Raw genomic sequence first — 57,055 nt, 5'->3', positions numbered from 1 at the left:
GGACATGTTCGAGTTTCGGCGACTTTGAAAGACGATTCGAGCGACGATGAACGTCGCGAGCTGATCGAAAGGGTTCTCAGTGGACTCCGGCGTATTTGATTCGACGGCCCAGGTCGATACCCGCAACGCCAAGCCAACCTCCGCGAAGATCGTGGTGGCCGGTGGCTTCGGTGTGGGTAAGACGACCTTGGTCGGTGCTGTATCGGAGATCGTTCCGCTGCGCACCGAGGCTTTGGTGACCAACGCCAGTGTGGGCGTTGACAGCCTGACCGCCGTGCCGACGAAGGCCACCACCACGGTGGCCATGGACTTCGGCAGGATCAGCCTCGCCGACGATTTGGTGCTTTATCTGTTCGGCACACCCGGCCAGTACCGATTCTGGTTCATGTGGGACGACCTGATTCGCGGCGCCATCGGGGCGGTAGTGCTGATCGACACCAGACGGCTGGAGGATTCCTTCGCCGCCGTCGACTACTTCGAGGCTCGTGGGCTGCCGTTCCTGGTGGCCATCAACGAGTTCGACGACGCACCGCGGTACCCCCTGGAAGACATCCGCCAGGCGCTGGCCGTCCCGGCGGACGTGCCGATCATGTCGATCGACGCGCGCCGCCGCGAGCCGGTGAAGCAGGCGCTGGTCTCGGTCACCGAGTACGCGCTGCGCAAAGTGGTTCAGGGTTACTGATACGCCGGCGACCGGCCGCACGACGCGGCCGCGTCGGCGCGCGGTGGCGCCACGACCGCCGATCGCCCGCTCCGGCGCGGTTACGCTCGGAGCGTGAAGATCTCGGCGCGTGAGTTTTTCGACGGTGTGCTCGATCCCGGTTCGTATCGCGGCTGGGATCGAGAACCGATCGAGGTGACCACTGCGCCGGCGTATCGCGCGGAACTGACCGCCGCGGCCGAGCGCAGCGGCACCGACGAATCGGTGCTGACCGGTGAGGGGCGGTTGCGCGGGCGGCGCGTCGCGGTGATCGCGTGTGAATTCGGCTTTCTCGCCGGATCGATCGGCGTGGCGGCCGCCGAGCGGATCGTCACCGCCGTCGAACGCGCCACCGTACTGGGTCTGCCCCTGCTCGCCTCGCCCACCTCCGGCGGAACCCGTATGCAGGAGGGCACGGTGGCCTTCGTGCAGATGGTGAAGATCGCGGGCGCGGTGGCCACACACAAGTCGGCCGGCCACCCCTATTTGGTGTATCTGCGCAATCCCACGATGGGCGGGGTGTTCGCCTCCTGGGGTTCGCTGGGGCATATGACCTTCGCCGAACCCGGGGCGCTGATCGGGTTCCTGGGCCCGCGAGTGTACGAAGCGCTCTACGACCGGCCCTTCCCCGAGGGCGTGCAGACCGCGGAAAATCTGTATCGCAACGGGGTCATCGACGGGGTGGTGCCGGTCCGGTTCTTTCGCCGGATCGCGCACCGCATGTTGAATGTCGCGGTTCCCGTCGCGGGACAGGCGGATTCGCAATCCGTCGCTACATCCGCGCAGGATTTCCCGCTCACCTCTCCTGTCGACGGCGGCGGTGCCACAGGGTCGGCCGAAAAGCCCGCCGAGTCGGGCGAACGCATGTCGGCGGCCGACTCCGATGCCGCCCAGGATATGGGAGGCGCCGAGGCGTTTTCGCCATCCGCAGCGCCGAATGCCTCGACACCACAGGCGGATTCGAGTAGTGGACACTCGGCCGCAGATGCGCCGGTCGTCGATGATGCGAGTTCGCTGGGAGTCGGGCGAAGGGCGGCATCGGGTGCTGGACGAACAGTTGCAGCGGATGCCGACCGAGCGGGTGCGCCGGGTGTGGGTCGAGCGGGTTCGCCGGGCGCTGAGGCCGCGGATACACCGGCGTGGGAGTCGGTGCTGATCTCCCGTGATCCCCGGCGCCCCGGCATTCGCGAGCTGTTGCGGCAGGCGACCGATCGGGTGCCATTGAGCGGTACGGGGCAGGGCGAATCCGACCGCACCGTCGTCCACGCCATGGCCCGCCTGCGCGGCGAGCCGTGCGTGATCTTCGGTCACGACCGGGCCGGCCAGACCGGTGAGAACACCATGGGGCCGGCGGCATTGCGCGAGGCGCGCCGCAGTATGCACCTCGCCGCCGAACTCCACATTCCGTTGGTCCTGGTCATCGATACCGCGGGCGCGGCGCTGTCCCAGGAGGCCGAGGAGCGCGGCCTGGCACCTGAAATCGCCCGCTGCCTGGCGGATCTGGTCACTCTGGCCACGCCGACCGTGTCGGTACTGCTGGGCCAGGGCACCGGCGGTGGGGCATTGGCCCTGCTGCCCGCCGACCGTGTCCTCGCCGCGACTCACGCTTGGCTGGCACCACTGCCGCCGGAAGGTGCCAGCGCGATCGTCTTCCGCGATACGGCCCATGCGCCGGAGCTGGCTGCCGCCCAACGAGTCGGCGCGTCCGATCTGTTCACCGATGGCATCGTCGACCGCATCGTCGCGGAGTACCCCGACGCCGCCCACGAACCGATCGACTTCTCCCGCCGCATGGTCGCCGCCATCGCCGAGGAATTGGCGGGTCTGCGAAGACGTCCGACCGACGACCTGCGCGCTCTTCGGCACAGCCGCTACCGTCGGCTGGGCGTTCCCGGCTGAACGTGCGGTCCCCTGTTCCGGCCGCGCGTCGCGGCGCGTTCGGCGGGCAGTCGGGTCCACGGTCGCTGTGCCGCTGCGCCGGCCGAAGCCGAGCCACAGAAGGATGCCTGGTCACATGCGATACTGGTCGAGTCAGATCAGTCGGTCACCAATGCGGAGCGAGGACTCGATGACAGCCGATCCGATGCCGAGCGACGATCGCGCACGCCCGCGATGGCCCGTGCCGCCACCGGAGGGATACACCGCCGACGATCTCGAACGACTGCCCGACCTTCCCCCACATACCGAGCTGATCGACGGGAGCCTCGTCTTCGTGAGCCCGCAGATGATGTTTCATATGCGCGTCATCAATTATCTGGCTCGAACGCTCGGTGACCAGGCTCCCGGCAACCTGGAGGTGTGCCGGGAAATGACGGTGACGCTCGGGAGCCGGCAACGCCCTGAACCCGACATCATGGTGGTCTCTGCCGACGCCGTCGCCGACTTGGCGACCACGACCTTCGCTCCGGACGACGTAGTTCTCACAGTCGAGGTGGTCTCGCCCGATTCCGAGGAACGCGACCGCAAGCGCAAGCCACTTCTCTATGCCGAAGCGGGGATTCCGCATTTCTGGCGGATCGAGAACGCCGACGACCGCGCCGTGGCCTACGTTTACGAATTGGACCCGGCTACCAAGCAGTACGCGCTCACCGGCATCCATCACGATCGGCTGCACGTGCGTGTCCCTTTCGACATCGACCTCGATCTCGGCCGGGCAACCGAGCGCTGACGTCCGGGGTTCAGCCAGTCGAGCTCGTGCGATTCGAACACGCAGGTGCGCGTCGTTGACGGCTCGGCAAACCGCTTCTACGGTCGGACGGTGACCTTTCGCAGCGAGAGCAGCACAGTACCGTCGGTGATTCTCAACGACGGCCATCTGATTCCGAGGCTGGGCTTCGGGGTCTTCCAGGTGCCGGAGGGACAGACCTTCGACACGGTCACCGCCGCTCTGGAGGCGGGGTACCGCAGCATCGACACCGCGGCGGCGTACGGGAACGAGGCCGAGGTGGGGCGGGCGATCGCCGAATCGGGGCTGGCGCGCGACGAGGTCTTCATCACCACCAAGCTGTGGAATGCCGACCAGGGGTACGACTCGACCCTGCGCGCGTTCGACGCGAGTATGAAACGGCTCGGGTTCGAGTACCTCGATCTGTATCTGATCCACTGGCCGGTCGCGAGCGCGGATCGCTACGTCGACACGTTCCGCGCGTTCCAGTCGCTGAAGACACAGGGCCGCATCGGCTCGATCGGTGTCTCCAACTTCCAGCCGGAACACCTGCGGCGGGTGATCGGGGAGACCGGTGAGGTTCCGGCCGTGAACCAGGTGGAGCTGCATCCCGCGCTCGCGCAGAACACACTGCGTGCCTTCCATGCCGAGCACGGCATCGCCACCGAGGCGTGGAGTCCGCTCGGCCAGGGCGCGGAACTGAAAGATCCCACCGTGGCCGCGGTCGCCGAACAGGTGGGCCGCACGCCCGCCCAGGTCGTGATCCGGTGGCACCTGCAGCTGGGCAATATCGTCATTCCGAAGTCGGTGAATCCCGAGCGCATCCGGGAGAACTTCGATGTATTCACCTTCGAACTCGACGCCGAGCAGATGACCACCCTCAACGCGCTCGACACCGGCAGCCGTGTCGGCCCGGATCCCGACACTTTCGCGATGGGTCTCGACTGAGTCGGCGCAGCGAACCGATGTATCGGATCGCATCTGCCGATTCCCGGCTGGTGGCGGACCGAACCACTCAGGGCAGACCCAGGTAGCGCGTGAGCTCGACCGCTGCGGCGCGTCCCGCTCGGTTGGCGCCGATCGTGCTGGCCGACGGCCCGTATCCGATCAGGTGAATACGCGGGTCGGCCGCGACCTGGGTGGCAAGGTGCCCCGTCATCGTGATGCCGCCGCCGGGCCCGCGCAGTCGCAGCGGCGCCAGGTGGTCCAGTGCGCTGCGGAAACCGGTGGCCCAGAGGATCACATCGGCGGCCCGGAAGCTGCCGTCGGCCCAGCGCACGCCCTCCGGTTCGATGCGGGCGAACATCGGGTGCCAGGTCAGCGCGCCGCGCGCGCGGGCGGCGCGAATCCGGTCGTCGACCGGCAGCCCGGTCACCGACACCACCGACCGTGGCGGCAGACCCCGTCGCACGCGGTCCTCGACCATCGCGACCGCCCGGCGGCCCTCGTCGGGCCCGAACGGGCCCTCCCGCCAGCGTGGCTCCGTCCGCGACACCCACGTCGTGCTCGTGACCTGGGAGATCTCGTCGAGCAGCTGGACGGCGGAGATCCCCGCGCCGACCACCACGACGTGCTTACCGGCGAATTCCGCCGCGCTGCGGTAGTCGTGGGCGTGCAACTGCCGCCCGGCGAAGGTTTCCGCGCCCGGATAGTACGGAATGAACGGCTTTTCCCAGGTGCCGGTCGCATTGATCACGCCACGCACGCGCAGGGTCCGGCCGGTGGCGCCCGGTAACCCGGTCGGCGCATCCGTTGTTCGCCCCGAATCGGCGGCCGTGGGCGGCTCGTCGGAACCTGTTGCGGCCGAGAGGTTTTCGCCGATTGTGGTCTCGACATGCAACAGCCCGTCCACCGACGTCCCCGGACATGTTGCGGTGCTGGCTCGGTCGCACACCACCCGTACCGATACCGGCCGGCGAACCTGCAGGTCGAACCGCTTTTCGTACAGCTCGAAATAGTGCGGCACCGCGGTGGCGGCGGGGACGGAATCCGAACCGGCCGGCAGGGTTTCGGTGAACGACATCCCCGGCAGGTCGTGCACTCGATTCACCGTGCTCAAAGTCAGTGAAGGCCAGCGGAATTGCCATGCGCCACCGGGGCCGGGGGAGTGGTCGACGATGACGAAATCGACTTCCGGGGTCAATCCGAGCCGCCGCAGGTGATAGCCGACCGACAGACCGGCCTGGCCGGCGCCGATCACCACAATCTCGAAATCGGGTGCGGTCACCGCCGTCACAGTACGCGTCGGGTGCGTTGCGGCAACTGTCCGGCGCATACAGTGGAGTCGATACCGACCGGCGGGTGCGGTGAGGTGCGCCCCCGGAAGAGAAACCGCGCGAATGGGGAGAGGTCAGATGCTCGCAGTGAGCCGGGATGGTGACGTGGTCACCATCGAATTGCAGCGCCCGCAGCGCCGCAACGCCCTCAACGACGAGTTGGTGGCAGCGTTGCGCGAGGCCGTCACGTCCGCGGCGGCCGACGCGCGGGTGATCGTGCTGACCGGTCAGGGTCCGATTTTCAGTGCCGGCGCCGATCTGTCCGGCGTCTACTCGTCGGATTTCCTCGACGGACTGCTCGGTCTGTTGCACACCATCGAAACGGTCCCGGTGCCGGTGATCTCCGCCATCAACGGCGGCGCGCTCGGTGCCGGCGTGCAGTTGGCGCTGGCCTCCGACCTGCGGGTGATGAGCCCGGATTCCTATATCGCCATTCCGGCCGCCAAGCTGGGCATCTCCGTGGATCGCTGGACGGTGCGCCGGCTGGTCTCGCTGATCGGCGGCGGCCCGGCGCGAACCGTACTGATGGGTGCCGAGAGCGTAACCGCCTCCGACGCATACGCTTTCGGCTTCGCCAACCGCCTCGGCACGCTGGCCGACGCGCAGGAATGGGCGAAGTCGATCGCCCAGCTCGCCCCGCTCTCGCTGCGTCACCTCAAGCTGGTGTTCAACGACGACGGCACCCGCGGCGAGGACACTCCCGAGCAGCGCGCCGCCCTCGAGGCCGCCTGGCGCAGCGCCGACGCCGAGGAGGCGCGGCTGGCGCGGGAACAGAAGCGCGCGGCGAAGTTCGTGGGCCGCTGATGGCCGGCACCGAGATCGTCGCGGCCGCCCGCCGCGCGGCGCTGGCCGCGGCCGGGCTGGTCGGACTGCGCTGGGTGGCACGGGCGGCGTGGCGGATTCCCGTGGAAATGGGGGCGTCCGCCGCCGCCATCGCACCGCTGGCGACGCGGTCGGCGAGCTACCGCGACCGGCAGTTCCACAACACCGAACCCAGCAGCCAGATCACGCCCGGCTCGGGTGCGTCCCTGCTGCTGTCGGCACTGACCCGTCGCGATGTGGGGCGGCCACCGGCGCAGATCCCGCTGGCCAGCGCCGAACATCCCGAGCAGGCGGCCGAGCTGGCGGTGACCTGGTTCGGCCACGCCACCGCGCTGATCGAGGTCGACGGCTACCGCATCCTCACCGACCCGGTGTGGAGTGAGCGGGTCTCGCCGTCGCCACTGGTCGGCCCGGCCCGGTTGCATCCGGTGCCGGCGCCGCTGTCGTCGCTGCCCGCACTGGACGCGGTGGTCATCTCGCACGATCATTACGACCATCTGGACCGTGAGACCGTGCGCGCGCTGGTGGCCGGTCAGGACGCACCGTTCGTGGTGCCGATCGGGATCGGCGCCCATCTGCGCAAATGGCAGGTGCCGGAGGCTCGCATCATCGAATTGGATTGGAACACTTCCACGTCCATCGCGCGCCCGGGGCACGGTGAGCTCACCGTCACCTGCACCGAGGCGCGGCACTTCTCCGGGCGCGGCTTCACCCGCAACACCACGCTGTGGGCGTCGTGGGTCTTCGCGGGCCCGCGAAGACGAGCATATTTCGGCGGCGACACCGGATACACGAAGGCGTTCGCCGAAATCGGCGCGACCTACGGCCCCTTCGATCTGACCCTGCTGCCGATCGGCGCCTACGACGTGCACTGGCCGGATGTGCACATGAATCCCGAGGAGGCGGTGCGCGCCCACGCCGACGTGTGCGTCGGCGACGCCGAATACGGCATGTTGGTGCCGATTCACTGGGCCACGTTCAACCTGGCCTTCCACGGCTGGTCGGAACCGGTCCGCAGACTTGTTGCAGCGGCGCGTGCAGCGGGTACCCGGGTAGTGGTGCCCCTTCCCGGCGGGCGGATCGATACCGATGCGGTATCACCGCAGGTCTCCTGGTGGGAGGATGTGCGCTAGCAACGCAGTCGACGAGTGAAGGAGTGGGCTTCATGAGTTTGATGGATACGCTCAAGGGTCTGGTGGGTAAGGGCCGCGACGCGGCCTCACAGAACGCGGACAAGGTGCACGGGGCGGTCGACAAGGCCGGTGGCTTCGTCAACGAGAAGACCGGGGGCAAGTACTCCGATCACATCGACAAGGGCACCGAGGCCATCAAGAAGAACATCACCCAGCAGGGCGGCAACACCCCGCCGCCGGCGCCCGAGCCGCCCGCCGCGCCCCCGCAGACTCCGCCCGCCACGCCGCCGCAGGCGCCGCAACCGCCGGAGGGCTGAGGGGGAGGCGGGATGCCCGGTTCGCCCGGGCTCACTCGCCGATCGACGACGGGCACCGCCGGAGGTTCACTCCTCCGGCGGTGCCCGTTTTCGCTTTACACTGCGACTATGGCGGGGCGCCGCGAGTTCGGGGGCATCGAGGTCGGTCTGACCAACCTCGACAAGGTGCTGTACCCGGCGACGGGCACCACCAAGGGTGAGGTGATCGACTACTACACCGCCATCGCACCGGCTCTGCTGCCGCATATCGCCGATCGTCCGGTGACGCGTAAGCGCTGGCCCAACGGGGTGGGCGAATCCTCGTTCTTCGAGAAGAATCTGGCCGCGCACGCACCGAAATGGATCGAGCGGCGGCCGATCGAACATTCCGATCGCCGGGTGACCTATCCGGTCATCGACTCGGTGGCCGGTCTGGCCTGGCTCGGACAGCAGGCGTCGTTGGAAATCCATGTCCCGCAATGGCGTTTCGTCGACGGCTCCCGCGGCCCGGCCACTCGCATCGTCTTCGATCTCGATCCCGGGCCCGGAGTGGAACTGGCCGATTGCGCGTCGGTGGCATTGTGGATTCGCGACACCGTGCGCGACGCCGGTCTCGACGCCTTTCCGGTGACCAGCGGCAGCAAGGGTATTCACATCTACGTGCCGCTGGATCGGGTGCTGAGTCCCGGCGGCGCCTCGACGGTCGCCAAGCAGCTGGCCACCGGCCTGGAGAAGCTGCATCCGACCCTGGTCACGGCGACGATGGCGAAGGCCGTGCGGCCGGGCAAGATCTTTCTGGACTGGAGCCAGAACAATCCGGCGAAGACCACCATCGCGCCGTATTCGATGCGCGGGCGCGAGCAGCCGACGGTGGCGGCGCCGCGCAGCTGGGACGAAATCGCCGATCGACACCAGCTGCGGCAGTTGCGTTTCGACGAGGTGCTCGAACGCTGGCGCTCCGACGGGGACCTGCTGGCCGGCCTGGATCCGCCGCTGGGCAGTGCCGGTGCGTCGGACCCGCTGCAGACCTACCGATCCATGCGTGACCCCGCTCGCACCCCCGAACCGGTTCCGCCCGGCCCGCCCGACCCCGGTGCGGGTGATCGCTTCGTGGTGCAGGAACACCATGCCCGGCGACTGCACTGGGACGTGCGGCTCGAACGCGATGGTGTGCTGGTGTCGTGGGCGGTGCCGAAGGGTCCGCCGACCTCGCCGTCGCAGAACCGGCTGGCCGTGCACACCGAGGACCACCCCCTGGAATATCTGCATTTCCACGGCACCATCCCGCGTGGCGAATACGGGGCCGGGCAGATGACGATCTGGGATTCCGGCACCTACGACACCGAGAAGTGGCGCGCGGACGAGGTGATCGTCCAGTTTCACGGCGAGCGCCTCGACGGCCGCTACGCCTTCATCCGCACCGACGGCAAGCAGTGGTTGATGCACCTGATGAAATCACAGGTCGCAGAGCCGGAGGAGGATGCGGGACAAGGCAGTTCGAGCGACGGGCAGTACGCCGCCCGGCAGGACGGCGCCGTCGAACGTCGGCTTTCCGAAACCGTTGGCGCGCACGGTGATTCCGCAGCCCGCACCGTAAGCCGCACCGAGGCGCGGCCTGCGGGAGCCGAGGCAGATACGCCGAACACGGCGGCTCCGTCCCGAGAAGGCGGGAACGGCGCGCGGTCCGGCGCCGAGTTTCCGCGCGGGCTGTCACCGATGCTTGCGACCTCCGGGGATGTGGCGAAACTCGGAGCGCGGGACTGGGTCTTCGAGACCAAATGGGACGGGTTCCGGGTCATCGTCGAAATAGACGACGACGGCGTGGTGATCCGCAGCCGCGCCGGCAATACCGTCACCGGCCGTTATCCGCGGATCGCCGAGCTGGGGCGGCGACTGCGGGGACATCGGATCGTGCTCGACGGAGAAGCGGTCGTGTCCGACGCCGAGGGGGCGTCGAATCTGGCTCTGCTGCAGGCGGATCCGGCGCAGGCGGACTTGGTCGCGTTCGACGTGCTGTATCTGGACGGCACCTCGCTGCTGCGCAAGCGCTACGCGGATCGGCGGCAGGTGCTGGAGGCGCTGGCCGAGGGCGTGCCCTCGCTGCTGGTTCCGCCGCGTCTGGACGGTTCGGGTGCGGACGCCCTGGAATACAGCCGCGAGCATCGTCTCGAAGGGGTCGTCGCCAAACGCAAGGATTCGGTCTATCTGCCCGGCAAGCGCGGCCAGTCGTGGATCAAGACCCGCAACTGGCGCACCCAGGAGGTGATCGTCGGCGGCTGGCGGCGCAGCGCCGCACGAGAATTCGCCTCCCTGCTGGTGGGCGTCCGCCACGAAGGCGAGCTGTACTACATCGGTCGCGTGGGCACCGGCTTCAGCGATCGCGAGATGTCGGAGCTGACCGCGCGGCTGCGCCCGCTGCGCCGCAAGACCAGCCCCTTCGCCAACGAGCTGACCGCCGATGAACGCAAGGATGCCGTCTGGGCGACGCCGAAGATCACCGGCACGGTGCGGTATATGAACTGGACCGAATCCGGGCGGCTGTGGCATCCGGCGTGGGTGCCGGAGGAGAAGTAGCGGGAGCCGCCGCACGTTGCGGCAATGTGGCTCTCGCGGAACGGGACTCGGCGGCCGCGACCGGGTGGGTCGCGGCCGCCGGGCAGGACTCGCACGAGAGCTACCGCGACCTCAGTTCGTGATGGTGTCGTTCCACTTGGTCGTGCCGGCCGGGGCGGCCAGCGTGCTGACGAGGTCGACCCCCGCGATGATCAACGCCGGTCCGCCGACCACGATCGTGCCGATGATGGCTCCCACCGTTGCGCCGGTGATGAATCCGGCGATGATGCCCGGGCCGGTGGGCAGGGCGGCCGCCGCCCCGATCACACCGCCGATGACCGCGCCGGCGGCAGTGCCGACGAAGCTACCGATTGCCGTCGCGAGCCCGAACTGGGTGGCGAAGGCGTTCATCGCATTCTGATTCTCCCGCAGCGACGCCACCGGCGTCACCGGAACCGGCCGGGCCGCCGCGGCGTCCTTCACCACGGTCAGATCCAGGACCCGGGCATCGCCGCGCACCTGGTGGGGCATGGGGTACTCCAAGCCGTCCTGCCGGAAGGACAGCGGCAGCGTCACGAGTGTCCGGCCGCCGGTGTCGGTGACGTCGACGGTGCGACCGTCCGCATCGACGCGGAAAAAGCCGCCGTCGAGAGTGGTTTCGACGGTGTTGCCCGTCAGGTGGGTCTCGTAGCGCACCGTGGGTGCGCCGGTATCGGCATGGACGGTACCTGCCCCGAGGGCGACGGCCACCACTGCCGGAAGGGCAACAGCGGCGAACTTGCGCAGAAACATTCCGGTTCCAATCTCCATCAGGAAGACATTCGGCAGCCGAAAACGACGCGCGCTGAGAACCCAATACCCCCGACGTATTTCAACCCCTGCGCGTGGAGCCGTGGTCCGGCTAACTCACGGAAGTAACCGTACCTTCACCGGGTCGCAAAGTGGAGCGAATTCGATCCGCTGACTTGGTATTTCGCAAAGCGAATAAGTTTGCCCGGTTCTGTCGCTGATCGCTGACTGTTTGCCCCGGCGAGTTACAGCAACACGCCGATTGCCGCCGCGCCGCCGCACACCACCACCGACACGATCAGGGCGAGGTAGTCGGCGCGGTGGGGTCCGGCCGGATGGGCGGTCAATTCGCCCGTCCCGCCGCGTGCGGTGATGGCCTCACCCAATTCGCCGGCCCGGCGGGTGGCGACGGCCATGGCCGCGGTGAGAATGTCCACGAGCGGATTCGCGGCTCCGCGCGCCATGGAACCGTCCTTGGGACGTAGCCGGCGGGCGGCGCGCAGCACCCGGATCTCGTCCATCAGCAGCGGCAGTCCGCGCAGGGTCAATGCCACGACGACCGCCCATTCGTCCACCGGAATCCGCAGAACCCGCAGCGGCGCACCGAGTTTGGCGAGGGCGGGGGCGATCTCGCTCATCGGGGTGGTCCACGCGATCAGGAACGAGGTGGTCAGCAAGATCAGCCCGAACAGGGTGACCTGAACATACCGCAGGACGGCGGTTCCGCCGGTGGGGATGGTGATCAGTCCGCCGAGCGCGATCAGCGCCCAGAACCACCACGGCAGCCGTGGCAGCGTGCCCAGCGGCAGCCGGGCGGTCAGTCCGATCGCGATCAGGAAGGCGACCACCACACCGAGAACCGGCCACGTGGGCTGCAACATCAGCAGGACGCTGATGAAGAAGGCGACGATCATCTTGGTTCCGGCCCAGAGCCGATGGATCGGGCTCTCGACCGGAACTTCGCGCAGCAGCACCATACTCATCGCGCACCTCCGAGGGCGTCGCCGTGCCGGCCCCGGCTGTGCCGCTTCCTGCCCCGCGCTCGGTCCGGTTCGAGGCGAGCACCGTCGGTGCCCGCCTGAACGGGTTCGGACCGCGTGCCCGCGATCCCGGCTTCCCCGCGCCCGTCGCCGTCGGCGGGCGGACCTACCACCGGTTCGGCCGGCCCCGGAGACGCCGCCGGGGCGCCGGCGGTATCGGCCGGACTGTCGGCGGCGGCCGCGGCGGCGGGCAGGCTTTCCAGAATCAGACCGGATCGCAAGTGGACCGTGCGGTCGCAGACACTCTCCATATCGGCCACGTCGTGTGAGATGACGATCAGTGTCAGTCCCGAATCCCGCAGCCGGGCGAGCAGTTCCACCACTTCCGCGCGGCCCTGCGGATCGAGTCCGGCCAGGGGTTCGTCGAGCACCACGACCTGCGGGCGGCTGGCGACGATCGCGGCGAGGACCACGCGCTTGGCCTGACCGCCCGACAGTTCCTCGATCGAGCGTGAGGCCATCGCCCGGTCGAGTCCGACCGCGTCGAGGGCGCGGCCCACCGCACCGGAACCGGTGCCGTGCCCGCCCCAGTCCTCGATTTCGGCGCCGACGGTCTGGCGCTGCAGTTGCAGCCGGGAATGCTGGAAGGCCAGCTCGACCGCGCCGATGCGCTTGTGGACCGGCCGGGATCCGGTGTAGTCGCACAGCCGGCAACTGCCGGTGGTCGGCACGACGAGTCCGGCCATGATCCAGGCCAGGGTGGATTTTCCCGACCCGTTGCCGCCGACCACGAGCAGCGTCTCGCCGCGGTGGACGGTCAGATTCACTCCGCGCAACGCGGTCGCCGCCCACGGGGTGCCGCGATTGTAGGTGTGGCGCACATCCCGCAGTTCCAGCAGCGGTTCGCCGATCGGGCAGCGCCGCAGATTGCGGACCGGGCGCGGCCAGGTCGGCAGATGCTCCACCTGGCGGCCACCGGAGAGATGGATGACCCGGTCGGCGGCCGCCGCGTCGGCCTCGTGGTGGGTGACCAGCACGACGGCCATCCGGTGCCGGGCGGGCAATCCGGCCAGCAGCGCGACCAGTTCGCGCCGGCCGTCCGGATCGATCATCGAGGTGGCCTCGTCGGCCACGAGCAGTGCGGGATCACGTGCCAGCGCGGCCGCCACCGCCAGACGCTGTTGCTGGCCGCCGGACAGGGTCGCGGTCTCGGCGCCACCGAGCCCGCTCAGCCCGACCTCGCACAGCAGCGCCTCCACGTCGACGGCCCGCGCGGCCTCGGCGGGCAGGCCCCACACCACGTCGTCGGCGACCAGCACTCCGAGGGTCTGGCTCTCGGGCCGCTGCAGCACCACCGCGGTGCCGCCGATCACGCCGAGCCCCGCCGAACCGGGACGTTCGACCGTGCCGCCGGTGGGCGGTAGTCCGGCCAGCAGGCGGGTCAGCGTGGATTTACCGGATCCGTTGTGGCCGACGACCGCGACGAATTCGCCGATCTCGACGCTGAGGTCGATATCGGTCAGCGCATCGGCACGCGCCCCCGGATAGCGGAACGACACGCCGCGCAACCGCACCGGCACCGGCGCGACCGCCCGCGTATCGGCCGGCGCGTCCAGCCGGTCCCGCCCCGGCAACCATTCCAGCCGGTCCAGGACCGATCCGAGGACGAACCAGGAGAACACCGCGGTGAAGACCACGCCGAGGAACACGCCGCCGCCGATGTAGAGCCACCACCAGGCCAGCACACCGTCGGTCACCGAGACGACGCCGTTGCCCAGCGATTCCAGTTGTTGCTGCCGGGAGAGCATGTGATCGATGCCCTGGGCGATATTGCGCACGTTGTCGAAGACCAGCCGGCGCGAGGCGGCGAACAGGAAGAGCATGCCGACCGAGAACGTCGCCCAGATCAATCCGGCCAGTGACGACAGGCACAGGACGGTGATCAGTCCGCGTCGCCGCCGTTTGACGGTGCCGATGATGCCGCCGATCGTCGCGGCGCTCACCACGGTCGCCGCCGGCACCAGACCGGCGGCGACGAAACTCACCAGGGTCGCGGCGACAGTCGCACCCAGGATCGCGCGCAGCCGGTAGCGCTGCGCCAGCAGCCCCATCGGCACCGCGGCGACCAGATTGAGGGCCGCCGCGTAGGGCACCACCGAGCCGATGGTCACCAGCCCGACGGTCACCCCACCGAGGACCGCCGCGGTGGCGAGTTCGACGGGGCGCAGCGGGCCGTGAGCGATTCGCGGCTCGGCGCCGGGGGATGGAGGCGCGGTCACGGCTCAAGTCTGCCAGCACCGGCGGACTGCGGGACGGCCCTCGCGGGGGCGAAGGGCTCACGCGGGCCGCCTGCGCTGGTCATCACGTGCGGACCGGCTCCGGTGCGCGCAGCACGTAGTCGTCCGGGTTCAGCGAGCGGGTGCGCACGCGGTACGCGGTGACGGTGCCGGGCCAGTTGTTGGTGATCCGCCCGGCGGCATTGCGGTACCAGCTCGAGCACGCGGTCCACGGCGTGCGTAGCAACCGGCGCTGGGTGTGGGCATCGAAGGCGGCCGCGATCTCGGGCTTCACCTCGAGACAGGATCCCGGATGTCGGCTCAGATGGCCCACCGCCTGCCGGATGTAACGGGCCTGACATTCGATCATGTAGATGATCGAGCCGATGCCCAGATTGGTGTTGGGCCCGTACATGAGGAACAGATTCGGGAATCCCGGCACCGTCATCCCGAGATAGGCCCGTGCCCCCTCGGCCCACACCTTCTCCAGGTCCGCGCCGTCGCGCCCGAATATCCGGATCGGCCAGAGGAATTCGCTGCCCTTGAAGCCGGTGCCGTAGACGATCACGTCGGCCGGATATACGGTCCCGTCGGCGGTGCGCACACCCTCGGGCACCACCTCGGTGATGGGCTCGGTGACGACGTCCACATTCGGCCGCACCAGAGCCGGGTAGTACTCGTTGGAGAACAGCACCCGTTTGCACAACACCGGATAGTCGGGTGTCAGCTTCGCGCGCAGGTCGGGATCGGGCACATCGTGGCGAAGGGTGCGCGTCCCCATCCAGGTGGCGAGGCGCCGGATCGGCGGGATCGCGGCCAGGCCGAGAGCGAAGAACTCCAGGAAGCACCAGACCCACAGGCGTTGGGCCAGCCGTAGCCCGGGCACGTGTTCGAACAGTGCGTGATGGATGGGCCGATACTCGCGATCGGAGCGCCGCACCACCCAGGCGGCGGTCCGCTGGAACAGCGTCAGCCGCGCCACCTCGGGGGCGATGGCGGGCACGAATTGGATTGCGCTGGCGCCGGTTCCGATCACCGCGACCCGCTTCCCGGCGAGGTCGACGTCGTGGTCCCACTGCGCGGAATGGAACGACGGTCCGGTGAACGTCTCGATGCCCGCGATATCGGGCATCCGGGGACGCGACAGCTGCCCGACCGCGCAGATCAGCACGTCGGCGGAGCGGATCTCACCGTCGGCGGTGCGGATCGTCCAGCGCCCGGTGTGTTCGTCGAAGTTCGCCTCGGTGACGTCGGCGCCGAATCGGATCCGCTCGAGCAGCCGGTGTTTCGCCGCCACCGCGTGCAGGTAGCCCAGGATGTCGGTCTGACCGGAGTAGCGATGCGGCCAATCCGGTTTCGGTTCGTAGGAGAACGAGTACAGCGGGGAGGGCACGTCGCAGGCCGCGCCCGGGTAGGTGTTCTCCCGCCACACCCCGCCCAGGTCGGTGGCCCGCTCCAGGATGGTGAGGTCGTCGAAACCGTTGCGCTGCAGCTCGATTGCCGCACCGAGTCCCCCGAACCCGGCTCCGACGATGACGATCGACGGCTTGGTAGCGGGCATCCGCGCGCTCCTAGAATCGAGAACAGTATCTCCACTGTAGGCGCGTGCCGCCGGCTCCGAACCCCGTTCCGCGAACCCTGCTCAGCGCGGTTGTACGCGGATCCGCCCGCCCATCGGCACGGTGCGGACGATCGAGGTCAGCCGCCGATCCGCGACGGCGTGCAGCACCACAGACGGGTCGGGTGCGTAGTCGATCGGAACGTCGCCGGGCTCCTCGACCTCCCATGCCCCGCCGATCGCCGAGGCCACACTGGGCGCCACCACCAGCTGCCGCCCGCCGAACAGCGTCGTACCCATGGCGTGCATATGGCCGGTGAGCACGCCGAGGATTCGCTCGTCACCGGCGATGGTGCGTTCCAGCCGCTCCGGGTCGGCGAGCCGGATCGGATCGACCACCGTCGAGTACATCGGCACCGGCGGGTGATGCATCGCCACCAGCACGGAGGCGTCCGCGGGCGTGGCGGCCAGCAACCGGTCCAGCCACGCGTAGGTACGTTCGCCCAGCTCACCACCGCCCGAGCCGGGAATCGTGGAATCGAGCAGTGCCACGGTGAGCTCGCCGATCTCGACGGCCTGGTTGATCGGCTCGTCCGCGGCGGAGCCGTCGAGCAGCGTCTGGCGCAGATTCGCGCGGTCGTCGTGATTGCCGGGCAGTACGTACAGCGGCATGTCGGTGGTCAGCGATTTGCGGGCCTGCTCGTACTGGGCGAGAGTGCCGGATTCGGTGAGGTCGCCGGTGACGAGGATGGCGTCGGGCCGGCGCGGTAATCGGTCGAGGTAGCCGAGGACGGCGGCGACTCGTTCGGCGTTGCGCGGATCCAGATCGAAGTGAGTATCGCTGAGCTGTGCCAACAGAATCATGGCGTCCGCTTTCTCGTGGGATCGCACCGTTGCGCCCGTCGCCGGGAACGACCTGTGCGAGCCCGTGTGGAATCGGCCCCCGGGTGTGATCGCTTCGGCCGCATACGTGCCGATACGGCACGTGTCCAGAGTAGAAGGTCCTCAGCGTGCCGTCTGCGTGACGGACGCCACCTTTTATAGCGAACCGCTATTCGGCGGCGATCCGTTCGAGCAGGTCGGCCGGATTCTCGAGGATCGGTCGCGAGCCGGTCGAGAAGAAATCCGCCCCCGGTGCGGCGGTCAGCGCGAGTTCGGAGTCCGCGCGCCAGGGCGCCTCCACCCGCAACGACAGCGAATGCAGATGGGTCCGCGCGTACTCACCCGATTTGTCGAACAGCGGATCACCGGCGATCGGATAGCCGATCCAGGCCAGATGGACGCGGATCTGATGCCGCCGCCCGGTGATCGGCCGGGCCAGCAGGATCGTGTGCCGATCGGTCCGCGCCACGGTGGCGAACTCGGTCCGGGACGGATAGTTCTTACCGGCCAGCAGATCGCTCTCGTCGACCGTCCACAGCTGTCCCTCACGCCGGATGGTGTCACGGGGCGCCGCGATCCGGACCCGGTTCTTGCGCCCGACGCTCAACGGCAGGTCGATGACGCCGGTATCGGGCAGATCGGTGGCGGCGGTGACGACCAGATACCTCTTGTCGGCCGTGCGCTTGGTGAATTGCCTGGTCAGGCCGCCGTGGGCGGTCAGGTCCTTGGCGAACAGCACGAGACCGGAGGTGACCTTGTCGATGCGGTGCACCGGGTAGAGGGTGATGCCCTCGGCCGCGGCCAACTCGACCAGGTCGGTGTCGTGGCGTTCCCCGGTCACGGCGATACCGGCCGGCTTGTTCAGCGCGATGATCGCCTCGTCCTCGTCGACGAGGCACTGCTGCGCCAGCTGCTGCCAGCCCATCTCCACCGGGTGCGTCTCCACCGGGCCAGATTAGTGGGCGCCCCGATGGCCGAATGTCGCCAGGAGGGGTGGGTGTGTCCGGGCCCGCTGTGCTAGAGCCAGGCGTCGTCGAGGTCGGTTGTGGTGCGATCCATCGCGTCGAGCAGATCGAAAAGCGGTGCGGTGCGGGGCAATTCCCAGTGGAAGAAGTACCGTGCGGCGGCCCGCTTACCGCGGTGGAAGTCCTCGGATCCGCGGGCGGCGGCCACCGCCTGTTCCAGCCAGATCCAGGCCAGCACGACATGTCCGAACGCCTCCAGGTAGGCGGACGAATTCGCCAGTGCCGCTTCCGGATCGGCGTCGCGCCACACCGTCGCGGTGGTGGTCGCGATGCGTCCCGCGGCCGCGGCCAGCGCATCGGCGAAATCGCCGAGTTCCGCATCCCCCGTCGCGCGAGCGCGGTCGACAGTTTCCCCCATGGTGTCGAGCAGCAGTGTCAGCGCCGCGCCGCCGTCCGCGACCACCGCCCGGCCGAGCAGGTCCAGGCTCTGAATGCCATGTGTCCCTTCGTGAATCGGATTCAGCCGGTTGTCGCGGTAATGCTGTTCGACGTCGTAGTCGCGGGTGTAGCCGGCGCCGCCGTGCACCTGGATGGCGAGGTCGTTGGCGGCCAGGCACCACTGGCTGGGCCAGCTCTTGGCGATCGGGGTCAGTACCCGCAGCAGGAGGGCGACGCGCTGTGCCTCCGCGGCGTCCACGGCGCTGCGCTGGCGATCGATCAGCGTGCCGCAGTACAACTGCAGGCCGAGCGCGCCTTCGGCATATGCCTTCTGCGCCAGCAACATTCGGCGTACATCCGGATGTTGCGCGATCGGGACCTGCGCGCTCGCACCGCCCTTCGCGGTCACCGGGCGGCCCTGCGGCCGATTGCGGGCATAGTCGAGCGCCTTGAGGAAGCCGGTGTATCCCAGCGCGGTGGCGGCCAGGCCGACGCCGAGGCGCGCCTCGTTCATCATGTGGAACATGTAGGTCAGTCCGCGATTCGGCTCGCCCACCAGGTAACCGACCGCGCCCGGCGCGCCGCCGGGGGTGAACGCGCCGTCGCCGAAGATCGGCGCCGTGTTCACCGTGCCCCGCCAGCCCATCTTGTGGTTGATCCCGGCCAGCACCACATCGTTGCGCTCACCGAGCGAACCATCCTCGGCGGGAAGGTATTTCGGCACGATGAACAGCGAGATGCCGCGCGTCCCGGCATCCGATCCGGGAATGCGTGCCAGGACCAGATGCACGATGTTCTCCGACAGGTCGTGGTCTCCGCCGGAGATCCACATCTTGCGGCCGAACAGCCGGTACGTGCCGTCGTCCTGCGGCACGGCCTTGGTGGTGATGTCGGCCAGTGAGGACCCCGCCTGCGGTTCCGACAGCGCCATCGTGCCGAAGTAGCGGCCGGTCAGCATCGGCCGCACGAACCGGTCGAGCTGATCCGAATCGGCGTGTGCGGCCAGGAGATTGGCGTTGCCGATGGTCAGCAGCGCGTAGCTGGCGGTCGCCACGTTGGCGGCGTAGAACCATGCCATGCACGCGGTGAAGACGGTGTGCGGCAATTGCATACCGCCCACTCGCTCGTCCATCGCGGCCCCGACGAATCCGGCCTCGGCGAAGGCCGACAACGCCGTCGCCACCTCCGGAATGATGTGCACCTTCTCGCCGTCGAAGGTCGGCTCGTGCAGATCGCCCCGGCGGTTGTGCGGGGCGAAATACTTCTCGGCCAGTTCCCGGCTCAGCGCGAGCACCTGATCGAAGGTTTCGCGGCTGTGCTCCCGATAGCGCTCGCGCTCGGTCAGCCCGGTCACGTCGAGCCACTCGTAGAGCAGGAAATCGAGGTCGCGGGCGGACATGATGAGCGAATCCATATCCCAAGCCTCCTGGGCAACGCCCGTGCGCGCAAGGGTGCGCGGGCGTTGCCGTCGCCGGGGCGGCTCGTCGGGCCGCGCCGGCGTGCTCAGCCGGCCCGGGCGACGAGGGGAGCGATGAAGCGCTCCAGCATGTCGCGCTCCTCGGCCTCGTCCCGGCCGGGCACCGTGAGCAGGGAGACGATGATGCGGGTCAGCCAGCGGGCCAGCCGGGTCCAATCCTCGTGTGCCTCAGCGTGTGCCGAGGACGTTTCGGCGGCGAACAGCGAGCGGGCGATGGCCTCGATCACCTCGGAGGTCTGGGCGATCTGCAGCGTGGCCCCGGCGTCGTCGGGCCGGAACCACGCGATCAGCAGGGGATCCGAACGCACCGCGCGCAGGCTGGCCAGCACTCCGGCGACGGCGCGTTCACCCGGGTCGGCGATGGCCCCGATCTCGGCGGTCACCCGGGCGCCCACCCGCCGCGCCTCGCGATGCACATACGCCAGTTGCACCGCCTGCCGGTTGTCGAAATAGCGGTACAGCGTCGCCCGCGAGCAGCCGGCGGCCTTGGCGATATCGCCCATCTGGGTGGCGTTCACGCCACCTTCGGAAAACAGGCTCGCGGCGGCGTCCAGGATCCGCTCGGCCGCCTGCAGGGAACGCGGATGCGCCAGCCAGTCGCTCATGCCGGGACGAACGGGACGTTGACCGGCCAGCGCACGTAACTGCCCTCGGTGTATCGGACTCCGTCCAGGTCCACGGTGAAGTCCGGGCAGCGGGCCAGCAGTTCCCGCAGTGCGATGGTGGCCTGCATGCGGGCCGCGGCCGCACCGAGGCAGTGGTGGTTGCCGTTGCCGAAGGTGAGAATATTCTTCGGATTCCGCGTCACATCGAGTTCGTTTGCGTCCGAACCGTATTCGCGTTCGTCGCGATTGGCCGACGCGTACAGCATCAGCACCCGGCGACCGGCGGGAATGGTGACGCCCTCGATCTCGACATCGCGGGTGGTGGTGCGGGCCAGGCCCTGCACCGGCGAGGTCATCCGCAGGAATTCGTCGACCGCCCCCGGTATCAGGCTCGGATCGTCGAGCAGGCGCTGCCGCTGGTCGGGAGAGCTGGTCAGCAATTGCACCGCGCCGCCCAGATTTCCGGTGGTGGTGTCGTTGCCGCCGGTGATCATCGTGAACGCGAAGCCGATGATCTGCAGGATTTCGCCGAAGTCGCCGTCGGCGCCCAGTCCCGAGGCGACCAGATGCGAGACGGTGTCGTCCGCCGGTTCGCGTTTGCGCTTCTCGATCATCGCGATGAAGTACTGGGTCAGCTCACCGACCGCTTCCTGCGCGTGCTCGATGCCGCCGGTCGCCGAGGCCGCCACGATCGCCTCGCTCCATCGGTCGAACTGTGCCCGATCCTCTTCCGGCACACCGAGATAATGCGCCACCACCATGGTCGGCAGCGGTTTGAACAACTCGACCGAGATGTCACCGCCACCGGCCGCGCGCAGCTTCTCGAGCCGCTCGATCACGAACGCCTCGACCGCGGGCCGGATCTCCTGGACCTGTCGCGGCGTGAAGCCCTTGGCCACGCGGCGCCGGAAAACGGTGTGGTCGGGCGGATCGGTGAAGACGAACGGCCGGTTCTCGCCGAGCCCGATCTCGCTGAGGTTGTTGTAGTCGACCGTCAGGCCCTGGGCGGAGGAGAACGTCTCGGGATCGCGCACGGCCGCGTAGATGTCGGCGTAGCGCGACAGGACGTAGTAGTCCTCGTGCGGGCGGGTCTCGGGGACGACGTGGTGCACCGGATCGGAGTCGCGCAGGGCGGCGTACATCGGCCAGGGATCGCGCCAGGATTCGCCGGACCGCAAGGTGAAGCGTGCCTCGTGAGACATCGTCTTGCTCATGTATCGACGGTAAGACAAATCGTCCATCATGTCTAGAACGTGTTTCATGGAATGGCGAGCGGCCGTTCGTCGCGGCCGATACCGGGCGACCGGCCCACGAGATCGGTACTGTGGGCTCACCAGCGCCGCCCTCGGACAAGGAGCGCCCATGCCGACCGGTCCCGCTCTGCGAGAGTTCTTCCGGCGCAAGCCGATCGACCAGATCCAGGACGAATCCGCCACCACTTTGCATCGCACGCTGGGGCTGTGGCAGCTCACCGCCATCGGGGTCGGCGGGATCATCGGCGCGGGTATCTTCACCCTGGCAGGTGCGGTCGCGAATCAGACCGCCGGCCCGGCGGTGCTCGTCTCCTTCCTGATCGCCGGGATCGCCAGCGCCGCCGCCGCGCTCTCCTACGCCGAATTCGCCGGCCTCATCCCGCGCGCGGGTTCGGCCTACACCTACGGCTACGCGGTCCTCGGCGAGCCGGTGGGCTGGTTCATCGGCTGGGATCTGCTGCTCGAATACACCGCGATCGTGTCGGTGGTGGCGATCGGCATTTCCGGCTACATCCAATTTCTGCTGGGGCAGTTGGATATCGGGCTCCCCGAGTGGATGCTGGGTGCGCCGGGAACCGGCCACGGCCATGTGGTGGATCTGTTCGCCGCGCTGCTGTGCCTGCTCATCGCGGCTCTGCTGAACCTGGGTATCCGGGCCGCGGCGCGATTCGAAACCTTCGTGGTGGGCCTGAAGATCGTGGTCGTCGTGGTGGTGATCGCGGTCGGGTTCTTCCACATCGACTCCGCCAACTACCACCCGTACTTCCCGTTCGGCATGTCCGGCGCGGTCACCGGGGCGGCGACCGTCTTCTTCGCGGTCTTCGGCTACGACGCGATGTCGACCGCGGCGGAGGAGTCGGTGGACGCGAAACGCCATCTGCCCAAGGCGATCCTGCTGTCGCTGGCGGTGTCGATGGTGCTCTATGTCCTGGTCTGCCTGGTCCTCACCGGCATGCAGCACTACACCGACATCGATCCGGAGAGTGGGCTGTCCACCGCGTTCGAATCGGTCGGCCTGCCGGGTCTGGGCAGCCTGATCGCGGCGGGCGCCATCGTCGGCATCATGACGGTGCTGTTCACCTTCATGCTCGGCGTCACCCGCGTCTGGTACTCGATGAGCCGGGACGGCCTGCTGCCCCAGTGGTTCGCCAAAACTCACCCGGTGCGCCAGGTACCCACCCGGATCACCTGGATCGTCGGTATCGCGTCGGCGGTGATCGCGGGGCTGCTCCCGATCGGCCAGGCCGCCGAGCTGACCAATATCGGCATCCTGCTGGCCTTCATCGTGGTCTGTGCTGCGGTGATCGTCTTGCGCTATCGCCGCCCGGACCTGCCGCGGAGCTTCCGCACGCCGTTGATGCCGGTGGTGCCCCTGCTCGGGATCGGCTTCTCGATCTGGCTGATCACCTACCTGCAGCCGGTGACGTGGTTGCGCTTCGCCGTCTGGTTCGCCGTCGGCGCGGTCGTCTACCTGAGCTACAGCCGTCGCCATTCCCTGCTGGCGACCGGCCCGGATGCGTCCGAGACCCCCGCCGGACGACCGTAGGGATTGTATCGAGATACCGCCGATATCTGGGGTATTTCGTGAATTTATCGTTTCGTTATTCGAATTGGTGTGTTCGTATTTGGTTTCGCTCCGACCGTGGCGAATCATGGCTCCCCGGATCCAACGATCGACTGATCACCGTGGTGTTTCGGAAATCTGCTCTCGCTACGAGACTCGGAGGAACGCATCATGGCAGGAACCGAGGCGGGTCGATGTACCCGCCGTTTGCGTCGTAAGGCCTGGTCGACGGCGGCATCGCTGGTCGTTCTGCTCGGCGCGGCGGGCACGATGGTGGCGACCGCCGGCCCGGCACACGCCGACTCGCCATTCCCCGTCCCGGTCGTACCGGGAATTTCGCTACCACCGCAGTTCACAATTCCCGGGCTCTTCCCGGAAATCCGTCCGGCCCCGCCGGAGTCCATGAAATCGGTCGGTGAGCGGGCACTCGAGGCCGCCGAGTCCAAGATCGGCTCGGCCTACAGTTCGGGTGCCGCCGGACCCGATTCCTTCGACTGCTCGGGCCTGGTCCAGTGGGCATATCGGCAGGTCGGGGTGGACCTGCCGCGCACCAGCTACGACCAGTTGTCCGCCGGTACGCCGGTCGACCTGGATACGCTGCAACCCGGCGATCTGGTGTCGTTCTACGGCGGCGGTCACTCCGCCCTCTACGCGGGTGACGGCACGGTCGTGCATGCCGCGACGAGCGGTGAGGGCGTCATCCGGTCGGCGATCGGGCAGATGCCGGTCACCGGCGCTCGCCGTTTCTGAGGCCGGCGGCGGGTACGCCACGCGGCTCGCCGATCCGGGGGTTCGAATCCGCCGCGAGGACAGGTTGCGCGACAATGTGTATCGAGCTCGACCAGCATTGGACTGCAACGTGAATCGCGGAGGAGGGGGCCGGTGGCCGAGACCCGGGCTGATGCCGACGAGCCGTTCGGGCCGGTACGCCCCTCGGATGCGGTCGACGGCTGGGAGTTGGCCGGTGATGGCACCCGCTGGTGGCTGGTCAAGGCGTTCGGTGACACCCGCGCTCTGGTGAAGCCGACCACGCGGACCACCTGTGCGTGGCGTGTCGACGCCGTCGACGGCCGGATGTTGCGCGAGGTCAGCGCGCGCTCGGTCGCGGAGGCGAAAGCCGCTGCGGAAGAATGGATCCGGAGGACGATCGGCTGAGCTGTCGCTCGGCCGATCGTCCGGATCTCGCGGCTATCGCCGGGGCGACTGCCGCTTCGAGATCGCCTGCAGACTGAATGCCGGCTGATCGGGTGCGGGAGATTCCTCGGTGTAGGCGCGCGGCCATGCGCGCCCGCTGTCGGCGAGATCGAGATCGCCTGTGGTCTCGGCGCTCTCGCGACGCGAGGGCCCGTCGACCTCCGCGAGTCCGACGAGTACCACGAGCATGATGGTGACGAGTGTGACCACCATGATCAGCGGGGTGAGCAGCTGCACCGAGTCGACCCCACCGGACGGTTCGGACATGTCGTCCATGCGGTGTGCGGTCATGGATGCCATTCCGGTGTAATGCATTCCGCATACCGCCAGGCCCATGATCAGCGCCGCGCCGACGGTGGCGGAGAACCCGCGCACGTGCAGGACGAACCACAGCGCCGCGGTCGCCGCCACCACGGCGATCAGCAGCGACAGGGCCACCAGTCCGGTGCTGTATTCGATGTGGGCACCCGCGTGCATGGCATGCATGCCGAGGTAGTGCATGGCCGCGACGCCGAAGCCGGTGATCATCCCGCCCAGGGGCAGTGCGATCGCTTCCCGGTGCCCGCGCACCACGATCGACAACCCGGCCCAGACCACGATGATCGCGATACCCGCGCTGAGCAGCGTCATCGGCACGTCGTAGCGGATGTTCGCGCCGTGGATCGAGAAACCGAGCATGGCGGTGAAGTGCATGACCCAGATGCCGGCGCCGCCGAGTGAGACGGCTGCGGCGATCAACCAGCCGCCCGGCCAGCGTGAGGCCCGCGCGTGCGTGGCGCAGCGCAGCGCCAGAACGGATCCGATGAAGGACATGAGATAAGCCAGGACCGGGGTTACCCAGCCATGGCTGAAATGGTCGAGCTCGAGCACAAGGTCTCCCGAAGCGAAAGAGCGGTTATCGATTCGTGACCGGACGATAGTTCACATTGCTCATGATCGTTACCCGCGCTCGTTCGTATCCGGGCGCGGGCGGTCTTGCCTGTCGCTCGGCAAATATGCAGGTGACACAGGTTCATGGGGTGTGTGCACGGTGTTTGCCGAACTGTCGCCTGGGAGACACCGGAGCGGAGGTGTGTTCTGGCGCACTTGCGCCACCTCTGCGACCTATGGCCCTTGACGGGTTCGCCGGACGAATCCGGACGTTCGGGACTGTTCAAAGTAATACTGTATAGATATAGTATGAGAATCATAGAATATGGTTTCGAAGGTAGTGGAGGTTCCGGAGTATGGATGCGCAGCGGTATCGGCGGATGGTCAATCGACTCAATCCGCTCGTCGTCGGGCTGCAACGGCTGGGAATCGGTTTCGGGCCGATGCAACTGCTCACCGTCGCCGGTCGGCGCAGCGGGCAACCGCGCACCTTTCCGATCGCAGTGAACGAGTTGAACGGAGGGCACTACATCGTGCAGGCCTATCCGCGGGCGGCATGGGTGGCCAACGTGCGGGCGGCCGATTCGGTCACGCTGACGCGCGGACGCACATCCTCGACCGCGCGACTGGTCGAGGTTCCGGTCGGGCAGCGCGGGGATCTGCTGCAGGAATTGGTCGGATCCGGGCCCGCCAGTGTCGGGAATCGTTTCGTCACAACCGGTTTGGCCGACTCGGCGACGCCCGACGGGGTGGCGGCGGCGGCCGAGCGCATCGCGGTGTTCCGGGTCGAACGGCACTGACCCGTCGGAGCTGCGCGCGCCCGGGATATCATATGAAAACCGTATGAATCGACCGGAGGGTGCCGATGAGCTCGGAGGCGGACCGCGCGGCCGCGCAGCAACGGCGCCGGCTGACCGTCGACGTCAAGGATGCGTTGCGCGACTTGAACATTCAGCTGGCCCTGCTGAATCGGCGATTCGGCGGCCGGGTCGAACTCCGCGACGTGGACTGGACCTGTCTCGACCTGATCAACCGGCAGGGCCCTATTTCGCCGACCGCCCTCGCCCGGCGCACCGGCCTGCACCCGGCCACCCTCACCGGCGTCCTGGACCGGTTGCAGAAGGGCGGCTGGATCGTCCGGGAACGTGACCCCGAGGCGAGCGACCGGCGCGCGGTCACCCTGCGCGCCGTCCGCGAACGCAATTCCGAATTGTTCCAAGTCTTCTCGGGTATGAACCGGCGCATGGACGAACTGCTCGAGCGGTATTCGGAAACGGAACTGGAGGTGATCGCGGACTTCCTCCGGCAGACCGGGACCGCAGGGTCGGACGCCGCGTCCGAGCTCGGAAGCTGATCGGCGGCACCTGGTCGTCGCCTACGGTTCGACACCCAGCTCGGTAGTGTCATGGGCTGTTCATCAGGTGCGGGTAGGCTCGGGGGATCGGCGGGTCTCCGCATACGTCCTCGTCGGTGGGCGTTCGCGCCACCACACACCAATTCGAGGATGTAGACCATGGCAATTACCGAGATCGGCGCGTACGCACATCTCGGACCCGCCGATATCGAGGCGCTGGGCCGTGAGCTCGACCGTATTCGCGCCGATGTCGAGGCCGATCTGGGGGCGCGCGACGCGAACTACATTCGCCGGACGATCGTCTTTCAGCGCACTCTCGACGCCGCCGCGCGTCTGGTCATCCTCTGCGGTCGCGGCCGCCTCGCCTGGCTGCTCGGTACGGCGGGATTGGCGACGGCCAAGAGCGTCGAGAACATGGAGATCGGGCACAACGTCTCCCACGGTCAGTGGGATTGGATGAACGACCCGGAAATCCACTCCACCACCTGGGAGTGGGATATGGCCGGGCTGTCCGCGCAGTGGCGTTACGCACACAACGTCCGCCATCACCTCTACACCAACGTGCTGGGAATGGACGACGATATCGGCTTCGGCGTCATGCGGGTGACCAGAGATCAGCACTGGCACCCGCGCCTGTTGCTGCAACCGTTGCAGAACGTGTTGCTGGCGGCGACGTTCGAATGGGGTATCGCCTGGCACGATCTGGACTCCGAACACGACCGGGCGGCCGACGCCGCCGAGAAGGCCGGTCAGACCCGCGCGTTGCTCGGAAAACTGATCCGGCAAGCCGGCAAGGATTACGTACTCTTCCCGGCGTTGAGCGGAAAACGATGGCGGCGAACGCTTTTCGCCAACCTTGGCGCCAATGTGCTGCGCAACCTGTGGGCGTACCTCGTGATCTTCTGCGGGCATTTCCCCGACGGTGCGGAGAAATTCACGCCCTCGGTGCTGGAGTCGGAAACCAAGGCGGAATGGTATCTGCGCCAGATGCTGGGCACCGCGAACTTCGATGCCGGGCGGGTGCAGGCCTTCATGAGCGGCAATCTGTGCTACCAGATCGAACACCACCTGTTCCCGGACCTGCCCAGCAACCGGTACCGGGATATCGCCACCCGCGTGCGAGCGCTGTGTGAAGAATTCGATCTGCCGTACACCACGGGTCCACTGCTGCGGCAGTACGCACTCACCCTCCGCACGATCCACAAATTGGCGCTGCCGGACCGCTTTCTCACCGCGACCTCCGACGATGCCCCCGAAACCGCGTCGGAGCGAAAGTTTCTCGGGTACCGCCCCTTCGCCGGCGCAGACGGCACACCTTCTCGTTCGCGACGAGGGCTGCGCACCGCGCTGCGTGCGGTGGCGGCGAAGACCGCGCTGTCGGCCGGATGAGCCGGCCGGTTCGGCCTATCCGTGCGGGCGCACCGGCAGTTCGGTGAGTCCCCGCATGAGCAGGCTCGGCTGCCATCGCGGAGTGAACGAGGGCGCCGGCGCCAGCTTCGGAAAGCGATCCAGCAGAGCGGTGAAGGCGACGGCCGCCTCCATCCGGGCCAGGGGAGCGCCGACGCAGAAATGGATGCCGTGGCCGAAAGCCACATGCCCGGACGGTTTTCGGCCGATATCGAGTGCGTCCGGCGAATGGTATCGTTCGGGATCGCGATCGGCCGCCGACAGGGCGACGTAGACCAGTTCGCCTGCGGGGATGACGGTTCCGCCGATATCGACGGGTTCCTCGGTGTACCGGACCGTGGCCCAGCCGACCGGGCCGTCGAGCCGCAGAAATTCTTCCACGGCGGCGGGGATGCCCTCCGGGTCCGCGCGCAGCGCATCGAATTGGGGCCGGTTGCGCAGCAGCGCGAAGGTGCCGTTGCCGATGAGGTTCACTGTCGTCTCGTGGCCGGCCACCAGCAGGAGGAAAGCCATGGCCACCAATTCCTGATCGGTGAGCCGGTCGCCGTCGTCGGATTCGCTGGCCAGCCCCGACAGCAGGTCGTCGCCGGGCCGGGCGCGCTTGTCCGCCAGCAGTGCTGTCAGATATCGGCCCATGTCGGCGGAGGCGCGGTCGCGGTCCGCCAGGTCTCCGGCGGCGCCCACCAGGATCTTCGTCCACAGCTGGAAATCGTCGCGATCGGTGAAGGGAACCCCGAGCAACTCGCAGATGACGGTGACGGGTAGCGGGGTCGCGAACGCGTGCAGCAGGTCGACCTCGTCGTGCGCCGCCACGTCGTCGAGCAGTCCGGCGGTGATCTCCTCGATGCGGGGACGCAATGCCGCCACCCGCCGCGGCGTGAAGGCCTTGTTCACGAGCTTCCGCAGCCGCGTATGTTCGGGCGGATCGGTATTGAGCATATGGGTGCTCAGGGCCTGCGCATCCGAATTCGACAGCACCGCAGAGCCTTTGCGCCGGAACAGGTCGATGGTGCCGGCCGAGTTCTTGTGCAATCGGGGATCGGCGAGCGCCGCCCGCGCTTCCGCATGGCCCACCACCACCCAGCACGGAATCCCGCGCTCGTGTGTGAATCGCACGTGGTGCACCGGCCCCCGGGCCCGCCAGCGCTCGTAGTACTTGTGCGGATCGTCGTGAAAGTCCTCTTCCACCAGTTCGATCTGCTCGGATACCTCGGCCTCGGCCATACTGTGCTCCCTGCTACCGGCGCCGCTCGACGCTCCCCACGGTGTCAGCCCAGTCGTAACGGTGACCGTATCCAAAGTACCGAAGATCGCGCCGGGACGCGGATGTCCGATTCGCGGAGAAACCCGTTCCGCGCGAACCGCTTTCGTCCGGATCTCGCGCCGATCACCCCCCTTCCCTCTCCGTCCGTGCACGTCCGAGTCGCGCTACCATCCGGAATATGTCGAGCTGTAGTGATTGCCGGTGACGATCAGTTCACCGCCCACTGCCGCAACTTCTCCGGATTGCGGATCGCCCAGATGCGGGTGATGCGGCCGTCGGCGATGTCGAAGGCGTAGACGGTCGCGACGGTGCCGTCGATCTGCGCCACCAGGCCGGGCTGGCCGTTGACGGTTCGCTCGAGCAGCGTGACTTCTCCTGCGCGGGAGGCGATGTGGATCCACGCCCGCGCGATCTGCTCGCCGCCGTTGATCGGATCGCGGAACGCCAGCACCCGGCCGCCGCTGTCGGCCGTCGCGACGGCCCGCGGATCCAGAATCTCGATCAATGCCTCGATATCCTTCGTTTCCCAGGCCCGTTTGAAGTCCTTGACGACCTCGGCGCGCTCGTCCCGCGACGGAGTCGCCGAGGTCTGGACGCGACGGCGCGCGGAGGAGGCGAGCTGGCGGCAGGCCGCGGGCGTGCGGCCGACGATATCGGCGATCTCCGCGAAGGAATAGCGGAAGACATCGTGCAGGACGAAGGCCACCCGCTCGGCCGGCGTCATGGAATCGAGCACGACGAGAAACGCCATGCTGATCGATTCGTCGAGCGTCACCCGGTCGGCCGGATCGGTCGGTGCGGGTGCGCCCCATTCGCTGCGGTCGGGGACCGGCTCCGGAATCCATTCACCGACATAGCGCTCGCGGCGGGCCCGTGCCGAACCGAGCAGATCCAGGCAGATGCGGCTGGCCACGGTGCGCAACCAGCCCCCGGGCGCCGCGACGGCCCGCTGCTGTTCCGGAGACATGGCGTACCAGCGCGCATAGGTCTCCTGCACCACATCCTCGGCCTCGGCGAGGGAGCCGAGCAGCCGATAGGCGAGGTTGAGCAGTGCCCGCCGCTCGCTCACCACGGCGCTCGATTCCGGATCGGTCATGATGTTCGCTCCCTCGTTCGGTACCGGCCCCTTCCACTGTGGACGAAACAGCGCGCCGAAATGTGAGGCCGATATATGCTGCCGTTCGCCGGTGAGAGTGGGGGAGTTCGCGATGAGAAGCTCGGCTTTGGTTGCGTTGGTGGTCGGTGCTGTCGCGCTTTCGGGCTGCGGCGCCGGGCAGGACGGCGCTTCGGCGCCCGCCTCGTCCGAACCGGTGGCTCGGCAGATGACCGCCGCGCCCGATCAGGATGCCGGGTGTCCGCTTCCTGGCGCGCCGTCCGCAGGGCCTTACAGCGGCATCACCGTGCCGGTGCGAGGACAGACCCCGATCCTGACGACCGACGTCGTGCTGCCGCAACTCGAGGGTGGTGAGCAGGCGGTCCGCGATCGGTTCAACGCGGCGATGCGCGCATCGCTGAACGATCTGAGCGCGGGCGCCGCGAACGGTGCGCTGCACGCCGCCCAGCTCCGTTGCGGCGAAACGAGCCGCGTCACCCGCATCGGCGCGCATGTCGTTGCGGGCGTGCTGATTACGGACCACACGTGGGAGGGCGGCCCGCATCCGGTGAACCAGATCGGCACCGTGGTGATCGACACCGGCACCGCGCAACCCGTCATGCTGGCGACGGCGCTCCGTGACTCTGGTCCGGCCTGGAGCACACTCGCCACCACCGCCCAGAGCCTGGTGCCCGCGGACGGGCCCACGCTGTTCACCCACACTCCCGGCAGTGACGATTTCGCCGACTGGGCGCCCGCACCGGAGGGACTCACCGTCTACTTCTCCGTCGCGCACGCACGGGGCGACTACTACCCGGTTCAACTGCCGTGGGACCGAATCCGGGACCTGTTCGACCCGGCCGCGCTCGCGACGCTGTCGAGCTGACCGGCCGCGACCGCCGGTTCAGACCTTCGCGCCCACCAACTGTCGATAGTCGGCATTGCGGGTGACCAGTGCCTCGTGCGGCCCGCTGTCGACGATCCGCCCGTCCTTCAGGAACAAGACGGTATCGGCCTCGCGGATGGTGGACAGGCGATGGGCGATCACCAAGAGGGCGCATTCTTTTCGCACGTTCCGGATGGTGACGTTGAGCGCCTTCTCGGTTTCGGCGTCGAGCATGGCGGTGGGTTCGTCGAGCATCATCAGTACCGGGCGGCGGATCAGCGCCCGGGCCAGCGCCACGCGTTGCCGCTCGCCGCCGGAGAGCAGAACGCCGTGTTCGCCCACCGGAGTGTCGAGGCCGCGTGGCAGCCGGGCGACGAGATCGGCCAGGCCGGCGAGCTCGGTCGCGCGTCGTAGATCGTCGTCGCCGAGGCCCGGTTGCCGGTAGGTCAGATTGTCGCGGAGACTGCCGAACAGCAGCGGCGCGTTCTGCTCCAGCAAGCTGATCTCCGAGCGCCACACCCGGCGTGGCCGACCGGCATAGGACCGGCCGCCGAGCAGAATGTCGCCGGTGTCCGGATTGTAGAACCGGCTCACCAGGGAGAATACGGTGGATTTTCCGGCACCCGAGTGGCCGACCAGGGCCACATGTCCTCGCGCAGGTACCGAGAAACTCACGCCGTGGAGGATCGGCCGCTCGTCGTAGGAGAAACGCACGTCGCGGAATTCGAGTGCGGGATGCCCGTTCTCCGAGTAGGGCTCGATCACCGAACCAGCCGGTTCGAGGCCGTCCTGCGGGATCTCGTCGACGTCCTCGGCCGGCAGACTCAGTGTCGACTCGATCCGGCTGAGCGCGCCCAAGGCCTTCTGCAATCCGACGGAACCGTTGAACAGATCACCGACCGGAATCAGCAGATTCATCGCGAGCAGCATCATCGTGACGAGGCTGCTCAGCTCCATCTGATGATTCGCCACCCGCACGCCGCCGACCAGCAGTGACACCACGAACGACCCGGTCACCGCCAGGTGCATCGCCGGATTCCCCAGCGCCTTCAATCGGGCCGCGCGCACGCCGGCGGCGAACGCCGCACCGGCCAGCTCGGTCAACCGCTCGTGTTCGCGATCCTCGGCATTGTTGACCTTGACCGTGCGCACGCCGTTCAGCGCGCGCTCGATATCGGCCGACAGCGCGCCGACGCTCTCCTGCAATCGAACCGAAGCCACCTCGATTCTCGTCATGACCAGCAACATCGCGCCCGCGGCAACACCCACGGTGACGAAGACGATCGAGAACAACAGCCAATCGAGATAGATCATCACCGCCACGGTGCCGACGAGTGTGATTGCGCCCGTTACTATTTGGATGAGACTGCTTCCGACGGCGTTGCGGATCACGGTCGAATCGAGCGTGACCCGGGAAATGAGATCACCGACTCGCTGTGACTCCAGCGTGGGAATCCGCAGCCGCAGCAGATGCCCTGCCAGGCGGCGACGCACGGACAGGAGCACGGATTCGCTGGTTCGCTCGAGGATGTAGGTGCCGCCGGTGTCGGCGACGGCATACAGGAGATAGGCCCCCACCAACGCCGCGAGCGACCATGCGATCGTCGTGCCCGACGACGCATCCCGCACGACCTGCCCCGCCAGCAGCGGCTGCGCCAGCGACAAACCGGTGCCGACGAGAAGCAGTGCCGTCGCCGCCAGCAGCGAATGACGTTGTGGTACGAGGATTCTCAGGAGCGCGCCGACCCGCCGCGGCCAGGAATCGCGCTGCCGAACCGCACCGTCGTCAGCTGACATCGTCGCCCACGTTCGCCTGCCGGCCGACCACGATCAGTCGACTGAATGTCGTCATATCTCCCGCCTCCCCGACCAGCTTCCCGTCTGCTTCGATCCATGCGTGTGCGGCGAACGGCAATTCGGTGCGCACGCCGACACACCAGGTTGTCCACGCACCGTAGCGCCGGCTCAGCAGCGTTGTCGCGACGGACCTGATCAGGCAGCCGTATCGTCCGGCGGCGTCGGGACTCACCTCGACGACCCGGCGACGCCATCGTTCGGCATCGTCGAACGGGGCCGGACCACTTCCTCGGCGCAATTGCTTCAGGATCCATTCGATCCGTCGCGGCGGCAACCTGACGATGATCCGCGCGGCCCGAACGGCCCACGCCGCCGCTACGCGTTCGCCTCGGCGTCCGTCCGCCTCCGCTCCGGTCCCCAGCGACATCTGGTGGCTCACGCCGACACCAGCCCGACATCCCGGAGGTGGCTCACCAGTTCGTCGACGTCTCGCCGTGCGGTCACGGCATCGACGTCGAACCGCTCCAGCACTGCCGCAACGGGATCGGCGCCCTCACCGGCGGCGAGTGCGGCGAACACCTCCGCGCCGACCGGATTGAGCCGCCAATATTCTCCCTGCTGCAGATCGAGAACGACGCCCCCGTATTCCGTTCGCACGAAAGACAAATCGGGCCTCGGTGTCGCGGTATCCATGGTCCCTCCCATTCCTTACCCCTTCCCGGTGTGCTGCGGCTCGAGAAAATCACGTTCCAGATCGCGCAGCCAGAGCTCGCAGGCGATGGTGCTGAACATCGTTCCGTCTTCCAGTTCGAATGAACTGGGAGTGGCGCACAACCGCTTCAGCCGCTCGGAGTCGATCAGGCCGATTTCGCCGAGTCTCGAACCTTCCCACAGCGCCACGAGCTCATCGCGATGGTGGCGCAAGCCCAATTCGACATCCCGTGATCCGCTGTCCTTGGTCTGCCTGCGCAACACCTCGTCGGGCACGATTCCGCCGACCGCGGCGCGGAGCAGAGGTTTGTATGTCCAGGCGCTGACCCGATGTGGCACCGCCACCGACAAGGCAGCGGAGATCACGCTGTCGTCGAAATAGGGTGCGGACAACGGCGGACCACCGGATGCCAGTGAGATCCGATTCAACACGGCCACGGTGCGGGCGCCCTCGATGACGGACTCCAGTTCGACGTGGCGGCCGCGTGCCGGGGCCAGCGGTTCGGTGGTGGAAGCCATCCACGAGATACCCTCGTGCACAGCGCTTTTCGCCGTACTCGTGGCCCAGGCGGGAATCGACGGAACGAGTCCCCAGCCCAGCATAGGTTTGCGCCGTTCCGGTACACCGGTGATCGGTGTGGAATTCCTCGTCCACCACGAACGGAAATCGGCGGACTCGAGCGCGCCGTACACGAGATCTCGTGAGCGCCATCCGCCGAGGGCGCCGAAGCCGCGCAGCCCGCGCCAAGCGGTCAGCGGACGGCGCCACAGGAGATCGCGGTAGAGCGTCGGCAGGCCGGTGAACAGATGGTCGCCTCCGTGGCCGGTCAGATGCACAGTCGATCCGAAGGTCGAGGCCAACGCCGCGAGCGCACCGACCCGGCTCCTGCCGACGATGAGCGGTGACGGCTCGTTCAGCCAGGTCGGGCCGTCTTCCAATCCGGCGTAGGTGAACGGCAGTTCGGAATCCGGAAGGATCGCGTGCCGCACATGCGGCAGGTGCCGGGCGGCGAGCAGGGCCCACTCGAGGTCCTCGTTGGCGGAATCGCGTCCGCGTGCCGTCAGCAGCGTGATCTCCGCCGGTCCGCGCGCGGCGAGGAAGCTGATCGACGTCGAGTCGTAGCCGCCCGACAGTTCCGAGGTGACCGTGTCACCCGCCGCGGTGCGCGCGTTTACTGCTGCCGCGAGCCGACCCCGCACGTCGTGCGCACCCGCTTCGAGGTCCCGGACGACTGCTCTTCTCCTCACATTCCGGACCGGGCGGGACGCGCCGTTCGGTGTGAGGACCAATCCGGTGCCGGGGGCGAGCGGTTCGATTCCCTCGAGCAGCGGACGTTGTGCGAGGTGATGTGGAACGGGTTCGAGCAGATGTGCGGCGAGGGCGCCGGCATCGACTTTTTCGCCGACGAGATGGCGGAGGGCGTGCACGGTGTCGGCGGCGATATCGACGCCGTCCACGCGCGAGCGATACAGGCTGCGGGATCCGTAGGCGGCACCGTTCACATGGATGTCGCCGTTCACTTCGACGATCGAGTGAAAGGATCCGTCGACCGCGTCGAGGACCACCCGCCATCGGTCCGGTGAATCTATCGACATCGCGTAGTCGAGAACCGCGTCTTCAGCTATCAGAGCGTGGCCGAGTATCACGACCCGCGCCGCGCGTCCGATCGTGCGGATGATCGGCCGGTCGGGACAATGTCCGACGACCATCGGCCGTCCCGAACGATGCTCGGCCACTACTCGCGCCCATGGGAGAAGACGCCTGGCGATGCCCGCTCCCGCCGCGTGATCGGGCAGAACGACGAAACCTGTCCGGGCATCGCCAGTCATCTCCTAACCCCCTACGATTCGAGCTCGGCGGTGACGGCTCAGATCATTCCGCGGCGCCCGACCAGCAGGTCGGATTCCGTGGTGAAGACGCCCCCGGTGAGCTTCCGGAAATCGCCACATTTGGCGACCACCGGCTTCTCGTAGACCTTCTTGTCCGAGCTCTCTGCCGTGTTCTCCATTTTCACTTTCCTTCCTTCCTCGCACTCCCCTTGGAGGCGGTCTCATTCCGCGTCGTTCTGTTCGACCCGGACGTGCGCAACCGAGAATCTGTGCAACCGAGAATCTGCGCAACCGAGAATCGATGCAGCCGTACGAGGAAAGCGGATCATGCCGAAAATGCCGACACCACTGATCAACCCCCCGTACCAGTCCAGAGACATGGTCGTCCTGGTAAATGTAAGTCGCGCTACCGCAAGGACTTTCGGGCCTGCTGCGAATCCTCCCCTGATATCGCCCGGCGACTTCCTCCCCGTCCCCGCTCGCCATTCTGCGCTGTAAGCAGTGGACCGTCAAGAAAATTCGATGAATCTCCCTGAAATAGCTTGTCGCACTGTATTTGTCATGTCATTCGAGGCGGCTCGGCCGATCGCGCGTTCGCCGCCGCGCCACATCGGGTGTCCTGGGCCACCGACCGCGCCGAGGCGGTGCGCCGGTCGGTTTCACCCTCGAAGAGCGCCTCGCTCGCCGGCGCGAATCGGCGACAGGGTGCGTTGGGTCGGTCCGGCGGTCTCGCAAGCCGGTGCCGTCGACGCGGCCGGTTCTCCGACCCTGACGTAGTGCGGGTGAGGTTTGCGCGCTCGGGGCGGGCCCACCGCTGCCTGCGGGTAGTGCGCCGGTTCGTGTCGTCGCCCACACGGCAGGGCGGTTCTTTCGTATGCTCGTTGTTAGCGAATGGGGAGGGTCGTCGGTGCCGGGCCCCCGGGTCCGGCGATGGAGGAAGGTCCTCGCGGATGGACAGGCGCGAGGCTGCCGACATGGCGCGGGACTGGTCGGCGGCCCTGGTCGATTGTGGTGGCGTGCCGACGGCTCTGCCGCGCTCCCACCAGTTGACGGAATGGATCGTCGACCTGGAAGCCGCCATGTCGGCCGAATCGTTCGATCCGTCGCCCGCGTACCGAGTCGGGGTCGAGATGGTGCGGTGGAAGCTGACCGATCCCGCCCTGATGACTCCGTCCGCGACGGTGCTGGCCTGTTTGCTGGAGCGGTCGCGGCGGCCGGATCGCACGCAGCGGTTCGGCGCCCTCCTGGGCGAACTCGGGCGCGGCTACAGCGCGGAGTTGTTGAAGGTCCACACGGACAGCCAGGAGATAGCCGACCAGCGGTTCCGGGTGGTGTTCGACAACGCCGCGGTGGCGATCGCGCTGTACGACAGCAACGGCATCACGCTGGAAGCCAACCCGACCACGGCGCGGATGGTCGGGATGAAACCGGAGGACGTGCCGGGGGTCGCGGGGCTGGATTTGATGCACCCCGAGGACCGCGACAAGCTCCAGCAGGTGGTCGTCGATCTGTATCAGCGCCGGCACGGCACCGTGCACTTCGAAGGCCGCTTCTGCCGCCCCGACGGCACCGTCTGCTGGGGTGCGTGGACGATGACGCTGGTGCGCGGCGCGGGCGGACGTGATCTGCGCCTGCTCGCCGTCGGGGAGGACATCACCGAGCGGCGCGAGATGGAGCGAAAGCTGTGGTGGCAGGCGCGCCACGACCCGTTGACCGGTCTGCCCAACCGGCACTGCCTGCTCGAGCAGTTGGAGGCCATCGTCGCCACGGCCGGCCCCGCCGACCACATCGGTTTGTGCTTTCTCGATCTCGACGAGTTCAAGCTGATCAACGACCGCTACGGTCACCGCGCGGGCGACAGCGTGCTGGCCGAGGTCGGGCGGCGGCTGGACGCGACACTGACCTCACCGTCGGTCACGGTCACCCGCATCGGCGGCGACGAGTTCGTCGCGCTGCTCGCACCACCCTGCGACGAGAAGACCGCCCACGCCACCGCCGAGGCCATGCTCGCGACCCTGCGAGAACCGGTGCCCGTCGGTCCCACCGATCTGCTGGCGATGTCGGCCAGCATCGGCGCCGTCGTCGCCCCGGTCGCCGGCGCGAACGCCGAGAAACTGTTGAACGATGCCGACGTGGGCCTGTACCGGGCCAAGGCCGCCGGCCGCGGCACCTGGGTGCTGCATCGCGACGAGAGCGGTCACGCGGCCGAATAGCCAGGACGGGCCCGGCCGGGTCAGTGCGGGCCCATCGCCAGTTCCCCTCGCCGCGCGGCCCGCCACCACCGCTGTCCGGAATCGACGGCACGCCGCATCGTGCGCACGGCGGGTATCTGCATGAGCAGGTGCATCTGGTAGCGCCACGGCATCTGCAGCCCGTGCCGGACCGCCATCGCGTAGGCGAACCGCACGGCATCGCGGTCGAGATACCGGTCGGCGCGTTCGAACCAGGTCATGCTGGCACGGGCCGCGGCCTGAATCGGGCGCATCGCGGCGCGCCGTTGCGCGTCGTAATTCTCCAGCGCGTCGGCGATCTCGCCGTGTTCGTACAAGCTCTGCGCGAGCACGATGGCGTCGATGATCGCCAACCGGGTGCCCGAACCGATCGTGAAGTGCGTCGTATGCGCCGCGTCGCCGAGCAGCACCACATTGTCGTGGTACCACGATTTGTTGGTCACCTCGGGAAAACAACTCCACCTCGCGTTTTCGCCTCGGGACTTGCTGATCAACGAATGACCGTCGAGCACGCGCGGGAAAATGCTTTCCAGCACACGCACATTCGCCGCGGTGTCCGGGGAATCGAATCCCAGTCCGCGCCAGGTCTGCGGTTGGCATTCCACGATGCAGGTGCTGATTCTTCCGGTGATCGACGGATAGGCATGGAACCAGATCCAACCGGCCGGGGTGTGTTCGAAGGCGAAGGTGAATCGGGTGAAGACCTTGTCGGTGCCGAGCCAGATATAACGATTCTCGCCGAGGGTCACCGATGTTCCGAACCGATGATCGTCCAGCTGCCGCACCCGGCTGTTCGCGCCGTCGGAAGCGACGATGAGATCGGCGTCGTCGAAGCCGGACAGATCGTGGACCTCTCGGCCGTACCGGACGTCGACGCCGAGATCGCTCGCCCGGCGCGACAGCACCTCGAGCAATGCCGCGCGCCCCATGCTGAAGCCGTAGCCCGGGAAGTACGCGGTCCGGTCGCCCACGTGAATCGCCTGCTCACGCCAGACGACCGAGCCGGCGCGCACCGCCTGTGCGCTGTCGGGGTCGTTCCGATACAGGATGTCGAGCAGGTCGTCCCAGTACACGACGCCCCAACCGTAGGTGGAGCCGGGAGGATCTCGGTCGATCACCGTGATGGCATGGGCCGGGTCGCGGCGCTTCATCGAAATGGCGAAGTACAGTCCGGCGGGCCCGCCACCGATACACACGATTCTCATTCGGTCACCAGTTTCCGCCCGGTGGGTCGATTTCGGCGGCGCGGGAACGGTATTCGACGCGGCCGAGCCCGGCACGCTGTGCGTGTCCGGGCCCGGTCATCGGCACTAGTAGCTTCCCCAGCCGCCGCCGAAGGGGTTCCACCAGCCGGGGTTCCAGCCCCAGCCGCCCCCGTTACCCCAACCGCCGCCGTTACCCCAACCCCAGCCGCCGTTACCCCAACCCCAGCCGCCGCCGTTACCCCAACCCCAGCCGCCGCCTTTACCCCAGCCACCGCCGTGGCCCCAGCCGCCGCCGTTACCCCAGCCGGGGCTGTCGACGGCTTGGGTGGCGGAGTTGGGTGTCGCGGCAGCCGCTTGCGTCGCGGCGGCGACGACCGGAACCGCGGCAGCCGCGGCTATTCCGGCAGCGGCCGCCAACCGTGCGAATTTCGAGTGTGAATTCCTTTTCTTGATCATGATAGGGCTCCAAATAGCTGTCCCGACCTGGTGGAATTCTACGCGTTTTCGCCGAATGCAAAAGTTGCCGATACAACCTGTTTCACAATCTCGGTCCGCCGAGATTCGACACGGTCGCCGGGGACGGCGGCGCCGCGGATGCGTTCAGGCGGCCGCGGCGCGGATCAGGTCGGCGATGCGCTGTTCATCCGCCGCCGTCAGCGTGGTCAGTGCGTAGGTGACCGGCCACATCGTGCCCTCGTCGAGGCGCGCGGTGTCGTTGAAACCCAGTGTCGCGTAACGAGATTTGAATTTCTCGGCGCTCTGGAAGAAGCAGACCACCTTGCCGTCGCGGGCGTAGGCCGGCATTCCGTACCAGGTCTTCGGGGCGAGATCCGGCGCCTCGGCCGTCACGATGGCGTGAATCCGTTCGGCCAGTGCGCGATCGGCCGGCTGCATCGCGGCGATCTTGGCCAGCACATCGGCGGTGCCGTCCGCCTTCGCGGCCTTGCCGCCACGGCGGGCGGCGGTCTTCAGTTCCCGCGCATGCTCTTTCATCGCGGCGCGTTCCTCGGTCGAGAAGCTCACCGCGGCAGAGGTCTTCGTGGTCATCGTCGTCTCCGTTCGAGTCGGGTATTTCAGTTGTCCTGCAGCACGCCGAGCACGTTGCCGTCCGGGTCGATCACCGTGGCGACCCGGCGGCCCGCGCCGACGTCGCGGATCGGTTCTCCGACCACGGCTCCGGCGGCGGTCAGCTCGGCCAGCTTCGCCTCCAGATCGGGGACCGCCCAGTAGGTGACCGGTGCGGTCATGCCCTGCGGCCCGCCACCCGGGACCAGGCCGACGTGGGTGTCACCGACCTCGAAGCCGACGTAATAGGCACTCTCGGCACTCGCCGGCACGCCCAGCAACGCGGCGTACACGGCCTTCGCGGCGGCCAGGTCGGTGACCGGGTGCAGCACGGTCCTGATGCCCAGGGTGGTCATGAAATCTCCTGCGGTGTCGTGTTCTTGTGGTTTCCACGGTAGGAATCGCGGCGCCGCGCGACATCCGTGGTGACCACGGAATCCACCACGGATCCGGTACGTGGTGGTACCGGTACGGGCGTCAGAATGGGGGCGTGTCGAAGCAGATCGCCGCCGAGATCTCGGCTCGGGAGGCCGAGGTGCTCGCCCTGGTCGGGCAGCATCGCAGTAACGCCGAAATCGCGGCCCAACTGTTCATTTCCGTGCGCACGGTGGAGACCCACGTGTCGTCGCTGCTGCGCAAGGCGGGAGTGCCCGATCGGCGGGTGCTCGCGGAACGGGCGGCCGCGCTCGGCGATCGCCGACCGGCCGCGGCGCCGGTAACGGTGCTGCCCACGGCCTTGACCTCGTTCGTGGGCCGGGCCCGGGAGCAGGCGGAACTGCGCGCGCTGGTCGCCGCGCACCGCCAGGTGACCGCGCTCGGTCCCGGTGGTGTCGGCAAGACGCGGCTGACGCTGGCCGTTGCCGCGCAGTTGGCCGACGAGTTCGCGGGCGGGGTCTGGTTCGTGGATCTCGTACCGGTCACCGATCCGGAGATGACCGGCGCGGCGGTGGCGCACGCGCTCGGTATCGGCGAACAACCGGGCCGGGACCTGGACGAATCGGTGACGGCGGCGCTGGCCGACCGTCGGCTGCTGCTGGTGCTGGACAACTGCGAGCATCTGCTGGACGGTGTGGCGCCGTTCCTGGAACGCTTGCTGGCGCGCTGTCCGGGCGTGACCGTACTGGCCACCAGCAGGTCCCGGCTGATGGTGCCGTTCGAGCAGGTCTACGCGGTGCCGCCGCTGACCCTGGAGGAGAACGCCGACGCGGTCGCGTTGTTCCTGGATCGGGCGCAGGCACTGGGCTGGTCGGTGCCCCCGGAGCAGACCGGTCGGGTCGCCGAGATCTGCGCCCGGCTGGACGGTCTGGCGTTGCCCATCGAACTGGCCGCCGCCCGGCTGCCGACGCTGGGTCTGGACGGTCTGACCTCGAGCCTCTCGGATCCGCTGCGGCTGCTCGTGGGTGGACGCCGCGCGGACGAACGGCACCGGTCGGTGCGGGCCACGCTCGACTGGAGTCGAGGGCTGCTGACGGAATCGGATCGCCGGTTGTTGCAGCGGGTGGCGGTGTTCGCCGGGCCGTTCACCGCCATGGCCGCCGCCGAGGTGTCGGGTGGTCCGCCGCTGGCGCCGGACGAGGTCCCGGACGGGCTGGCGCGGCTCACCGAGCAGAGCCTGCTGACGGTGGTTCCGGCCGGCACCGGTATCCGATATCGGATGCTGGCGACCGTCCGCCAGTACGCGCGGGAACAGCTCGACTCGCTCGGCGAGCTGCCCGAAATGCTCGCCCGGCATCTGGCGTGGAGTCTGGCGACCGCTACCGCGCTCGCGCGGCGGCCCGAAACCGGTTCGTGGCGAACCGAATTCGATGGAATGGCCGACGACCTGCGGGCGGCGCTGAACTGGGCGGCAGCCGAGCCGGGGCAGCGGGCGGCGGCATCCGGCCTGGCGCTGACCCTGGCGCGGATCGCCTTCACCCGCAACCTGATCGGTGAATCACAGCGGCGCTACGAGCAGGCCGCCGCGCTCACCGTCGACCCCTCCGTGGCGGCCGAGGCGCTGCGCGAGGCGGCCGCCACGGCCGGGTGCCGGTTGCACGGCGCCGAGATGTACCGGCTGTACCTGGCGGCGGCGGAGGTCGCCCGAAAGTCCGGTGACGATGCCGCTGCCGCAAGAGATCTCGCGACGGCGGTGAGCACCTGCTTCCGGATGTCGGATACCTTCGACGAGCCGCCTGTGTTGCCCGAGGCGGTCGAGCTGCTGGCCGCGGCCCGCGGCCTGGCCGGAGACGATCCGGCTGCCGCGGCGGCCGTCGCCCTCGCCGAATGTGGTCTCCGAGCCGCGGAATCCGATGGTCCGCAGGCGATCGCATCGGCCGAACGCGCGGTCGGCCTGGCGGGGCGAACCGCTGATCCGCTGGCTCGCAGCGCGGCCCTGGACGCACTGGCCGCCGCCCAGTGGTGGTGTGGCGACGCGGCCTCGAACGCGGTGACAACTCGCCGCCGGGTCGAGTTGCTCGCCGCGGCGCCGGCGACCGCGGCGGGCGCGCTGGAGCGAGTCGGCGCGCTGTCCGAGGCCGCGGACAGCTGTATCGGGAACGGGGATCTGGCCGGCGCGCGGCTCTGGGCCACGCAACTGCGTGATCTGCCCTTGCTGGCCGAGCGTGGCGATCTGGCCACCTCGCGTGTCCTGGTCGCGCGGGCGTTGGCCGGCGACGCGCACGCCGTGTTGGCGGACAGCCAGCGGTTCGCCGATGCCCGCGAGCTGTCCGGGCGGGCGCGCGCACCGCAGTTGGCGGTGTCGGCGGCGGCTGTCGCGCTGATCCACGGCCTGCGCGGTGACCTCCCCGCGCAGGCTCGATGGCAGGCGAGCGCCGCCGAGCTGTCCGGGGCACCCGCGGCCTGGCGAGGGGTCTTCACCGCCGTACAGTTGTTGCACGCCGGGCATGCGCACCGAGCCTGGGCGGAATTGCCCACCGCACCGGATGATCTGGACGAGCAGGAGCTGTGGATCTGGCGGCACTGGTACGTGGCGTTGCGCGCCGAGGCGGCGGTGCTGGCCGGTCGGCCGGAGGCGGCGGCCGTCCTGGATTCCGCGCGAAATACTGTGGTGGGCAACCCGATCGCCACCGCGATCGTCGGCCGCGGCGCCGCCCTGCTCGCCGGCGATCGCCCCGCGGTGCTCGCCACGGCAGTCGATTTCGAGGCCGCGCACTGCCCTTACCAGCAGGCCCGCAGCTCGATCCTCGCCCGCGACCCGGCCGGCGCGGCCCTCCTGGAATCCCTCGGCCTCGCTCCCGGCCGATGAGCGCATGAAGCGCACGCGACCTGCGGAAACAGCTGTCGCAGTTCCAGTGCCCTCGGCAGGATTCGAACCTGCGACACCCGCTTTAGGAGAGCGGTGCTCTATCCCCTGAGCTACGAGGGCGCGGGCCGTGCGCGACAGTGTGAAAGACCCCGTTTCACAACGGGTTTCGCACCTGCCTCGCAGTGGTCCACGGTGCCTGTGCCTCCCGGGGGTGACGAACAGGCGTGGTCAGTCTAGCGTGTGGCGAGCCGGTGGCTAGCTCGCCAGGGTGGCTCGCGCCGACGGGAGGTAGCGCAGCCAGGACGGGGCGACGGCCGCGCCCAGTCGCAGGCCCCTGGCGTAGGACCGGAAGGCGGCGTGGTCGCCGGGTTCCGGGTGGACGCCGAACAGGGCGCGGGCGCGCGGGTGGAGGACCTCGCGGACGGCGAAGGTGGGGAGGTAGCGAGGGATCCAGGCGCTCGGCCGGATCACCTCGGGGGCGAAGGTTCGCGCGGCCGGACCGAGGCGCAACCGCGTGGCGCAGGTCTGCTCGAAGTAGTCGACGAACGCGGCCCAGTCCGCAGGCATGTCGCGCGCCGACACCCCGAAGCGGAGATACCACTCGCAGCATTCCTCGTAGAGCCGCTCGTGGTCGCGGTCGGAGAGAGGAGCGATGAGCGTGTTGGTGGCGAAGACCAGCGTCTCCACGTACGTGGCGTGCTGGAAGAAGAACAGCTCGGGATTCAGTGCGTGATAGCGCGCGCCACGGTCGTCCACGCCTTTCACATGCTGATGCATACCGAGTATGAAGTGGCTGTGGTCGCGGTCCTCGTAGGCCGCTCGGATGGTCCGCGATACGGTTCGCCGCTTGTGATACCACAGCCGCATGGGCGGCATGTGTTCGTCGAGCGCCGCGGCGATCGAGGGATGCAGGATCTGCAGGCCGACCGCCCGGGGCAGCGCCAGTAGGAATCGCCGGTCGCCCACGTAGCGGTGGAGCAGGGAGGTCCGGCTCGCGTTGCCCATCGTTTCCCTCTCGCGCAGGAGTTTCCGGCCGTCGGCGCGGCGGCGTCACTGAAAGGGTGACATGCAAACCTTCTCAGTAATTCACGCTCGGGTCAACGGCGTGATCCGACCCGCGCCTCACCGGGGCAACGACAGGAAATCCTCGACCGGCCGGCGCGGCGTGGGTGGGACGAAGGTGTCGTGGGGTGCGGTGCCCAGGCGGATGAGGACCTGGGGTATGCGATCGGGGTCGGGAAGGAGACTGCTGATCGCGCGGACGGCGGCCGGGATTTCGGTGATGTGGGTGAGGGGGCAGGTCGCGAGGCCGGCCGCTGTGGCGGACAGCAGGGCGGTGGACAAGGTCTCGCCGGTCGCCAGCCACTCGTGCGGGGTGTTCTCGGCGGTGCTGAGCACCACCAGGGTGGCGTGATCGGGTTCGCCGGTGCGATGCGGACTTCCGGGCGGTATCGGGAAATCGCGGCCGACGTCGACCAGCGCGGCCTCACGCGCGGTCGGTAGAGCGGAGGGCGGGATCCCTTCGGGAATATCGAAATTGCCTGTCCACCAACGTAATTCGTTCTGATACGGGGTGTCGAACTGCTGCATGGCGGCGGTCTGCTCGGAGGCGGCGGCCAGCCGGGGACGCACCGAATCGTCGACCGCGTTCAACCGCACACCGTCGATCTCGGCCACCTCGCGCAGCTGCTGCACCAGCTCCGGCCGGTCCGGCGCCGACATCGGGAGCCGGTCGGTGCGGCGCGCGCGGATCGCGGCGGCGAGGGCCCGTTCCCGGTCCGACGGCGCGCGCGGCGGTTCGAATTCGGCGACGGCCAGCAGGTCGTGCAGCCCCTCCTCGGGAACGTAGGACACCGCGATCGGATGTCCCTGCTCGGCGAAGGCGATCCGGGCATGGTGCAGATTGGCGCCGCAGCTGATCACCTCCTGCCGCCCGCTCGGATCGGCCACCTTCAGTTGCCGGGTGGAATCACTGAACAGGTGCAGGCGGGTCCCGTCGAAATCCCAACGCCAGGGCTGGGTGTTGTGCACGGACGGGGCGCGGGCAGCCAACTGCAGAGCCGCCACGATGGTCGAGCGGTCGGGCACGTGCCGCATGATGCCTCCCAGAGCGATATTTCGTCGGGTGCATTCGCCAGAGTATTGCCAGTATCGCAGTTGTCACCATCGCGGCCGGTAGGGTGGGGGTGTCTTCGCCCTGGAACGCTCGTGAACCGCTCGGAAGGTGGGACGCATGGCCTCGAAGGCGCCAGTGGTGGTGGGAGTCGACAGTTCCGACGACGCGCTGCGGGCCGCGCGCTGGGCCGCGAATGATGCGGCGCTGCACCGGGTTCCGCTGGAAGTGATCTCGGCGGTGCCGCCGGTTCCGCAGGACCGTGCCACGGACGAGGGCGTGTGCGCCTACCACGAGCGCTCCCGCGAGCAGGCGCAGCGCGCCGTCGCGGAGGCCGCTCGGGTGGCGGCCGATATCGCCCCGAAAATCGATATCGACACCGCCGTCATCGATGCGCCGATCATTCCCGCGTTGCTGTCCCAAGCCGATGAGGCCCGCCTGGTGGTGGTCGGCGCACGCGGGCTCGGGGCATATCAGCGCAGCCTGCTCGGTTCGGTCAGCACCGCGCTGGTACGGCACGCTCGCGGTACGGTCGCGGTGGTGCCTGCGGATCCGCTGCTCGGTTCCGAACGTCCGGTGCTCGTCGGATACGACGATTCCCCGTGCAGCGCACAGGCTCTCGCGATCGCCGTCGACGAGGCGCGGCGGCGGCGGACCGATCTGGTGGTCGTGCACACCTGGCAGCGGTTCGGCGACTACCCCTCCCCGGCGGCCCTGGAAGAGGAGGGCAATCGGCTCCTCGACGTTGCCCTGGCCGCGCACGAGGATCCGGACGAACCGGTTTCGGTGCGGCGGGTCGTCGTCGAGGATCGGCCGGTGCGGCGCATCCTCGACGAATCCGCCGCCGCACAACTCGTCGTGGTCGGCAGCCACGGCAAGGGCGGATTTCCCGGGATGACGCTGGGCTCCACCAGTCAGGCGCTGATGCACAGCGTCGAATGCCCGATCGTCATCGCCCGGCCCCGCACCGAATGATCAGGCGGCGAGCATGATCAAGCGGTGAGTTCGGCCAGCAACTTCCAGGTGCGCAGCTGATCGTCCTCGCCGGCGAGGTCGGTCTGATGGATCAGCAGTTCGGTGGCACCGGCCTCGACATAGGCCCGCAGGCCGCGGGCGACGTGCTCCTCGTCGCCGATCAGCGCCACATCGACCGCGTGCGCCACGCCCTCGCGGTCGAGAACCGCGCGGTAGGAATCGAATTGCTCGTAGAACCCCAGCGCCTGCGCTGCGGTCTCGCGCACCTGGTCGGCGCGATCGGTCACCACCGCGACCACGCCGGCGACCACCTGCAGGGGCCGCACCGGATTCGCCGGGCGAGCCCGCTGCAGAGTGGGCACGATATGTGATTCCAGCGTGCGCGGCCCGGCGAGGAACGGCAGCACGCCGTCGCCGGCTTCGCCCGTGGCCCGCAGCGCCAGCGGGCCCATGGCGGCCACGAGCAGCGGGATATCGCCGCCGCCGTGCACCGTCGTGGGGATCGGCGGGCGGGCGTAGATCCGCTCGCCCTGGACATCGACGGTGCCGTCCTCGATGGCCTGGCGCAGCGCGATCAGATATTCGCGCAGCCGCCGGACCGGCTTGTCCTCCCGGATGCCGAAGGCCGCCGATTCCAGTGGCGGAGCGCCCAATCCGATTCCCAGGCGGAAACGGCCACCCGACGCGGCCTGTGCGGTCTGGGCCTGCGACGCGACGACCAGCGGATGACGCGGATTGATCGGCACCACGGAGGTGCCCACCCCGATCTCCGGCACGGCGAGTCCGACGACCGCCGCGAGGGTCAGCGCGTCGAGATCGAATTTCTGCCCGAACCACACCGAGCGCACCCCGGTGTGCTGCGCCGCGGTGGCGAGTCGGAGGACCTCGTCGACGTCGTTGGCCACGCCGGGTCGCGGCCACACCGACACCCCGATCGGAACTGAAAGGCTCATCGGACCGAGGCTAATCCGCGCATCGGGCGATCCCACCGTTGTGCTCGGACGGATCGAAACCGTTGCCGTGACGGCCATTTGCGCGGCGCCGCCGCTACCATCGCAAGATGGGGCGTCGAGTATCGGGTGTGCTGGCCTTCGCTGTCCTGGTCCTGATCGCGATCGCGACGGCCTGGGAGCAGCAACCGCACGGATATCGCGACGTCGCGACCCCGGCCGGGGAGTTCAGTGCCGAGCGCGCGCTGGCGACGATCCGGGAGATCGCCTCGCGCCCGCATCCCGTCGGCACCGCCGAACACGACCGGGTGCGCGATCATCTGGTGGGAAAGCTGCGAGAACTGGGTCTGGACACCGATGTTCGCTACGGAGTGGGCAGGTATCCGGTGGATCCGCATCGTGGGGTAGCGGTGCTCGGGGAGACCGGAAATATCGTCGCACGCTGGCCGGGGCGCGCCGCGACCGGCACGATTTATCTTGTCGCGCATTATGATTCGGTGCCGCCGGGCCCCGGCGCGAACGACGACGGGGTCGGCGTCGCGACCATCCTGGAGGCGGTGCGCGCGCTGCGGGCGAGCGGACCGCAGCCGCGCAACGATCTCGTGGTGCTGCTCACCGACGCCGAAGAGGTGGGCCTGCTCGGCGCCGAGGCCTTCGCGACCTCCGGCGGCGCCGATCCGCGCGGCGGTGTGGTGATCAATCACGAGGCGCGCGGCGCCGGTGGTCCACCGATGCTGTGGCGGATCAGCCACCCCGATGCCGGGCTGATCGGCGTGGTCACCGGGGTACCGCATCCGAACACCGATTCGCTGTCCACGACCCTGGCCGGTGAGCAGACCGGGAGCAACACCGATTTCGCGGCGCTCGATCCACGTGGCTTCCGGGTGCTCGACTGGGCCTTCGCCGGTCGGAACGCGTACTACCACAACCCGTTCGACGATCCGGAGCACGTCGACCTCGCCACCGTGCAGCAATTCGGTGACAACACCACCGCCGCGGCCCGCGAATTCGCGGCGCGGGATCTGCGGGCCGCGGCCGATCAGCCGGATCGCGCGTATTTTCCGCTGCCGTTCGGTGAGCTGGTGGTGTTGCCGCTGTGGGTGGTGGTCGCGGCCGCGGTGGCCTCGGTGCTGCTCGCGACCTGGGTGGTGTGGCGGATCCGGCGCACCGGTGAGGCCACGATCGGCCGAACACTGGGCGCGGCGGCGGCCGCGCTGGTGGCGGTTCCGATCGGCATGGGCGTCGTCTACGGGTTGTGGACGGCGATCACGGCGATCCGCCCGGAGTATCGCGAGCTGTTCGTCGATCCGTATCGGCCGCAGTTCTACGGCGCGGCCGTGGTGACGGCCTGTGTGGCCGTCCTGACCGCCTGGTACGCGACGTCGCGGCGGCTGTTCGGGCCCTCCGCGACGGCCGTGGGTGTGCTGTGCGCGGTGACGGCGATCGGTGCGGTGGTCACGGCCCTGTCGCCCGCGGCGGGTGTGATGGTGGTGATCCCGGCGCTCGCCGCCGTCGGCGGTGTCGTGCTGACGTTCACGGTGCCCGACCGCCTGCGGTTGCCGGTGCTCACCCTGTTCCTCGTCCCGGCGGCGGTGTTCGCCGGTGGTACCGCGTATGCGGCGTTGCAGACCGGAATCGCCGCCGCCGCATATCTCACCGCGCCCGTGGTGCTGATTCTCGGCGGATTGTTCACGCTCACCCTGACCCATGCGTGGCCGAGTCGCCGAGGTGTCCTGGTCCCCGTCACGGCGGTGGTTCTCACGGTGGCGCTCGCGGCGGCCGGGACGATCGTCGACCGGTTCGACGCACGGCATCCGCTGATGTCGCAACTGTCCTATGCGCTGGACGCGAACAGCCGCGAGGCGCAGTGGATGTCCACCGCGGCGCCGGATCGATGGACGCGAGGGTTCGTCGAATCCGGTTCTCCGCACGGAGCATTCGCGCAGTTGTGGAGCGACGCGGTGGCGGTCGGCGCCGCCGCGCCGCACGACCTTTCCGGTCCGGCGGCCGATATTCTCTCCGATCGCACCGAGGCGGATCTGCGCACCGTGCGACTGCGGCTGCGATCCACGCGCGGCGCAACCTCCGTCGCGCTGCGGTATTCCGGGCAGGTCCGCTCACTGACGGTCGCGGGGCGTGACATCACGCCGGTGCCGGCCGAGGGGTTCCGGTTCTACGCCCCGCCCGCCGCGGGGGTCGAGGTCGAGCTCACGGCCCCGGCCGGACCGCTCACCCTGCGGGCCGTCGATTACAGCTGGCTCCCCGACGCGCATCTCGCCGACGCACCCGCGGATATCTACTACCGGCAGGACAGCACGGCCGCGGTGTTCACCACCATCCGGTTGTGAACACCGCGGTGGCGACTCAGGATCCGGCCACGCCCTCGGCGTAGTCGGCCGGGTCGAAACGCCGTGTCTTCCACCGGAACAGCAGCGTGGCGCCGGGCCAGTTGTTGGTGATGCGGCCGGAGGCGTTGCGGTACCAGCTGGAGCAGAAGTTCCAGGGCGTATCGGCCAGGCGCTTGCGCAACCAGTCGTCCCAGGCCTGTTCGGCGGCGGGCTGCGCGGCGAGGAAATGTCCGGGTTTGGCGGACAGATACTCCACCACCTGCCGGATGTAGCGGGCCTGTGATTCCAGCATGTAGATGATCGAACCGGAGCCCACATTGGTATTGGGTCCGTACATCATGAACAGATTCGGGAAGCCCGGCACCGACATGCCCAGGAACGCCCGCGCGCCCTCCGGCGCCCATTCGTCGGACAGTTTGCGGCCGCCCAGGCCGTAGATGCGCATCGGCGCGAGGAATTCGGTGCCCTTGAATCCGGTGCCGTAGATGATCACGTCCACCGGATGCTCGACGCCGTCGGCGGTGCGGATTCCGTTCGCCGTCACCGCCTCGATGGCGGTGGTCTCCACACTGACATTGGGCTGGGCGAGCGCGGGGAAGTACTCGTTGGAGAACAGGCCGCGCTTACATCCCGCGGCGTAATCCGGAGTGAGCTTGGCGCGCAGTTGCTCGTCGGGTACGGCTTTGGCACGATGCCGGTCGGCGATCGCGATCACCGGATGTTTGATCCACGGCACGTCGGTCAGTGCCAGTGCCATCACCTCGAAGAAGGTCCAGATGGCGAAGCGTTCGGCCCACCGGCTGGGCGGAAAGTACTGGAACAGCGCGTGATGCAGGCCGGTGTATTCGGTATCGAATTTCGGCAGCACCCAGGCGGCGGAGCGCTGGAACAGGGTGAGATGTCCGACCGTCGGCTGAATGGCCGGAATGTATTGGATCGCACTGGCTCCGGTACCGATGCACGCCACCCGCTTACCGGTGAGATCGACGCCGTGGTCCCATTCGGCGGAGTGGAAGGCGGGACCGGTGAAGGTGTCGATGCCGGGGATATTCGGCATCGCCGGACGCGAGAGCTGGCCCACCGCCGGAATCAGTATGTCGGCGGTGAGGGTCTCGCCGTCGGCGGTGCGTACCTGCCAGACACCGCGCACGGCATCGAATTCCGCATCGGTGACCTCGACGCCGAAGCGGATCTTGCGCGGCAGATCGTGCTTCTCGGCGACCGCGCGCATATACGCGTGGATGTCGCGCTGCTGTGAAAAGCGGCGCGGCCAGTCGGATTTGGGTTCGAACGACCACGAGTACAGCGGCGAGGGCACGTCGCAGGCCGCGCCCGGATAGGTGTTCTCGCGCCAGACGCCGCCCAGATCGCCGGCCTTCTCGACGATGGTGAAAGTGTCGATACCGGCGCGCTGCAATTCCAGCGCCATGCCGAGGCCGGCGAATCCGGCGCCGATGATCACGATGGATGGCGTGGCAGTCATAGTCGAAGAGTAGAGCGCGGGGCGGCCGTTTCCGAGAGATCAGCGGCCACCGAATCAATATTTCCGGCCACACCGCGGCCGCCGCGCCGGACCGGACATGCGACTCCGCTGGACAGTTCCGGGCCGCCGAACCTACTATCTATAGCAGTTCCTCTTCAAAAAGCCTGTCCCGGTGGGCATTTGGCGTTTCGACGGCGCTGCAGGGGGTGTCGTCGCGCGGCCGGCGGCCATCCGGGACGGATCTGCCGTATCCGGGTGCACCCGGACGGCAGGGGCGGCTGCACGTGGCGATCAGGGGTTCGCCACGTGCAGCCGATTCATCCCATGTCTGTGCTGTTCGCGCCGCGTGTCGCGGGAAAAGTGGACCATCCGGTCGGGTCGATAACCGCTACGTCCGGTTTCGGCTATCCTCGCGGCAGGTGTGACGTCGTTCACCGGTGAAGGAGTGCGGTTACTGATGTTGAGCACGATGCAGGACGATCAACTGTCGCTGGCCACCCTGCTGCGATATGCGTCCACGTTCCACGGCGATGCCACGGTGTCGACGTGGACGGGCGACGGGGTGCGCACCATGACCTATCGGGAATTGGGTGCGGAATCGGCGCGGCTGGCCAACGCGCTGCGGGGGCTGGGGATCGATGTGGGCGATCGGGTCGCCACGTTCATGTGGAACAACAACGAGCATATGGTCGCCTACGCCGCCGTGCCCGCGATGGGCGCCGTGCTGCACGCGCTGAACCTGCGGCTGTTCCCCGAGCAGGTCACCTTCGTGGCCAATCACGCCGAGGATCGGGTCGTGATCGTCGACGGCTCGCTGCTGCCGATGTTCGCCAACTATCTGCCGACGCTGAAGACCGTCCGCCACGTCATCGTGGCCAACGGCAACGCCGCGGATCTGACCGCCCCCGAGGGCGTGCAGGTGCACTCCTACACGGAACTGCTTGCGGGACAACCCGATACCTACGATTTCCCGATCGTCGACGAACGCTCCGCGGCCGGGATGTGCTACACCTCCGGCACCACCGGCGACCCCAAGGGCGTGGTGTATTCGCACCGGTCCAATGTGCTGCACGCCATGCAGGTGCTGACCAACGCGAGTATGGGATTCACCTCCTCCGACACCGTCCTGGCCATCGTGCCGCTGTTCCACGCCAACGCCTGGGGCCTGCCGTACGCCGCGATGCTGTCGGGGGCGAGTGTGCTGATGCCCGACCGCTTCCTGCAACCGGCGCCGCTGCTGGAGATGATGGCCGCGGTACAGCCGACCTTCGCCGCGGCGGTGCCGACCATCTGGGGTGGCGTACTGGCGCAGTTGGAGGCGAAGCCGCAGGACATCACGCATCTACGCGAGGTGGTCGTCGGCGGGTCCGCGCTGCCGCCGGCGATGATGCGGGCCTTCCAGGAAAAGCACGGGGTACGGCTGCTGCACGCCTGGGGGATGACCGAAACCTCACCGCTGGGCAGCGTCGCGCATCCGCCCAAAGGCGTGACGGGCGAGGACGAATGGGAGTACCGCTACACGCAGGGACGGTTCCCGGCCCTGGTCCAGGCGCGCCTGGTCGGCGACGACGGCTCGGTGCTGCCCAACGACGGCGAGGCCGTGGGCGAACTCGAGGTGCGCGGCCCGTGGATCGCGGGGGCCTATTACTCACCCGAGGGCGCGTCCGTCGACCCGGACAAGTTCGACGACGGCTGGCTGCGCACCGGTGACGTCGGCAAGATCACGCCCAACGGCTACCTCACGCTGGTCGACCGATCCAAGGATGTCATCAAGTCCGGCGGCGAATGGATCTCCTCGGTCGATCTGGAGAACGCGATCATGGGTCATCCGGCCGTCGCGGAGGCCTCGGTGATCGGGGTGCCGGACGAGAAGTGGGACGAGCGGCCGCTGGTCGCCATCGTCCTCAAAGAGGGCTCGACCGCCGAACCGGCCGAATTGCGCGACTTCCTGGCGGACAAGTTCGCCAAGTGGCAGCTGCCCGAGCACTGGACCTTCATCGACGAGGTGCCCAAGACCAGCGTCGGCAAATTCGACAAGAAGCGGCTTCGGGCTCGGTATGCCGACGGCGAATTGAGCGTCACGACGCTGTGAAGTAGAGCGTCACGAAGTACCGCAGCCGCGGCCGGAACATCCGGTCGCGGCTGCGGTGCGAACGGGTCGCGGACACCGGCGCCGGTCGGCCGGAGGGACCTGTTGGCGCTATGTCAACAAGGTGTCGTAGGCTGAGCACCGGCGTCCGGTGGGCGTCCGATCACGTGCAGAAAGGGTTGGCGATGACCGAGACGAGCAGCGCCGAGACGAACAACGACACCCCCGCCTTCGCGGATGTGGTGAACGGCGCGCTGGAGTTCACCATCCCGATCGCGCACAAGATGGGTGTGCAGGCGCTCGAGGTGCGGCCCGGATTCGCCGCCACCACCGTGCCGATCGAGGGCAACGGCAACCACTTCGGCGTCATGTACGCCGGCGTGCTGTTCACCGTCGCGGAAATTCTCGGCGGCGCCATTCCGATCGCCACCTTCGACAGCGCCAAGTACTACCCGCTGGTGAAGGACCTGCAGATCTTCTTCCGCAAGCCGGCGAAAACCGATGTGCGGGCCCAGGCTTCGCTCTCGGAGGAGGAGATCGCCCGGGTGATCGCCGACGCCGAGGCCAACGGCAAGGCCGACTTCACCCTCGAGGCCACCGTGACCGACGCCGACGGCGTGGTCGTCGCCGAGACTCGGGGGCTGTACCAGTTGCGCGCACACGGAAAGTAACGACTCGGGCAGTAGCGATTCTGCCCGCACAGCCGCGGTCGGCCGCTGCCGGTCGACCGACGGTGCGCCGTGGGGTTACGGTGAGGGCGCGTACCGTCGAAGAGGCGGTGTTGTAGCGCCCGACAGGGGAGCCCGCGTGGCCACGCAGCCGTTGCCTCCTCGCGGACCCCGCCTCACCGGGCGGGGACAGAGAGGTCCGGCGTAATGGGCGTGCACCGCCATCCGATGCGAGACAGTCGGCGCGGCAGGGGGATTCGAGCATGACGGTGAATCTGTTACGCACGGTGATCGCGCGGGCGTGGGCCGAACTGGAATATCTGCGGCTCGCGGTCGGCAGTGGCGTGGTCGGATTCGACTCGCCGTTGACGGTGCTGTCCGCGGGCGACGCGTTGCTCCGGCACGGTGCGCTGCCCGCGCTGCTGCGGCTGGCCGCCGCCCGCTACGGCGATCGCGCCGCGGTGATCGACGAACTCGGTACGCTCAGCTACCGCGAACTCGAGGACCGCTCCAACCGGCTGGCCAACGAATGGCGCAAACGCGGACTGCGCACCGGTGAGGGTGTGGCGATTCTGGCCCGCAACCACCGCGGCCTGCTCGACGCGGTCTTCGCCGCGGCCAAGTGCGGGGCCCGGATCATCTTGTTGAACACCGACTTCGCCGGGCCGCAACTGCGGGATGTGGCGGCCCGCGAGGGCGCCGATCTGCTGGTGTACGACGAGGAGTACGAATCCATCCTCGGCGATCTGAGCCCTCGGCGCGGGGCCTATCGGGCGTGGTCGGAGACCGGGCACACCTCCAGCCTGGAGTCGCTGATCACCGCCGGCTCGCCCGCCACGCCGCCGATCTCGCGTTCCGGCGCCAAGATCATCCTGTTGACCAGCGGCACCACCGGCACGCCCAAGGGTGCGCCGCGATCGGAGCCGCGTTCCCTGGAACCGCTGGGCGCGATTCTCAGCAAGGTGCCGTTCCGGACCCGTGAGGTGACCGAATGTCCGGCACCGCTGTTCCACACCCTCGGTTTCGCAATGTCGTTGCTGGCCATCGGCTTCGGCTCGACGTTGGTGATCCGGCGGCGATTCGATCCGCAGCGGGTGATCGACAGTATGGCCGAGCACCGTGCGACCGCGCTGATCGTGGTGCCGGTGATGCTCGCGCGCATGGTCGAATCGGGTCCGCAGGCGGTGCGCGAGCGGGATCTGTCGGCGCTGCGCATCGTTTTCGTCGCCGGATCGCAGCTCGGCGCCGAGCTGTGCCGGCGCGTGACCGCCGCGTTCGGGCCGGTCGTCTACAACCTGTACGGATCCACCGAGGTCGCCTACGCCACCATCGCCACGCCGGAGGATCTGGCGGAAGAGCCGGGATGCGTGGGGTCACCGGTGATGGGCGCTGTGGTCGAGATCCTCGACGAGCGGGGCGAGCCCGTACCGTCCGGGACGGCCGGGCGGATCTTCGTCCGCAACGCGATTCCCTTCGACGGCTATACCGGTGGCGGCGGTAAGGAGCGGATCCGCGGCCTGATGTCCACCGGCGATATCGGCCATTTCGATTCGGCCGGAAGGCTTTTCATCGACGGACGGGACGACGACATGATCGTCTCCGGCGGGGAGAACGTGTTCCCGGCCGAGGTCGAGGAATTGCTCGACGCACATCCGGACGTGCGCGAGGCCGCGGTCATCGGAGTACCCGACGACGAATACGGCGCCCGGCTGGTGGCTTTCGTCGTCCGCACCACCGAAGCCCTCGGCGCGGAGGAGATCAGGGCGCATGTGAAGGCCAACCTCGCGCGCTACAAGGTGCCTCGCGACGTGGTGTTCATCGACGAACTGCCGCGCAACCCCACCGGGAAGGTCCTCAAACGGCGGCTGCGGGAGTGGGGCGAGGGCGCCGGAGCGTAACGCCGGTCCCGGCGCCGGACACCGCCGGCGCCGGAACCGTACGGCTCAGCAGTTACGCAGTTCCGGGCTCTGATTGAGCAGTTGAGCGCGGGTGGAGATGAAGGTGGAGTAGGTGTCGCCACCGACGGCCGACAGCGGGAAGGCCGCCACCCGATGGCAGTTCTGGAAGGCGAGCTTGATGCCGAAATGCCGCTCCAGGCTGCCGCGAATCGAATCGGACGCCATCGCGCGCAGCAGTTGGCCGCGGGCTGTCTCGTCCGGCGGGGGAACCTGATTGTCCGCGAATTCTGCTGTGCCGGAACGCAGGTCGGCGGCCACCCGGCTGACGACCTCGTAGGCGTAGGGCAGTGAGGTGCGAACGCATTCGACGAATTCCTCGTCGCTGACCGGACCGCTTTCGGCGCGTTCGAGCAGTGCGGCTGGGACATCCAATGACATGACGCTCTCCTCGTGGGATGGCGGGTGATGTCCCACGAGTCTAAACGACAAACGTTGTCAACAAGACCCGAATGGTCGCGAAAGTGCCGATTGCAGAGCGGCTTTCGTTTCCTCCGTGAGCGTGCGCACCAGGTCGGCGGCCGGAACGGCGTCGGCGAGGGTATGCGCCTGCCCGGCCCACAGGTTCACCGCGTCGGGGTTGCCGGCGGCGCGGGCCTGCGCGCGCAACGGTCCGGTGGCGTAATGGATTTCAGGGTAGGCCGCGGGCGCGTCGGGATTGTCGAGAATGAATTGATTGCGCAGCCCACGGGCCCGGCGGCCGCTGAAGGCGCGGGTCAGCATGGTGGGCGTCTCGATCGCGAGCGCATCGCGGTGCAGTGCCGAGGTGCCCGCCTCCGGGCAGCGGAGGAAGGCCGTGCCCAGTTGTGCGGCCGCGGCGCCGGCGGCGAGGACCGCGGCGATACCCGCGCCGGTGGCGATGCCGCCGGCCGCGACCACGGGCGTGTCGACCGTGGCGCGCACCAGTTGCACCAGCGCCAGAGTGGTGAGGGGATCGGCGCCGTCCTCCTCGGGCCGGTCGGCGAAACCGCCGCGATGCCCGCCACCCTCCGCGCCCTGGGCGACGAGGACATCCGCACCCGTCTCGGCGGCGACCCGGGCCTCGGGTACCGAGGTCACCGTGACCCAGACCTCGGTTCCGGCGCGATGCA

General features: G+C 68.3%; 51 protein-coding genes and 1 tRNA gene (2 of these 52 only partly in view). 23 read left to right on the top strand and 29 right to left on the bottom strand.

Annotated features, from left to right (window positions below; genetic code table 11):
- The 5 genes from NMI01S_RS02300 to NMI01S_RS02280 all read left to right on the top strand — a co-directional run.
- Positions 1-99 carry the end of a DUF742 domain-containing protein gene (locus NMI01S_RS02300; RefSeq protein WP_025347064.1) on the top strand. The gene continues 276 nt to the left of window position 1, outside the view, so only the last 99 of its 375 coding nucleotides appear in the window; its start codon lies beyond the left edge, outside the window; it ends in the stop codon at positions 97-99.
- Positions 80-682, top strand: a complete 603-nt coding sequence (locus tag NMI01S_RS02295) for a GTP-binding protein (RefSeq protein WP_174553921.1) — start codon at positions 80-82, stop codon at positions 680-682. The genes NMI01S_RS02300 and NMI01S_RS02295 overlap by 20 nt, the downstream gene beginning before the upstream one ends.
- 93 nt (positions 683-775) lie before the next feature.
- The gene (locus tag NMI01S_RS02290) at positions 776-2,599 is read left to right on the top strand and encodes an acetyl-coenzyme A carboxylase carboxyl transferase subunits beta/alpha (protein WP_062994363.1); all 1,824 of its coding nucleotides are present in this window, start codon (positions 776-778) and stop codon (positions 2,597-2,599) included.
- 169 nt (positions 2,600-2,768) lie between these two features.
- A complete protein-coding gene (locus NMI01S_RS02285) occupies positions 2,769-3,368 on the top strand; it encodes a Uma2 family endonuclease (RefSeq protein WP_062994727.1) in 600 nt (199 codons plus the stop codon).
- Positions 3,369-3,458: 90 nt separating this feature from the next.
- Entirely contained in the window at positions 3,459-4,313 is an 855-nt protein-coding gene (locus NMI01S_RS02280; RefSeq protein ID WP_062994726.1) for an aldo/keto reductase, read from the top strand.
- 67 nt (positions 4,314-4,380) lie between these two features.
- Here the strand turns inward: NMI01S_RS02280 and NMI01S_RS02275 are convergent, their stop codons facing one another.
- Positions 4,381-5,640, bottom strand: coding sequence for an NAD(P)-binding domain-containing protein (locus NMI01S_RS02275; RefSeq protein ID WP_062994362.1), 1,260 nt, complete (start codon positions 5,638-5,640; stop codon positions 4,381-4,383).
- Between the two features lie 79 nt (positions 5,641-5,719).
- On the opposite strand from NMI01S_RS02275, the gene NMI01S_RS02270 reads away from it, so the two are divergent.
- From NMI01S_RS02270 to NMI01S_RS02255, 4 genes are all read left to right on the top strand, one after another.
- A complete protein-coding gene (locus NMI01S_RS02270; protein WP_062994361.1) occupies positions 5,720-6,445 on the top strand; it encodes an enoyl-CoA hydratase in 726 nt (241 codons plus the stop codon).
- Positions 6,445-7,596 (top strand): MBL fold metallo-hydrolase, encoded by a 1,152-nt coding sequence (locus NMI01S_RS02265; protein WP_062994360.1) that lies wholly within the window; start codon positions 6,445-6,447, stop codon positions 7,594-7,596. Before NMI01S_RS02270 ends, NMI01S_RS02265 begins: the two co-directional genes overlap by 1 nt.
- Before the next feature lie 32 nt (positions 7,597-7,628).
- Positions 7,629-7,913 carry an antitoxin gene (locus NMI01S_RS02260; RefSeq protein ID WP_062994359.1) on the top strand — a complete coding sequence of 95 codons (285 nt, stop codon included), beginning with the start codon at positions 7,629-7,631 and terminating at the stop codon, positions 7,911-7,913.
- A gap of 108 nt (positions 7,914-8,021) precedes the next feature.
- Positions 8,022-10,466 (top strand): ATP-dependent DNA ligase, encoded by a 2,445-nt coding sequence (locus NMI01S_RS02255; protein WP_062994358.1) that lies wholly within the window; start codon positions 8,022-8,024, stop codon positions 10,464-10,466.
- A gap of 111 nt (positions 10,467-10,577) precedes the next feature.
- Here NMI01S_RS02255 and NMI01S_RS02250 read toward each other — a convergent pair whose 3' ends face one another.
- From NMI01S_RS02250 to NMI01S_RS02210, 9 genes are all read right to left on the bottom strand, one after another.
- On the bottom strand, positions 10,578-11,255 hold the full coding sequence (locus NMI01S_RS02250) for a DUF8020 domain-containing protein (RefSeq protein ID WP_245716674.1): 678 nt from the start codon (positions 11,253-11,255) through the stop codon (positions 10,578-10,580).
- A gap of 224 nt (positions 11,256-11,479) precedes the next feature.
- Complete coding sequence (locus tag NMI01S_RS02245) at positions 11,480-12,217, bottom strand: energy-coupling factor transporter transmembrane component T family protein (RefSeq protein WP_062994357.1); 738 nt, start codon at positions 12,215-12,217, stop codon at positions 11,480-11,482.
- The gene (locus NMI01S_RS02240; RefSeq protein ID WP_084512187.1) at positions 12,214-14,493 is read right to left on the bottom strand and encodes an ATP-binding cassette domain-containing protein; all 2,280 of its coding nucleotides are present in this window, start codon (positions 14,491-14,493) and stop codon (positions 12,214-12,216) included. The genes NMI01S_RS02245 and NMI01S_RS02240 overlap by 4 nt, the downstream gene beginning before the upstream one ends.
- An 82-nt stretch (positions 14,494-14,575) precedes the next feature.
- Entirely contained in the window at positions 14,576-16,051 is a 1,476-nt protein-coding gene (locus NMI01S_RS02235) for a flavin-containing monooxygenase (RefSeq protein WP_062994356.1), read from the bottom strand.
- Between the two features lie 81 nt (positions 16,052-16,132).
- On the bottom strand, positions 16,133-16,912 hold the full coding sequence (locus NMI01S_RS02230; RefSeq protein ID WP_062994355.1) for a metallophosphoesterase: 780 nt from the start codon (positions 16,910-16,912) through the stop codon (positions 16,133-16,135).
- Between the two features lie 187 nt (positions 16,913-17,099).
- Positions 17,100-17,876, bottom strand: a complete 777-nt coding sequence (locus NMI01S_RS02225) for an RluA family pseudouridine synthase (protein ID WP_245716673.1) — start codon at positions 17,874-17,876, stop codon at positions 17,100-17,102.
- Between the two features lie 71 nt (positions 17,877-17,947).
- Positions 17,948-19,747 carry an acyl-CoA dehydrogenase gene (locus NMI01S_RS02220; RefSeq protein WP_062994354.1) on the bottom strand — a complete coding sequence of 600 codons (1,800 nt, stop codon included), beginning with the start codon at positions 19,745-19,747 and terminating at the stop codon, positions 17,948-17,950.
- Positions 19,748-19,836: 89 nt separating this feature from the next.
- Positions 19,837-20,415 carry a TetR/AcrR family transcriptional regulator gene (locus tag NMI01S_RS02215; RefSeq protein ID WP_062994353.1) on the bottom strand — a complete coding sequence of 193 codons (579 nt, stop codon included), beginning with the start codon at positions 20,413-20,415 and terminating at the stop codon, positions 19,837-19,839.
- Positions 20,412-21,629 (bottom strand): cytochrome P450, encoded by a 1,218-nt coding sequence (locus NMI01S_RS02210; protein WP_062994352.1) that lies wholly within the window; start codon positions 21,627-21,629, stop codon positions 20,412-20,414. Before NMI01S_RS02210 ends, NMI01S_RS02215 begins: the two co-directional genes overlap by 4 nt.
- A gap of 148 nt (positions 21,630-21,777) precedes the next feature.
- On the opposite strand from NMI01S_RS02210, the gene NMI01S_RS02205 reads away from it, so the two are divergent.
- The 3 genes from NMI01S_RS02205 to NMI01S_RS02195 all read left to right on the top strand — a co-directional run bounded on the left by NMI01S_RS02205 (position 21,778) and on the right by NMI01S_RS02195 (position 24,387).
- Complete coding sequence (locus tag NMI01S_RS02205) at positions 21,778-23,214, top strand: amino acid permease (protein ID WP_062994351.1); 1,437 nt, start codon at positions 21,778-21,780, stop codon at positions 23,212-23,214.
- Between the two features lie 189 nt (positions 23,215-23,403).
- On the top strand, positions 23,404-23,982 hold the full coding sequence (locus NMI01S_RS02200; RefSeq protein WP_084512184.1) for a C40 family peptidase: 579 nt from the start codon (positions 23,404-23,406) through the stop codon (positions 23,980-23,982).
- A gap of 132 nt (positions 23,983-24,114) precedes the next feature.
- Positions 24,115-24,387, top strand: a complete 273-nt coding sequence (locus NMI01S_RS02195; protein WP_062994350.1) for a hypothetical protein — start codon at positions 24,115-24,117, stop codon at positions 24,385-24,387.
- A 33-nt stretch (positions 24,388-24,420) separates the two neighbouring features.
- Here NMI01S_RS02195 and NMI01S_RS02190 read toward each other — a convergent pair whose 3' ends face one another.
- A complete protein-coding gene (locus tag NMI01S_RS02190; protein WP_245716672.1) occupies positions 24,421-25,296 on the bottom strand; it encodes an MHYT domain-containing protein in 876 nt (291 codons plus the stop codon).
- 356 nt (positions 25,297-25,652) lie between these two features.
- On the opposite strand from NMI01S_RS02190, the gene NMI01S_RS02185 reads away from it, so the two are divergent.
- The 3 genes from NMI01S_RS02185 (at position 25,653) to NMI01S_RS02175 (ending at position 28,039) form a co-directional block, all read left to right on the top strand.
- The gene (locus NMI01S_RS02185; protein WP_218020899.1) at positions 25,653-26,096 is read left to right on the top strand and encodes a nitroreductase family deazaflavin-dependent oxidoreductase; all 444 of its coding nucleotides are present in this window, start codon (positions 25,653-25,655) and stop codon (positions 26,094-26,096) included.
- Between the two features lie 65 nt (positions 26,097-26,161).
- Entirely contained in the window at positions 26,162-26,650 is a 489-nt protein-coding gene (locus NMI01S_RS02180; protein ID WP_062994349.1) for a MarR family winged helix-turn-helix transcriptional regulator, read from the top strand.
- Positions 26,651-26,809: 159 nt separating this feature from the next.
- Entirely contained in the window at positions 26,810-28,039 is a 1,230-nt protein-coding gene (locus NMI01S_RS02175; RefSeq protein WP_062994348.1) for a fatty acid desaturase family protein, read from the top strand.
- A gap of 15 nt (positions 28,040-28,054) precedes the next feature.
- Here the strand turns inward: NMI01S_RS02175 and NMI01S_RS02170 are convergent, their stop codons facing one another.
- Positions 28,055-29,281, bottom strand: a complete 1,227-nt coding sequence (locus tag NMI01S_RS02170; protein WP_062994347.1) for a cytochrome P450 family protein — start codon at positions 29,279-29,281, stop codon at positions 28,055-28,057.
- A 248-nt stretch (positions 29,282-29,529) separates the two neighbouring features.
- Positions 29,530-30,417, bottom strand: a complete 888-nt coding sequence (sigJ, locus tag NMI01S_RS02165; RefSeq protein ID WP_062994346.1) for an RNA polymerase sigma factor SigJ — start codon at positions 30,415-30,417, stop codon at positions 29,530-29,532.
- Positions 30,418-30,529: 112 nt separating this feature from the next.
- Here sigJ and NMI01S_RS02160 point away from each other — a divergent pair, with 112 nt between their 5' ends.
- Entirely contained in the window at positions 30,530-31,300 is a 771-nt protein-coding gene (locus NMI01S_RS02160) for a hypothetical protein (protein ID WP_157126012.1), read from the top strand.
- 18 nt (positions 31,301-31,318) lie between these two features.
- Here the strand turns inward: NMI01S_RS02160 and NMI01S_RS02155 are convergent, their stop codons facing one another.
- From NMI01S_RS02155 to NMI01S_RS34670, 5 genes are read right to left on the bottom strand one after another with little or no spacing between them, the layout of a single operon-like run.
- Positions 31,319-33,097, bottom strand: a complete 1,779-nt coding sequence (locus tag NMI01S_RS02155) for an ABC transporter ATP-binding protein (RefSeq protein ID WP_062994344.1) — start codon at positions 33,095-33,097, stop codon at positions 31,319-31,321.
- Positions 33,087-33,536: a lasso peptide biosynthesis B2 protein gene (locus NMI01S_RS02150; protein WP_218020897.1), complete on the bottom strand. Its 450-nt coding sequence runs from the start codon at positions 33,534-33,536 to the stop codon at positions 33,087-33,089. The genes NMI01S_RS02155 and NMI01S_RS02150 overlap by 11 nt, the downstream gene beginning before the upstream one ends.
- The gene (locus NMI01S_RS02145; RefSeq protein WP_063920631.1) at positions 33,533-33,790 is read right to left on the bottom strand and encodes a lasso peptide biosynthesis PqqD family chaperone; all 258 of its coding nucleotides are present in this window, start codon (positions 33,788-33,790) and stop codon (positions 33,533-33,535) included. Before NMI01S_RS02145 ends, NMI01S_RS02150 begins: the two co-directional genes overlap by 4 nt.
- 15 nt (positions 33,791-33,805) lie before the next feature.
- Complete coding sequence (locus NMI01S_RS02140) at positions 33,806-35,638, bottom strand: asparagine synthase-related protein (RefSeq protein ID WP_084512178.1); 1,833 nt, start codon at positions 35,636-35,638, stop codon at positions 33,806-33,808.
- Positions 35,639-35,676: 38 nt separating this feature from the next.
- Positions 35,677-35,817 carry a keywimysin-related RiPP gene (locus NMI01S_RS34670; RefSeq protein WP_157104478.1) on the bottom strand — a complete coding sequence of 47 codons (141 nt, stop codon included), beginning with the start codon at positions 35,815-35,817 and terminating at the stop codon, positions 35,677-35,679.
- Positions 35,818-36,588: 771 nt separating this feature from the next.
- Here NMI01S_RS34670 and NMI01S_RS02135 point away from each other — a divergent pair.
- On the top strand, positions 36,589-37,851 hold the full coding sequence (locus tag NMI01S_RS02135) for a diguanylate cyclase domain-containing protein (RefSeq protein WP_062994342.1): 1,263 nt from the start codon (positions 36,589-36,591) through the stop codon (positions 37,849-37,851).
- Between the two features lie 20 nt (positions 37,852-37,871).
- On the opposite strand, the gene NMI01S_RS02130 is transcribed toward NMI01S_RS02135, so the two are convergent.
- The 4 genes from NMI01S_RS02130 to NMI01S_RS02120 all read right to left on the bottom strand — a co-directional run bounded on the left by NMI01S_RS02130 (position 37,872) and on the right by NMI01S_RS02120 (position 40,495).
- The gene (locus NMI01S_RS02130) at positions 37,872-39,074 is read right to left on the bottom strand and encodes an FAD-dependent monooxygenase (protein WP_062994341.1); all 1,203 of its coding nucleotides are present in this window, start codon (positions 39,072-39,074) and stop codon (positions 37,872-37,874) included.
- 105 nt (positions 39,075-39,179) lie between these two features.
- Positions 39,180-39,530, bottom strand: a complete 351-nt coding sequence (locus tag NMI01S_RS33885) for a hypothetical protein (protein ID WP_084512175.1) — start codon at positions 39,528-39,530, stop codon at positions 39,180-39,182.
- A gap of 144 nt (positions 39,531-39,674) precedes the next feature.
- A complete protein-coding gene (locus NMI01S_RS02125) occupies positions 39,675-40,121 on the bottom strand; it encodes an iron chaperone (RefSeq protein ID WP_062994340.1) in 447 nt (148 codons plus the stop codon).
- 26 nt (positions 40,122-40,147) lie between these two features.
- Complete coding sequence (locus NMI01S_RS02120) at positions 40,148-40,495, bottom strand: VOC family protein (RefSeq protein ID WP_036498073.1); 348 nt, start codon at positions 40,493-40,495, stop codon at positions 40,148-40,150.
- A 134-nt stretch (positions 40,496-40,629) separates the two neighbouring features.
- Here NMI01S_RS02120 and NMI01S_RS02115 point away from each other — a divergent pair, with 134 nt between their 5' ends.
- Positions 40,630-43,383 carry an ATP-binding protein gene (locus NMI01S_RS02115; protein ID WP_218020896.1) on the top strand — a complete coding sequence of 918 codons (2,754 nt, stop codon included), beginning with the start codon at positions 40,630-40,632 and terminating at the stop codon, positions 43,381-43,383.
- Positions 43,384-43,430: 47 nt separating this feature from the next.
- Here NMI01S_RS02115 and NMI01S_RS02110 read toward each other — a convergent pair.
- The 3 genes from NMI01S_RS02110 to NMI01S_RS02100 form a co-directional block, all read right to left on the bottom strand.
- Positions 43,431-43,503 (bottom strand) — tRNA-Arg (locus tag NMI01S_RS02110).
- Between the two features lie 135 nt (positions 43,504-43,638).
- Entirely contained in the window at positions 43,639-44,388 is a 750-nt protein-coding gene (locus tag NMI01S_RS02105; protein WP_062994339.1) for an oxygenase MpaB family protein, read from the bottom strand.
- 117 nt (positions 44,389-44,505) lie between these two features.
- On the bottom strand, positions 44,506-45,480 hold the full coding sequence (locus NMI01S_RS02100) for an Acg family FMN-binding oxidoreductase (protein ID WP_062994338.1): 975 nt from the start codon (positions 45,478-45,480) through the stop codon (positions 44,506-44,508).
- A gap of 136 nt (positions 45,481-45,616) precedes the next feature.
- On the opposite strand from NMI01S_RS02100, the gene NMI01S_RS02095 reads away from it, so the two are divergent.
- Positions 45,617-46,471, top strand: coding sequence for a universal stress protein (locus tag NMI01S_RS02095; protein ID WP_062994337.1), 855 nt, complete (start codon positions 45,617-45,619; stop codon positions 46,469-46,471).
- Between the two features lie 17 nt (positions 46,472-46,488).
- Here NMI01S_RS02095 and NMI01S_RS02090 read toward each other — a convergent pair whose 3' ends face one another.
- Positions 46,489-47,424 carry a TIGR03564 family F420-dependent LLM class oxidoreductase gene (locus tag NMI01S_RS02090; protein WP_062994336.1) on the bottom strand — a complete coding sequence of 312 codons (936 nt, stop codon included), beginning with the start codon at positions 47,422-47,424 and terminating at the stop codon, positions 46,489-46,491.
- A 107-nt stretch (positions 47,425-47,531) separates the two neighbouring features.
- On the opposite strand from NMI01S_RS02090, the gene NMI01S_RS02085 reads away from it, so the two are divergent.
- A complete protein-coding gene (locus NMI01S_RS02085) occupies positions 47,532-49,769 on the top strand; it encodes a M20/M25/M40 family metallo-hydrolase (RefSeq protein ID WP_084512172.1) in 2,238 nt (745 codons plus the stop codon).
- 16 nt (positions 49,770-49,785) lie between these two features.
- On the opposite strand, the gene NMI01S_RS02080 is transcribed toward NMI01S_RS02085, so the two are convergent.
- On the bottom strand, positions 49,786-51,252 hold the full coding sequence (locus NMI01S_RS02080) for a flavin-containing monooxygenase (RefSeq protein WP_062994334.1): 1,467 nt from the start codon (positions 51,250-51,252) through the stop codon (positions 49,786-49,788).
- A gap of 457 nt (positions 51,253-51,709) precedes the next feature.
- Between NMI01S_RS02080 and NMI01S_RS02075 the strand changes: the two genes are divergently transcribed.
- The 3 genes from NMI01S_RS02075 to NMI01S_RS02065 all read left to right on the top strand — a co-directional run bounded on the left by NMI01S_RS02075 (position 51,710) and on the right by NMI01S_RS02065 (position 55,907).
- Positions 51,710-53,344 carry a long-chain fatty acid--CoA ligase gene (locus NMI01S_RS02075; RefSeq protein ID WP_062994720.1) on the top strand — a complete coding sequence of 545 codons (1,635 nt, stop codon included), beginning with the start codon at positions 51,710-51,712 and terminating at the stop codon, positions 53,342-53,344.
- Positions 53,345-53,526: 182 nt separating this feature from the next.
- A complete protein-coding gene (locus tag NMI01S_RS02070; protein WP_062994333.1) occupies positions 53,527-54,012 on the top strand; it encodes a PaaI family thioesterase in 486 nt (161 codons plus the stop codon).
- A 260-nt stretch (positions 54,013-54,272) separates the two neighbouring features.
- Entirely contained in the window at positions 54,273-55,907 is a 1,635-nt protein-coding gene (locus tag NMI01S_RS02065) for an acyl-CoA synthetase (protein ID WP_062994332.1), read from the top strand.
- Positions 55,908-55,952: 45 nt separating this feature from the next.
- On the opposite strand, the gene NMI01S_RS02060 is transcribed toward NMI01S_RS02065, so the two are convergent.
- Both NMI01S_RS02060 and NMI01S_RS02055 read right to left on the bottom strand, forming a co-directional pair.
- On the bottom strand, positions 55,953-56,345 hold the full coding sequence (locus NMI01S_RS02060) for an SCO5389 family protein (RefSeq protein WP_030513337.1): 393 nt from the start codon (positions 56,343-56,345) through the stop codon (positions 55,953-55,955).
- 57 nt (positions 56,346-56,402) lie between these two features.
- Positions 56,403-57,055, bottom strand: the 3' portion of a protein-coding gene (locus NMI01S_RS02055; protein ID WP_174554429.1) for a nitronate monooxygenase. 391 nt of this gene lie beyond the right edge of the window; 653 of the gene's 1,044 nt are visible here — the last part of the coding sequence; its start codon lies off the right edge, out of view; it ends in the stop codon at positions 56,403-56,405.

The organism is Nocardia mikamii NBRC 108933 (assembly GCF_001613505.1).
GTDB lineage: Bacteria > Actinomycetota > Actinomycetes > Mycobacteriales > Mycobacteriaceae > Nocardia > Nocardia mikamii.
This window is presented reverse-complemented; position numbering and strand designations above follow the sequence as displayed.

Excerpts from the sequence above, each read along its gene's own strand:
- NMI01S_RS02285 (WP_062994727.1), top strand. The coding sequence starts at position 2,769 with ATGACAGCCGATCCGATGCCGAGCGACGATCGCGCACGCCCGCGATGG.
- NMI01S_RS02275 (WP_062994362.1), bottom strand. The coding sequence starts at position 5,640 with ATGCGCCGGACAGTTGCCGCAACGCACCCGACGCGTACTGTGACGGCG.
- NMI01S_RS02270 (WP_062994361.1), top strand. The coding sequence starts at position 5,720 with ATGCTCGCAGTGAGCCGGGATGGTGACGTGGTCACCATCGAATTGCAG.
- NMI01S_RS02265 (WP_062994360.1), top strand. The coding sequence starts at position 6,445 with ATGGCCGGCACCGAGATCGTCGCGGCCGCCCGCCGCGCGGCGCTGGCC.
- NMI01S_RS02260 (WP_062994359.1), top strand. The coding sequence starts at position 7,629 with ATGAGTTTGATGGATACGCTCAAGGGTCTGGTGGGTAAGGGCCGCGAC.
- NMI01S_RS02255 (WP_062994358.1), top strand. The coding sequence starts at position 8,022 with ATGGCGGGGCGCCGCGAGTTCGGGGGCATCGAGGTCGGTCTGACCAAC.
- NMI01S_RS02250 (WP_245716674.1), bottom strand. The coding sequence starts at position 11,255 with ATGGAGATTGGAACCGGAATGTTTCTGCGCAAGTTCGCCGCTGTTGCC.
- NMI01S_RS02245 (WP_062994357.1), bottom strand. The coding sequence starts at position 12,217 with ATGAGTATGGTGCTGCTGCGCGAAGTTCCGGTCGAGAGCCCGATCCAT.
- NMI01S_RS02235 (WP_062994356.1), bottom strand. The coding sequence starts at position 16,051 with ATGCCCGCTACCAAGCCGTCGATCGTCATCGTCGGAGCCGGGTTCGGG.
- NMI01S_RS02230 (WP_062994355.1), bottom strand. The coding sequence starts at position 16,912 with ATGATTCTGTTGGCACAGCTCAGCGATACTCACTTCGATCTGGATCCG.
- NMI01S_RS02220 (WP_062994354.1), bottom strand. The coding sequence starts at position 19,747 with ATGGATTCGCTCATCATGTCCGCCCGCGACCTCGATTTCCTGCTCTAC.
- NMI01S_RS02215 (WP_062994353.1), bottom strand. The coding sequence starts at position 20,415 with ATGAGCGACTGGCTGGCGCATCCGCGTTCCCTGCAGGCGGCCGAGCGG.
- NMI01S_RS02210 (WP_062994352.1), bottom strand. The coding sequence starts at position 21,629 with ATGAGCAAGACGATGTCTCACGAGGCACGCTTCACCTTGCGGTCCGGC.
- NMI01S_RS02205 (WP_062994351.1), top strand. The coding sequence starts at position 21,778 with ATGCCGACCGGTCCCGCTCTGCGAGAGTTCTTCCGGCGCAAGCCGATC.
- NMI01S_RS02200 (WP_084512184.1), top strand. The coding sequence starts at position 23,404 with ATGGCAGGAACCGAGGCGGGTCGATGTACCCGCCGTTTGCGTCGTAAG.
- NMI01S_RS02185 (WP_218020899.1), top strand. The coding sequence starts at position 25,653 with ATGGATGCGCAGCGGTATCGGCGGATGGTCAATCGACTCAATCCGCTC.
- NMI01S_RS02180 (WP_062994349.1), top strand. The coding sequence starts at position 26,162 with ATGAGCTCGGAGGCGGACCGCGCGGCCGCGCAGCAACGGCGCCGGCTG.
- NMI01S_RS02175 (WP_062994348.1), top strand. The coding sequence starts at position 26,810 with ATGGCAATTACCGAGATCGGCGCGTACGCACATCTCGGACCCGCCGAT.
- NMI01S_RS02170 (WP_062994347.1), bottom strand. The coding sequence starts at position 29,281 with ATGGCCGAGGCCGAGGTATCCGAGCAGATCGAACTGGTGGAAGAGGAC.
- sigJ (WP_062994346.1), bottom strand. The coding sequence starts at position 30,417 with ATGACCGATCCGGAATCGAGCGCCGTGGTGAGCGAGCGGCGGGCACTG.
- NMI01S_RS02160 (WP_157126012.1), top strand. The coding sequence starts at position 30,530 with ATGAGAAGCTCGGCTTTGGTTGCGTTGGTGGTCGGTGCTGTCGCGCTT.
- NMI01S_RS02155 (WP_062994344.1), bottom strand. The coding sequence starts at position 33,097 with ATGTCAGCTGACGACGGTGCGGTTCGGCAGCGCGATTCCTGGCCGCGG.
- NMI01S_RS02145 (WP_063920631.1), bottom strand. The coding sequence starts at position 33,790 with ATGGATACCGCGACACCGAGGCCCGATTTGTCTTTCGTGCGAACGGAA.
- NMI01S_RS02140 (WP_084512178.1), bottom strand. The coding sequence starts at position 35,638 with ATGACTGGCGATGCCCGGACAGGTTTCGTCGTTCTGCCCGATCACGCG.
- NMI01S_RS34670 (WP_157104478.1), bottom strand. The coding sequence starts at position 35,817 with ATGGAGAACACGGCAGAGAGCTCGGACAAGAAGGTCTACGAGAAGCCG.
- NMI01S_RS02135 (WP_062994342.1), top strand. The coding sequence starts at position 36,589 with ATGGACAGGCGCGAGGCTGCCGACATGGCGCGGGACTGGTCGGCGGCC.
- NMI01S_RS02130 (WP_062994341.1), bottom strand. The coding sequence starts at position 39,074 with ATGAGAATCGTGTGTATCGGTGGCGGGCCCGCCGGACTGTACTTCGCC.
- NMI01S_RS33885 (WP_084512175.1), bottom strand. The coding sequence starts at position 39,530 with ATGATCAAGAAAAGGAATTCACACTCGAAATTCGCACGGTTGGCGGCC.
- NMI01S_RS02125 (WP_062994340.1), bottom strand. The coding sequence starts at position 40,121 with ATGACCACGAAGACCTCTGCCGCGGTGAGCTTCTCGACCGAGGAACGC.
- NMI01S_RS02120 (WP_036498073.1), bottom strand. The coding sequence starts at position 40,495 with ATGACCACCCTGGGCATCAGGACCGTGCTGCACCCGGTCACCGACCTG.
- NMI01S_RS02105 (WP_062994339.1), bottom strand. The coding sequence starts at position 44,388 with ATGGGCAACGCGAGCCGGACCTCCCTGCTCCACCGCTACGTGGGCGAC.
- NMI01S_RS02100 (WP_062994338.1), bottom strand. The coding sequence starts at position 45,480 with ATGCGGCACGTGCCCGACCGCTCGACCATCGTGGCGGCTCTGCAGTTG.
- NMI01S_RS02095 (WP_062994337.1), top strand. The coding sequence starts at position 45,617 with ATGGCCTCGAAGGCGCCAGTGGTGGTGGGAGTCGACAGTTCCGACGAC.
- NMI01S_RS02090 (WP_062994336.1), bottom strand. The coding sequence starts at position 47,424 with ATGAGCCTTTCAGTTCCGATCGGGGTGTCGGTGTGGCCGCGACCCGGC.
- NMI01S_RS02085 (WP_084512172.1), top strand. The coding sequence starts at position 47,532 with ATGGGGCGTCGAGTATCGGGTGTGCTGGCCTTCGCTGTCCTGGTCCTG.
- NMI01S_RS02080 (WP_062994334.1), bottom strand. The coding sequence starts at position 51,252 with ATGACTGCCACGCCATCCATCGTGATCATCGGCGCCGGATTCGCCGGC.
- NMI01S_RS02075 (WP_062994720.1), top strand. The coding sequence starts at position 51,710 with ATGTTGAGCACGATGCAGGACGATCAACTGTCGCTGGCCACCCTGCTG.
- NMI01S_RS02070 (WP_062994333.1), top strand. The coding sequence starts at position 53,527 with ATGACCGAGACGAGCAGCGCCGAGACGAACAACGACACCCCCGCCTTC.
- NMI01S_RS02065 (WP_062994332.1), top strand. The coding sequence starts at position 54,273 with ATGACGGTGAATCTGTTACGCACGGTGATCGCGCGGGCGTGGGCCGAA.
- NMI01S_RS02060 (WP_030513337.1), bottom strand. The coding sequence starts at position 56,345 with ATGTCATTGGATGTCCCAGCCGCACTGCTCGAACGCGCCGAAAGCGGT.